This window comes from Pantoea sp. 22096 (assembly GCF_052045955.1).
GTDB classification, from domain to species: Bacteria; Pseudomonadota; Gammaproteobacteria; order Enterobacterales; family Enterobacteriaceae; genus Pantoea; species Pantoea alfalfae.
The window spans coordinates 56,727-114,397 of record NZ_JBQEPW010000003.1 but is presented as its reverse complement, the minus strand read 5'-3'; the positions used below and the strand labels follow the sequence as shown (position 1 = coordinate 114,397).

Below are 57,671 nucleotides of genomic sequence, written 5' to 3'. Positions count from 1 at the left end.
CAATGCTGTTTATGATCCCGCATCTGGCGTCACGGGTCGATTTTGTCTCGGTCGGCACCAACGACCTGACGCAGTATCTGCTGGCGGTGGATCGTAACAACACCCGCGTCGCGAACCTGTACGACTCGCTGCATCCGGCGATGCTGCGCGCACTGAATGCGATCGCGCAGGAAGCCCGCCTGGCCAATCTGGAATTGTGCCTGTGTGGTGAAATGGCGGGCGATCCGATGTGCGTCGCGCTGCTGGTCGGCCTGGGGTATCACCATCTCAGCATGAACGGTAAAAACGTACCGCGCGTGAAGTATCTGTTGCGTCATCTGGATCACGAAGAGGTGCAGAAGCTCAGCGAGCAGGGGATGAATGCCGACACCGCCACCGAAGTTCGCCATCTGGTCTCGGCCTTTATGGAACGGCGCGGGCTGGGTGGATTGATTCGCGGCGGTCGCTAACTACGAAGCCAGGCGGGTTATCCGCGTTTACATTTGCAAGACAATTCACAAAACCGGCTGTGCTATGATGCGCAGCCTTAATTTATGTGCCTGACAACGCCCCTTTTCAGGGTTGAAAAATAGACGGTGAATGATGAATAACGGCTATATTGCATTTCCGCAGTTCGATCCGGTGATCTTCTCGATCGGACCGGTTTCGCTTCACTGGTACGGTCTGATGTATCTGGTGGGCTTTGTTTTCGCCATGTGGCTGGCAGTACGCCGCGCCAATCAGCCAGGCAGCGGCTGGAAAAAAGAGGAAGTTGAGAACCTGTTGTACGCCGGTTTCCTGGGCGTCTTCCTGGGCGGGCGTATCGGCTATGTCCTGTTCTACAACTTACCGCTGTTCCTTGAAAATCCTCTCTATCTGTTCAAAGTCTGGGATGGCGGCATGTCGTTCCACGGTGGCCTGATCGGAGTGATTGTGGTGATGCTGATCTTTGCCCGCCGCACTAAACGTAATTTTTTCCAGGTTTCGGATTTCATTGCGCCGCTGATCCCGTTTGGTCTGGGTGCCGGTCGTCTTGGCAACTTCATTAACGGCGAGCTGTGGGGACGTGTCGATCCGGGCTTCCGCTACGCCATGCTATTCCCGGGTTCACGCAGCGAAGATGTTGCGCTGGCCGCCACCAATCCACAATATCAGGAACTGCTTAACACCTACGGCGTACTGCCACGTCATGCTTCGCAGCTCTATGAACTGGCGCTTGAAGGTGTGGTGCTGTTTATCATTCTGAACCTGTTTATTCGCAAGCCGCGCCCGATGGGCAGCGTCTCAGGCCTGTTCCTGATTGGCTACGGTGCCTTCCGTATAATCGTTGAGTTCTTCCGCCAGCCGGATGCCCAGCTTGGCCTGTTTGAAGGCGGAATCAGTATGGGGCAGATCCTTTCTGTGCCGATGATTGTTGCCGGTATTATTATGATGATCTGGGCGTATCGTCGTCGCCCGCAGCCACAATTTCGCGAGGAAAAATGAAACAGTATCTGGATTTAATGCAACATGTGCTGCAGGAAGGCACACCAAAATCTGACCGTACCGGCACCGGTACGCTTTCAATTTTTGGTCACCAGATGCGTTTCAATCTGCAGGATGGTTTTCCGCTGGTCACCACCAAGAAATGCCATATCCGCTCCATTATTCATGAGCTGCTGTGGTTCCTGAAAGGTGACACCAACATCGGTTATCTTAAGGAAAACAACGTCTCCATCTGGGACGAGTGGGCAGATGAGAATGGCGACCTTGGCCCGGTGTATGGCAAACAGTGGCGCAGCTGGGGAACGTCCAGCGGTCAGGAAATTGACCAGTTAAGCCAGGTGATGGAGCAGCTGAAGCGCGATCCTGACTCACGCCGGATTATTGTTTCTGCCTGGAACGTCGGCGAACTCAGCGAGATGGCGCTGGCCCCCTGCCACGCGTTCTTCCAGTTCTACGTAGCGGACGGCAAGCTCTCCTGCCAGCTTTATCAGCGCTCGTGCGACATCTTCCTGGGCCTGCCGTTTAACATCGCCAGCTATGCGCTGCTGGTGCATATGGTGGCGCAGCAGTGCGATCTGCAGGTAGGCGACTTCGTCTGGACCGGCGGTGACACGCACCTCTACAGCAATCATCTGGAGCAGGCGCGCCTGCAGCTGACCCGCGAGCCGCGTCCGCTGCCAAAGCTTAAGATCAAACGCAAACCAGCGTCACTGTTTGACTATCAGTTCGACGATTTCGAGATTGAAGGCTACGATCCGCATCCCGCGATCAAAGCGCCTGTCGCCATCTGATCCGCAGTAAACGATAACGCCCTGGCAACTTCGCCGGGGCTTTTTTTTGCCTGCAAACCGGTAAATTTGCGGCACCGCTCGCACGCTTCTGCCACTGCCTGTTTGCGGGGGATGATTCTCTGCGGCACGCTTTCCAGCCTGTCACAACGCCTGTTGTTTCCCCCGTTCATCACCCGCACTCTGTCTTCATGAAAACAGCACACTTACGCGGTTTTACCCTGCCGGAACTGCTGCTGGTGATGGTGATTACCGGCATGCTGAGCGTTGCTGCGCTGCACGGCTGGCAGCGCTGGCAACAGCGGCAGCAACTGCGCGACAGCGCTCAGCAATTGCAGGGATTCCTGCTACGACTGCGCGCCCAGGCCAACCGGCAAAATAGCGACCTGGTATTATGGTCACAGCCTGGCAATCCCTGGTGCATCGGTGCCGGCAGCCGCCCCGTTACGGGGTGTGATCAAGGGAAAAGGTTGCATTTCATCGTGCCGCACGCGGGCGTTGCACTCTATGACATTCGGGGCGAGCCGGGCTTCTATGGCCGCCGCAATGTCGCTAAAGCGGGCAGTATTGAGCTGGGGAACAGCGCCGGACGCATGCGGCTGATTATCTCAGCCAGAGCCCGAATTCGCCTCTGCATAACGGATGAGGAGACGTGCCGTTGAAAATCGACGGATTCAGCCTGCTGGAGATGCTAATCGCCATGGCAATCAGCGCCGTCGTGATGCTCAGTACCGGTCGTTTTCTGCCGCTGCTGCTGGCGGAGAATGCGGGCGTGCTGCAACAGGCGCAGCTGCGTCAGGAATTACAGCAGATTATGGTGACGCTGGAAAAGGCGGTGCGGCGTGCCGGTTATTGTCACGGTGAGTGCGGCAGTGGCGCACTGAAAATCAGCGAGCACTGCCTGCTGCTGCGCTGGGATGAGAACAGCAATGGTAAATGGGAACCGGTGGGTCATGCAGAGAGTGACTATTACGGCTTTCGCCTGCGCCAGCAGCAGCTTGAGATGCAACGCGGTGTTGACCAGTGTCAGTCAGCGGGCTGGGAGCGGCTCTCCGATCCCGCATTCATGACAGTGGAGCAGTTCGGCATCAGCCAACAGGGCGCTCAGATCAGGATAGTGCTGCAGGGGCGGGCCGGACGCTGGCTTGAAACGGTGGAGAGTTGGGTGGAGGGCGCGAACCTGTGAAGCAGCGGGGCAGCAGTGCGCTGGGCATGGTGTTAATGATTATGGTGATCGGCAGTTTTACGCTACATGCCAGCCGAAAGATGTCTGAGCAGGGAATGCGACTGCTGGCGGATGAGCAGCAGTTTATTCAGGATTTCTGGCGGGCACAGTCGGCGCTGCAATGGGGGCTTTCCCTGAGCTGGCCAGCGACGGAGTCAGCCCTGTGTCAGCAGGATGATCGCCAGGGCTGGCGCAGCTGTTTACAGCGAGGTGAAAAGGATGAAGGTCTGCTTAAAGGTGAGGCCAGCGGCAGTGGCATGGCGGTCTGGCATTGGATACGTTTACGGGGCAATCAGATTAGCGCGCTGCCGCACGGCTGGATTGACTATTGCCCGCTCACGTCCCCGGCAACCTGCCAGTAAATGCGGCGGATTCAGTCTGCCGGAAGTGTTGTTTGCTCTGCTGTTAATGGCATTAAGCAGCAGCACGCTGTTGCACTATCATCGCGCACTGGCGCTGGGATTCAGTCAGCAGTGGTATCAGCGCGAGGCATGGCGGGTGGCTGAGCAGGGACTGGCAGGGCATGACGTTGCCGGGTGGACATCGACGCTGCAACAGCAGAGCGGCCCTTCAGGCTGCACCCTGGAGCGGGCTGACGTGAAGGGGCCTTTTCAGCGCAACGCTACGCTGACGCGCCTGCGATGTTAAAGGTCGTGGGTCGCCCTTTTGATGGGTTTCAACCGCGATACGCGGTAAAGTGACAGAGCCGCAATACCGCAGTCACGTTCTGAGTTATCACAGGAGTTTTCATGTTTCACGTTTATCACTCAAATCAGCTTGATGTGCTGAAGATTCTGGCGGCGGCGGTGATTAAACATGACCCTCTTGATGATCCTTTCGCCTCAGAAATGGTGCTGGTGCAGAGCCCGGGAATGGCGCAATGGCTGCAGATGGAGCTGGCGCAAACCTTTGGCATTGCCGCCAATATCGAATTTCCGCTGCCTGCCAGTTTTATCTGGGAGATGTTCGTCCGCGTACTGCCCGATATCCCGGTAGAAAGTGCTTTCAGCAAGGCCAGCATGGGCTGGAAGCTGATGCACCGGCTGCCAGTGATGCTCGAACATGAAGAGTTTGTCTCTTTACGCCACTATCTCCATGACGACGGCGACAAACGAAAACTGTATCAGCTCAGTTCACGCGTGGCCGATCTGTTCGACCAGTATCTGGTTTATCGTGCCGACTGGCTCAACAGCTGGGAACGTGGCGAAACCATTGAGGGGCTGGGTGAAGCGCAGCGCTGGCAGGCCGCACTGTGGCGTGATCTGGTAACTTATACCCAGGCGCTGCGCCAGCCCGAATGGCACCGTGCCAACCTCTATTCGCGATTTATTCAGACGCTGGAGCAGGCGAAAACCACGCCAGAAAATCTGCCGAAACGGGTCTTCATCTGTGGTATCTCTGCGCTGCCGCCAGTCTATCTGCAGGCGTTGCAGGCGCTGGGACGTCACATCGACATCCATCTGCTGTTCACCAATCCCTGCCGCGACTACTGGGGCGACATTCAGGATTATGCGTTTCTGGCGAAACTGCAGAGCCGTCAGCGCCGACGTCATGGTGCCGATGAATCACGCGGACTTTTCCGGGATGCAGAACAGGCACCGGCACTGTTTAATGACGCTGGCGAACAGCAGCTCACTAACCCGCTACTTGCCTCATGGGGCAAGCTGGGGCGCGATAACCTGTATCTGCTCAGTCAGATGGAGTCAAACGACGATATTGATGCGTTTGTGGATGTAGAACCGGATAACCTGCTGCACTGCATGCAGCACGATCTTCTCAACCTGCAGGATAACGCCATCATCGGACTGAATGCGGCGGAACTGGCGCATAGCGATAAGAAGCGCTGTCTGGATCCGGATGACCGCTCTATTGTGGTACAGGTCTGCCACAGCGCTCAGCGTGAAGTCGAAGTATTGCAGGATCATCTGCTGGCGATGATGGAGACCGATCCGACGCTGAAAGCGCGTGACATTATCGTCATGGTGGCAGACATCGACGCCTACGCGCCGTTTATTCAGGCGGTGTTCGCCAACGCGCCCCCTGATCGCTACCTGCCGTTTGCGATTTCAGACCGGAGGGCCAGTCAGGCGCATCCGGCCATTGTGGCATTTCTGAATCTGCTGGCACTGCCGGACAGCCGTTTTGTCTCAGAGGATGTGCTGGCGCTGCTGGATGTCCCGGCGCTGGCTGCTCATTTCTCTATTGATGAAAGCGGCCTGCGCTTACTCCGGCGTTGGGTCAGCGAATCGGGTGTGCGCTGGGGGCTGGATGATGCCAGCGTGGAAGCGCTGTCACTCCCGATTACCGGCCAGCACACCTGGCGCTTTGGCCTGCAGCGCATGCTGCTGGGCTATGCGATGGAGAGCCACAACGGTGACTGGGAAGGGATTCTGCCTTATGACGAGTCGAGTGGTCTGGTGGGGGAACTGGCGGGACATCTGGCTGAGCTGCTTTCCCGGCTTAATCACTGGCGGCAGCTGCTGGCCGAACCCCGTCCGCTGGTCGCCTGGCTGCCACTGTGCCGGGAGTTGCTGAATGCCTTTTTCAGCCCTGATGCAGAAACCGAGGCTGCTCTGCTGCTGGTGGAAGAGCAGTGGCAGCAATTGATCGAATATGGCATGGATGCGCGCTTTGAAGAGGCGATTCCGGTGGCGCTGCTGCGCGATGATTTACGTAGCCGGCTTGATCAGCAGCGCATCAGCCAGCGTTTTCTGGCTGGACAGATTAACTTCTGCACCCTGATGCCGATGCGCTCCATTCCTTTTCAGCTGGTCTGTCTGCTTGGCATGAACGACGGCGTCTATCCCCGGACCCTGGCACCGTTAGGCTTTGACCTGATGCAGCAGCAGTCCCGCAAAGGCGACCGCAGCCGCCGCGATGATGATCGCTACCTCTTCCTGGAGGCGATGATTTCGGCACAGCAGCAGCTCTATATCAGTTATATCGGCCGCGCGATACAGGATAATACGGAACGCTACCCTTCAGTACTGGTCACAGAACTGCTGGATTACATTGGTCAGAGTTTTTATCTGGAGGGTGACGGTCATCTTGAGCTGGATGAGAGTGCCGCGCGGGTGCGGATGCACCTGCAGCACCTGCACAGCCGGATGCCATTTGCCGCGGAAAACTTCCAGCCGGCTGCCAGACTCCAGAGCTTCGCCCGTGAGTGGCTGCCTGCCGCGCAGGGAGCAGGGCAGCCGCAACCCGCTTTCGTTCAGCCGCTGGAAGCGCCGCTAATTGACGCGCTCACGCTGGAGGCGTTCCTGCGCTTCTGGCGACATCCGGTCCGCGCCTGGTTCCACCAGCGGCTCGGCGTGAGTTTCTGGCTGGAGGAGAACGAACTGCCCGACAGCGAGCCATTTGCCCTGGACAATCTGGAGCGTTACCAGATCAATGCGCAACTGCTGAATGCCCTGGTCGAAGGCGAGGATACTCAGCGACTTTATGCGCACCATCGTGCGGCCGGTAATCTGCCTTATGGCGCTTTCGGTGAGCTGTTCTGGCAGGCGCAGCGCGATGAGATGCAGGAAGTAGCGGCAGAAGTGGTCACCCAACGCAGCGACGGCGAGAGCTGGGAAGTGAATCTGCAACTGGAGCAGATCAGCTTAACCGGCTGGCTGACGCAGGTACAGAGTGATGGATTGCTGCGCTGGCGGCCTGGCGTGCTCAACATGAACGACGGACTGTTACTCTGGCTGGAGCATCTGGTCTACTGCGCACTGGGCGGCACCGGCAGCAGCCGGATGTTTGGCCGGCAGCAGAGCCGCTGGTGTTTCCTCGCCGTACCGCAGGCTGAGGCGATCGCTGCGCTGAATGAATATGTCGCAGGCTATCTCGCGGGTATGCGCCAGCCGCTGATGTTGCTTAACAAGAGTGGCGGCGCGTGGCTGACCGCCAGCTATGACAAAAAAAGCCAGCAGTTGCTGACCGATGAAGCGACGCAGCTCAAAGCGCGTAATCGACTGCTGACCGCCTGGCAGGGTAACTATCAGGTGGAGGGCGAGGGCGGCGATCCCTATCTGCAGCGTCTTTGCCGTGTGCTGGATGAGCCACAACTACAGCAGATAACTGAGGCGGCACAGCACTGGTATTTACCAGTGCTGGCTGCACATCAGGATGATGAATAGCAGGTCAGAAGGCATTTTTGCTAACTGGCTTATTACACAGAAATTTTGCTCTGCTTTGAGCCGCCGGGTACGTCATTGGCGGTTTATCGGGAAACGAGAGGGGTTTACATGCGGGTATACGCACGCTGGATAGCGGCGCTATTGTTAAGCCTGGTGGCTTGTACAGCACAGGCGCAGACATCATCAGGCTGGCAGCCAGTTAACGACACCATTCGCAAAAGTGAACAGGATCCTCGCCACTATCAGGCGATCCGGCTCGACAACGGGATGACCGTGTTACTGGTTTCCGATCCTGTCGCACCGAAATCGCTTGCGGCGCTGACGCTGCCGATAGGATCGCTGGACGATCCTGATCAGCAGGCGGGACTGGCACACTACCTTGAGCATATGGTACTGATGGGCTCAAAGCGCTACCCGCAGCCGGACAACCTGGCCGAATTTCTGAAAAAGCATGGCGGCAGCCACAACGCCAGCACGGCCTCTTACCGCACCGCCTTTTATCTGGAAGTGGAAAACGATTCGCTGGAACCGGCGGTTGATCGCCTGGCGGATGCGGTGGCTGAGCCGCTGCTGGATCCGGTTAACGCCGATCGCGAACGCCACGCCGTGAACGCCGAGCTGACGATGGCGCGCTCGCGCGATGGCCTGCGCATGGCCCAGGTGGGCGCTGAAACCCTGAACCCGGCGCATCCGGCGTCACGTTTCTCGGGCGGCAATCTTGAAACATTGAAAGATAAGCCCGGCAGCAAACTGCACCAGGCGCTCCTGGATTTTTATCACACCCATTACTCTGCGAACCTGATGAAGGCGGTGATCTACAGCAACAAACCGCTGCCGGAGATGGCATCGATTGCGGCCAGAACCGTTGGCCGGGTGCAAAATCATGACGCCAGCGTGCCGGAGATTACGGTGCCGGTAGTGACGGATGCGCAGCAGGGCATCATTATTCATTACGTTCCGGCCCAGCCCCGCAAGCAACTCAAAATTGAATTTCGCATTGCCAATAACAGCGATCGCTTTCGCAGTAAAACCGACACGCTGATTAGCTATTTAATCAGCAACCGCAGCAAAAATACGCTGACTGACTGGCTGCAAAAGCAGGGGCTGGCCGACGGGGTCAATGCGGGCGCTGACCCGATGACTGAGCGTAACAGTGGCGTATTTGCGATTACCGCGTCACTCACCGACAAAGGCCTGGCTCAGCGTGACAAAGTGGTAGCGGCCATATTCAGCTACATCAATCTGCTGCGTCAGCAGGCCGATGATAAGCGCTATTTCGATGAAGTTTCACACGTGCTGGCGCTCGACTTTCGCTATCCCTCCATCACCCGCGATATGGATTACATCGAATGGCTGGTTGATACCATGCTGCGCGTGCCGGTTGAACACACGCTGGATGCGCCTTATCTGGCGGATCAGTACGATGCTGCCGCGATTAAAGCCCGGCTGGAAGAGATGACCCCTCAGCATGCGCGTATCTGGTATATCAGCCCGCAGGAGCCGCACAACAAAACAGCCTATTTTGTGGATGCGCCTTACCAGGTTGAGAAAATCACATCACAAACCTTTGCCGACTGGCAGCAGCGCGCCAGCCAGATCACGCTGGCGATGCCCGTGCTGAACCCCTATATCCCGGACGACTTCACCCTGTTGCCGTCAGACGGAAAAACGTATCAGCATCCGGTGAAGCTGGATAACAATGACGGTATGCGCATTTACTGGATGCCCAGCCGTTATTACGCCAGCGAACCTAAAGCGGCGATCACGCTGGCATTACGCAATAAAAACGCCATCAGCGACGCCCGTCAGCAGGTACTGTTTGGCCTGAATGACTACCTCTCCAGCCTGGCGCTGGATGAGCTTAACTCGCAGGCCTCCGTGGGCGGCATCAGCTTCTCAACCGGTGAAGATGAGGGGCTGGTTTTCAGTGCCAACGGCTTCACGCAGCGCCTGCCGACGCTGCTAAAGAAACTGGTTGAGGGTTATGCCACCTTCCAGCCGACAGAGCAGCAGCTGGAGCAGGCCAAATCCTGGTATCTGGAGCGGCTGGACGCGGCAGAAAAAGGCAAGGCGTTTGAGCAGGCGATTCAGCCGATGCAACTGCTGTCGCAACTGCCTTATACCCAGCGCGAGACTCGCCGCAAGCTGGTAAGCACAATCTCACTTAAAGATGTGACGACCTATCGCGATACGCTGTTCCGCGATGCGACGCCAGAGATGCTGGTGGTGGGTAACCTTAGTGCTGACAGCGTGACGCAGCTGGGACATGAGCTTAAGCAACAGATGCAGAGTAATGCGACCCGCGACTGGCACAGCCAGTATGTGACCATAAAAAAATCGCTGAAAGCCAACCTGCAACAGCAGGGCAGCAGCACCGACTCCGCTCTTGCCGCTCTCTATGTTCCACTGGGATACGGTGAATATCAGAGCATGGCGCACAGCTCGATGCTGAGCCAGATCGTTCAGCCGTGGTTCTACAATCAGCTGCGTACTAAAGAGCAGCTCGGCTATGCGGTCTTTGCCTTCCAGATGCCGGTGGGCCGCCAGTGGGGTGTGGGCTTCCTGCTGCAAAGTAACAGCAAACAACCGGCCTGGCTGTTGCAGCGTTACAAAGCCTTCTATCCACAGGCAGAAAAACGATTACGCAGCATGAGCCAGGCAGATTTTTCCCAGTATCAGCAGGCGATGATCAATGATTTGCAGCAGCGTCCTCAGACGCTCTTTGAGGAAGCGGATCGTTTTAGCCGCGACTTTGATCGCCAGAATGATCACTTTAATACCCGGCAAAAAGTGATCGAGCAGGTTCAGCAGTTAACCCCGACCAGCCTGGCAGACTTTTTCCGGCAGGCCGTGATTGAACATAAGGGCATGGTAATGACCTCGCAGATTGCCGGCACCGGCACTGGCAAAACTGAATTTGCCCGTCAGCCTGGCTGGAAAACCTGGAATGAAGTGGCGCAATTGCAGCAGTCGCTGCCGGTAAAGAGTGAGACCCAATGACGCAGTTACCTCCCGTATCGCTGAATCCTTTAACGCTGCCGCTCAGAGGCGAGCGGCTGATTGAGGCGTCAGCGGGCACCGGAAAAACCTTTACCATTGGTCTGCTCTATCTGCGCCTGCTGCTGGGGCTGGGCGGAGAAAACGCTTACAGCCGCCCGCTTTCGGTAGAAGAAATCTTAGTGGTGACCTTCACCGAAGCCGCCACTGCGGAACTGCGCGGGCGAATCCGCGAGAATATTCATCAGTTACGTCTGGCCTGTATCCGCGGCAAAAGCAGCAATCCGATGCACCAGTTACTGCTGGATCAGATGCCTGATCTCAGTCAGGCGGCCGCGCAGTTGCTGGCTGCTGAGCGGCAGATGGATGAAGCCGCTATCTTCACCATCCATGGCTTCTGTCAGCGGATGCTTAATCTCAACGCCTTTGAATCGGGCATGCTGTTTGAGCAGGAGTTAATTGAAGATGAGCAGGCGCTGCTGAAGCAATCGACCGCTGATTTCTGGCGTCGCCAGTGCTACCCACTGACGCTTGATGTGGCGCGCATTATCGCTGCAGAGTGGAGCGGGCCTGACAGCCTGTTGACCACGCTGCGCCCCTGGCTTCAGGGAGAATCACCCAGCCTGAAGCGTCCGCCCGCAGCCGATGAGACGCTGGCGTCACGCCACGCCCGTAACCTGGCGCGCATTAAGGCTATCAAACAGCAGTGGCAGGCGCTTAGCGCCGATGTGGAAGGCATGATCAGTGCTTCTGGCGTGGATAAGCGCAGCTACAGCAGTAAACATCTGCCCAACTGGGTCGCAAAAGTCACGCAGTGGGCCAGCAGTGAGACGCTGGATTATCAACTGCCGAAAGAGCTGGAGCGCTTTGGGCAGCAGGTGCTGGATGAGAAAACCAAAAAAGGCGACGCCCCGCGACACTCGTTGTTTGAGGCGATCGATCAGTTTCTGGCTGAACCCTTGTCGCTGCGCGATGTGATCATCGCGCAGGCGCTGACCGATGTGCGTGCCACGGTGCAGCGCGAGAAGCGGTTACGTGCGCTGTTAGGCTTTGACGATCTGCTCAGTAAACTGGATGAGGCGTTGCAGCAGCCTGGCGGCGTGTTGCTGGCCGAAACCATCCGGGCGCGTTTCCCGGTGGCCCTGATTGATGAATTCCAGGATACCGATCCACAGCAGTATCGCATCTTCCGCACGCTCTATATTAATCAGCCGGAGCAGGCGCTGTTTCTGATCGGCGATCCCAAGCAGGCAATCTACGCATTTCGCGGCGCGGATATTTTTACTTATCTGCGGGCCAGAAGCGAAGTCAGTGCTCACTACACACTGGATACCAACTGGCGTTCTTCACCTGAGATGGTCGGGAGCGTCAACCGCCTCTTTTCTCAGCTTGATTCGCCTTTCCTCTTCTCGGCGATCCCCTTCCAGCCGGTTAAGCCTGCCGCACCAAACGAGTCACTGAAGCTGATTTTTGACCAGCAGCAGCAACCCGCATTACGTTTCTGGCTGCAGCCTGGCGAGGGCGTCGGCAACAGCGACTACCAGCAGTTTATGGCGCAGCAGTGTGCCGCCGATATCAGCCGCTGGCTGGTGGCAGGACAGCAGGGACGTGCCTGGCTGGGTAAAGGTGAGGCGCTGCAGCCGGTGCGGGCTTCCGATATCACCGTGCTGGTACGCAGTCGCAATGAGGCCGGTTTAATCCGCGACGCGCTGAATGCGCTGTCGATTCCGTCGGTCTATCTCTCCAGCCGGGACAGCGTCTACACCACGCCGGAAGCGCGCGAATTACTCTGGTTGTTGCAGGCGATACAGGCACCGGAACAGGAACGGCTGCTGCGTAGCGCGCTGGCGACGTCGATTTTTGCCATCGATGCGGCGACGCTGGACGCGTTAACTCAGAATGAGCGCGAGTGGGATGCGCTGGTGGAGCAGTTTGCCGTCTGGCAGCAGCTGTGGCATCAGCGCGGCGTGTTACCGATGCTGCGTGATGTGATGATCAAGCGGCAACTGGCGGAGAATATGCTGGCCTCGGAGAACGGTGAACGTCGCCTGACTGACCTGATGCATCTGGGTGAACTATTGCAGGAAGCCTCGGTGCAGCTGGAGAGTCCGCACGCGCTGGTGCGCTTCCTGGCGCAGCAGATTGCCCGGCCCAACAGTCAGGCCTCCAGCCAGCAGCTGCGTCTGGAAAGCGACCGCCATCTGGTGCAGATCATCACCATCCATAAATCAAAAGGGCTGCAGTATCCGCTGGTCTGGCTGCCGTTTGCGGCCGGATTCCGCGAGGCGGCCAGCGCGCTCTATCACGATCGCGACAACTTCACGGCGCTGCTGGATGTGCAGGGTGATGCGCAGAGTCTGGCGCTGGCCGAAGAAGAACGGCTGGCAGAGGATCTGCGTCTGCTCTACGTGGCGCTGACCCGTTCGGTTTATCACTGCAGCGTTGGCATTGCACCGCTGATCAAAGGCACCCGTAAAAAAGAGGGTGAAAGCGATCTCCATAAAAGCGCGCTGGGCTATCTGGTACAGCAGGGTCAGGCGGTCGATGCGCAGCAGCTCAGCCAGCGACTCAATGCATTAACCGGTGAAGGGATTGCACTGGTTGAAGAAGATCTGCTGCCGGGCGAAATGTGGCAGGATGCGCAGCAGGGCGACGAGGCGTTAAGCAGCCGCGACGTGACGCGCGCCCTGGCGGATGTCTGGCGAGTAACCAGTTACTCCGGTCTGCAACAGCATCACAGCTCGCCACTGCTGGATGCGTTACCTAACTTCGATATCGATGCAGCGGGCGAAGAGGAGAGGGGTGAAGAGTCGGCGTTGACGCCGCACCATTTTCCGCGTGGTGCAGCACCCGGCACCTTCCTGCACGGTCTGTTTGAGTCGATCGACTTTACCGAACCGCCGGATCGCATCTGGCTGGAGGATCAGCTGCAGCACAATGGTTACCCACTGAGCTGGTTACCGGTTCTCGAACAGTGGATCGATCGGGTCTTACATACGCCGCTCAATGCGGAGGGGCTGACGCTGTCGGCAATCAAAAGCAGTGAACGGCTCATCGAGATGGAGTTTTATCTGCCGATAAACAATCTTCTGACGGCGGCGGATCTTGATGATCTGCTGCGTCGTCACGATACACTTTCTCAGCAGGCCGCTCCGCTGGATTTTCGCCAGGTGCGCGGCATGCTGAAGGGCTTTATCGATCTGGTCTTCCGCTGGCAGGGAAAATATTATCTGCTGGATTACAAATCGAACTGGCTGGGGGAAAGTCACGCCGCTTACACCCCCGAAGCGATGGCGCAGGCGATGATTGGCCACCGCTACGATCTGCAGTATCAGCTCTATACGCTGGCGCTGCATCGCTATCTGCAGCATCGCCTGCCGGACTACGACTATCAGCAACATTTTGGCGGGGTGTTTTATCTGTTTTTACGCGGGATGGATGGCAGCTCGCCGGACAACGGCATTTTTGCTACCCGGCCTTCCGAAGCTTTTGTGGAAGAGATTGATGCGTTGTTTGGTGAAACCGGGGAGATGTTATGAGTGACATGCTGAGTCTGCTGCTGCAGGCGGTTGAGAAGCGTCTCCTGCGGCCGCTGGATATCCAGTTTGCGCGTCTGGTGGCGACAGAATCACAGCCTGCGCTGCTGCTGGCGGCTGCCTGCGTCAGCGCGGAGGCGGGAGAAGGGCACGTCTGTTTACCGCTGAGCAACCTCTGTGAAGATAGCCTGTTTGCCGGGCGTCAGCCTGCGCTGGCCCAGGCCATCTGGCAGGCGGCTGGTGCGCCGGATGACTGGCCATCACGGCTGGCTGACTGGTCGGCCGTCAGTGACGGCAGCCGGGTGACACCGCTGGTGCTGAGTAACCAGCGTTTATATCTGCATCGGCTATGGTACAGCGAAGGCCGGGTCGCCGACTTTTTTGCTGCACAGGAAATCAAAACTGCGTTTGATATGCGTGCCGCAGGAGACGTGCTGAACAGCCTGTTTGGCGACCAGCCGGAGAACTGGCAGAAAATTGCTGCAGCCGTGGCGCTGACCCGCAAGACGGCGGTCATTTCCGGCGGGCCGGGCACCGGTAAAACCACCACCGTGGCGAAACTCCTCGCCGCCCTGATTCGCCTGAATCCCGGCGCGCTGCGGATTCAGCTCGCGGCACCGACCGGTAAAGCTGCCGCACGGTTGACCGAGTCGCTGGGCCGGGCGCTGCAGGAACTGGTAGTCAGCGACGAAGAGCGGCGGCGTTTTCCCGCCGAAGCCACCACGCTGCATCGCCTGCTGGGCGCGCAGCCCGATACCCAGCGGTTACGCTACCATGCCGGCAATCCGCTGCATCTTGATGTGCTGGTAGTGGATGAAGCGTCAATGGTCGATCTTTCGATGATGGCAAAGCTGATCGCCGCGCTGCCTGCCCATGCCCGCGTGGTGTTTCTGGGCGACCGCGATCAGCTCGCTTCTGTTGAAGCGGGTGCGGTGCTGGGCGACATCTGCCGCTGCACGGAAAGCGGCTACAGCCAGGCGCGGGCAGAACAGCTTGCCCTGCTGACTGGCTGCACGCTGCAGGGCAGTGACGACAGGCAGGCACCAGTCGTGCGTGACAGCATCTGCCTGCTGCAGAAAAGTTATCGTTTTGACGCTTCATCCGGCATCGGGCAACTGGCAAAAGCGATCAATCGTGGTGATGCAGAGCAGGTCAGGGCGGTGTTTGCTGCGGCCCATGAAGATGTCAGTTTTCAGACGCTGAACAGCGCGGAAGCCTATCAGGTGATGCTGGATGAGGTCGCACAGGGCTATCAGCCCTTCCTGCAACTTGTCCGTCGGCAGGCATCGCCTGCTGAGGTGATAGCCGCTTTTGGTCGTTATCAGCTGCTGTGTGCACTCCGTGACGGGCCATTTGGCGTGCAGGGTCTGAACCAGCGCATTGAGCAGCGACTGATACAGCTGCAGCGCATCCGGCGTCCTGGCATGGGCAGCCGCTGGTATGAAGGACGTCCTGTGATGATTACCCGAAATGACAGCGCGCTCGGCCTGTTTAATGGCGATATCGGCATTACGCTGCGGGATGAAGAGGGTAACCTGAAGGTCTTTTTCCCGCTGCCGGATGGGTCAATCAAGGCGATCCAGCCGAGCCGGTTACCTTCACATGAAACGGCCTGGGTAATGACGGTGCATAAATCGCAGGGGTCGGAGTTCGACCACACTGCGCTGGTGATGCCGACGCAGTTTCTGCCGGTGCTGACCCGCGAACTGGTGTATACCGCGATTACCCGCGCACGTAAGCAACTGACTATTTACAGCGAACCGGGCGTATTTCAGCGAGCCGTGCAGTTGCAGACGCAGCGACGCAGCGGTCTGGTGGAGCGACTGGGTGAAACCAGCTGAGAAAAAGGGGACAGTCCACAACGGGGGCCTGTCCCTTCGGGATGAAATCAGGTGAGGTCGGCCATCAGCACCTTGGAACGGCGCTGATAGTTGTACATCTCTTTTTTACTCTCGGGCAGTGACTCAATATCAACCGGCGTAAAGCCGCGCTCCTGGAACCAGTGGATGCTGCGCGTGGTTAACACAAACAGCTTTTGCAGTCCCATCTGCTTCGCCTGCAACGCTACGCGCTGCAGCAACATCTCACCGCGTGAAGAGCTGCGATAGTCAGGATGAACCGCCACACAGGCCATTTCACCAATCTTCTCATCCATAAACGGATAGAGGGCGGCACAGGCGATGGTCAGATTGTCGCGCTGAATAATCGTGAACTTATCTATCTCCATTTCCAGTTGCTCACGTGAGCGACGCACCAGAATGCCTTGTTGCTCCAGCGGACGGATCAGTTCGAGGATTCCGCCGATGTCGTTGATATTGGCGCGACGGATCTGCTCGGCCGACTCCATCACGATCTGCGTACCGATACCGTCGCGTGAGAAGAGCTCCTGCAACAGCGCGCCATCTTCCTGATAGCTGATGAGATGGCTGCGGCGCACGCCACTGCGGCAGGCTTTCACCGCGCCACGCAGGAAGCGGACCGTACCAGAAAGATAATCACCTTCCTTTTCAATCTCGTCGATGCGGGCCTGTGCATCGTTCGGGAACAGCTCGGAGATGATTTCACCATCGCTGTTCAGCACGCCCTGCTCGGAGCAGAAACCGATCATTTTTTCCGCTTTGAGCTTAATTGCCAGCTGGGTAGCCACTTCTTCTGACGTCAGATTAAAGCTTTCGCCGGTCACAGAGACTGCAACCGGACCCATCAGCACGATGGCATCGTTATCCAGCTGGCGATGAATCGCCTCTTCATCAATACGACGGATACGCCCGCTATGGCAGTAATCCACGCCATCATCCACGCCCAGCGGCTGTGAAATAATGAAGTTGCCGCTGACCACATTGATATGCGCGCCCTGCAGCGGGGTATTGTTAAGACTCATTGAAAGGCGGGCAGTGATATCTAACTGCAACCGACCAGCAGCCTGCTTCACTAACTCCAGCGATTGCGCATCAGTCACCCGGGTAAATTTATGATAAACCGGTTCCAGTTGCTGCTGAGCCAGGCTGGCGTCTATCTGTGGCCGTGCGCCATAAACCACCACCAGGCGGATGCCCAGGCTGTGCAGCAGGCCGATGTCGTTAACGATGCCAGAGAAGTTCTCATGCTCAATCGCTTCGCCACCCAGCATGATGACAAAGGTTTTACCCCGGTGGGCATTGATATAGGGAACGGTATGGCGAAAACCCTGAACCAGTTCGGTACTACGTTCCTTCACGGCCAACCCTCAGTGAATGTTTATTCGTATTTTCTGTATTTTTATGCTTTTATGCCCGATTTTGCAAGCCTTAATCCTGACGAAAATTTACGTTTTTATGGGTGTCAAAGCCGCTAACAGCCTGCATTATTTGGGGTTTCCAGGGTGACATCATCCTGCGGATTGGATAAAGTTTTCGCCGCCATTTGATTAACTGGCGCTTTTTTAGACATAACACAGCAGCTGGAGCGGCATGTCAGACGGTAATTCCCATTTTTCACGCAGACGATTTTTACAGGGGACAGGCGCCTTACTGTTGCTGAGCGTCAGCCGTACAGGGCTGGCGGCAAAGAACCACATTGTGGCGGTGCGTATCTGGCCCTCATCCACTTACTCGCGCATGACGCTGGAGTCCAGTGTCGCGCTGAAATACAAGCAGTTTGCGCTGAGCAATCCCGAACGACTGGTAATCGATATTCAGGGCCTGCATCTTAACTCGACCCTGAAAGGGGTGGATAAGCAGGTTCGGGTCGACGATCCCTTTATCAAAAATGCCCGGGTCGGCCAGTTCGACAGCAACACGGTGCGCGTTGTTCTGGAGCTGAAGCGCAACGTCGCACCGAAGATCTTTAATCTGGCACCGGTCGCTGGTATCAATCACCGGCTGGTGGTCGATCTCTACCCGAGCCAGGACCATGTGGAAGACGATCCGCTGCTGGCCCTGCTGAAAGATTATAATCAGGGCGATCTGGAGAAGGATGAAGGGGTGCAGGCGCCGTTACCCGGCAAAGCGGGACGCGATCGTCCGATTATCATCATGATTGATCCCGGCCATGGCGGAGAAGATCCTGGCGCGCACGGCAAATATAAGACGCGCGAGAAAGATATTGTGCTGAAGATCGGACGGCGACTCAAAGCGCTGATCGATAAAGAGTCCCAGATGAAAGCCTATATGACGCGCAACGAGGATGTCTTTATTCCGCTGCGTGTCCGGGTCGCCAAAGCCCGTAAACAGCGCGCCGATCTCTTTGTGTCTATTCATGCTGATGCCTTTACCAGTCGGGCAGCACGCGGCTCTTCGGTATTTGCCTTATCAACCAGCGGTGCCACGTCAGCCGCCGCCCGTTTCCTGGCGCAGACCCAGAATGAATCAGACCTGATTGGCGGCGTCAGCAAAAGCGGCGACCGCTATCTTGATCACACCATGTTCGACATGGTGCAGCGTCAGACGATTCACGACAGCCTCAGGTTTGGTAAAGAGGTGCTGCATCGCATGGGGCGCATCAACCATCTGCATAAACGCACCGTGGATCAGGCGGGATTTGCGGTGCTGAAAGCGCCGGATATCCCGTCAATCCTGGTAGAGACCGCGTTTATCAGTAATGTGGAAGAGGAGCGTAAGCTGCGAACCACCCGCTATCAGCATCAGGTTGCAGAGGCAATTCTGGAAGGCATCAGGGCTTATGTGAAGAGTGGGGCGGCGCTGGCCCATCGGTAAAGGTGTGCGGGTAGTCACGACTATCCGCGCATTTATCTGCGGGAGTGAGGCCTGAGAGGAATTTGCGAACGGCAGAAACAAAAAAACACCCTTTCAGGTGTTTAAATGATTGGTTGCGGGGGCCGGATTTGAACCGACGACCTTCGGGTTATGAGCCCGACGAGCTACCAGGCTGCTCCACCCCGCGTCCGTATCATACTTTTTTCACATTGTGACTTCTGTAAAACTGCTGCAGAAGTATTGGTTGCGGGGGCCGGATTTGAACCGACGACCTTCGGGTTATGAGCCCGACGAGCTACCAGGCTGCTCCACCCCGCGTCCGTATTGCTTCTATTACTTTTACTTCTCACACTGTGACTTCTGAAAACTACTGCAGAAGTATTGGTTGCGGGGGCCGGATTTGAACCGACGACCTTCGGGTTATGAGCCCGACGAGCTACCAGGCTGCTCCACCCCGCGTCCGTGGAAGCGCACTATACTCTCCGCGCTAATTCATGCAACCCCTTTTTAAAGATAAAAGCCAAATTAACAGCCAGTTGCTGAAGGATTCAACCATATGGCTAATTATTGAACTGATATGCGCCAGGTCAAAGCGGATGCATTTCATTCTGTCGGGGGCTTTGCTATCGTCGCGGGGCGAACAGTTATAAAAAGAGAAGATAATGAAATCACATTGGGTGAAGTATGCACTCACTGGCGCGTTAATCACGCTGCTGGCGGCCTGTAGCTCTAAACCGACCGATCGCGGTCAGCAATATAAAGATGGCAAACTGGAACAGCCGCTGGCGCTGGTGAATCAGCCCAATGCTAAAGGCGCACCGGTTAATGGCAAAGACTTTGGCGATCAGGTGCGCCAGATTCAGTCCGCCTCATCCGCTCTTTATAATCGTCAGAACGGCACCTACAGCGCAATTGAAAGCTGGCTGATGGCAGGCGCCGATACCCGGCAGCTTCGTCAGTATGGCCTGAACGCGTGGCAGATGGAGGGCACGGACAACTACGGTAACGTGCAGTTCACCGGTTACTACACGCCGGTCGTGGAAGCGCGCTACACCCGGCAGGGCGAATTCCAGTATCCGATCTACCGTATGCCGCCGCGCAAACGCGGAGAGAAATTACCGAGCCGCGCCTCTATCTATAGTGGCGGACTTGATGACCGCTACGTCATTGCCTACAGCAACTCGCTAATTGATAACTTCATGATGGATGTGCAGGGCAGTGGTTACGTCGACTTTGGCGATGGCCGCCCGATGACCTTCTTTGGTTACGCCGGTAAAAATGGCTGGGGCTACCACAGTATCGGTAAAGAGCTGATCGACCGCGGTGAAGTGAAGCGCGAAGATATGTCGATGCAGGCGATTCGCCAGTGGGCGCAGGAGCACTCACCGCAGGAGGTGCGTGCGCTGCTGGAAACCAACCCGTCATTCGTCTTCTTTAAAGCTGAGCCGTTTACGCCGGTGCGCGGTGCCAGCGCTGTTCCGCTGGTAGCGAAAGCCTCGGTGGCCTCTGACCGATCAATTATTCCGGCAGGCACCGTACTGCTGGCGGAAGTGCCGCAGTTGAATGAGAAGGGCAAATTCAACGGCAAATATGAGATGCGCCTGATGGTGGCGCTCGACGTAGGTGGCGCGATTAAAGGACAACACTTTGATATCTATCAGGGTATCGGCCCGGACGCCGCGCATCTGGCGGGCTTCTATAATCACTACGGCCGCGTCTGGGTGATCAAAGCCGCGCCGGGTGCCGGACAGCCGCTGTTCTCCAGCCCGCAAAACGGTAATAATGGTTCACTGCTTCTCGGCTCTAACTAATTTCTTCTCTGCGGGCCTTCGGGCCCGCACGACGTAACAGGTTCAACTATGAAAGTGTTAAACGACGCCTGGCATCAGCGCTTTGGCGGCACGGCGCGTCTCTATGGCCAGAATGCGCTGCAACGTTTTGCTGACGCACACTTCTGCGTCATCGGTATTGGCGGCGTCGGCTCCTGGGCAGCGGAAGCGCTGGTGCGCACCGGCATTGGTAAAATCACCCTGATAGATATGGATGACGTCTGCATTACCAACACCAACCGACAGCTTCATGCGCTGCAGGGTAACGTCGGTAAAGCCAAAACGGAGGTGATGGCCGAGCGGCTGCGGGCGATCAATCCGGACTGCGACGTGATCTGCATTGATGACTTTATCACGCCCGAGAACACCGCCGAACTGATGGCCGCCGGTTTCGACTATGTGATCGACGCGATCGACAGCGTGCGGCCTAAAGCGGCGCTGATCGCCTGGTGTCGCCGGAATAAGATCCCGTTGATCACCACCGGTGGCGCGGGTGGGCAGATTGATCCGACCCAGATCCAGGTCGCCGATCTGGCAAAAACCATTCAGGATCCGCTTGCGGCGAAGCTGCGCGAACGCTTGAAAAGCCTGGGCGTGGTGAAAAACAGCAAAGGCAAACTCGGCATCGACTGCGTTTTTTCGACTGAAGCGCTGGTCTATCCGCAGGCCGACGGCAGCGTCTGTGCTTCACGCAGCACGGCAGAGGGTCCGAAGAGAATGGATTGCACATCCGGCTTTGGCGCGGCAACCATGGTGACCGCCACCTTCGGCTTTGTGGCCGTTTCGCATGCGCTCAAAAAATTTCTGGCGCGCGCCGCCCGTCAGGATGCGGTCAGCGCCTGACGCGCGGCATGCTCTACCGCAGCGGCCAGCGCCTGCAGGCCGCTGCTGCGGGAGGCGCTGAGCTGGGCGCGCAGGCCGAGTTCATCAAACAGGGCTAAGGGATCGGTGACCAGCAATTGCTGCGGCGTCTGGCCCTCAACCGCAGTCAGCAGCACGGCCAGCAGGCCGCGCACAATCCGTCCTTCACTATCACCATAGAAGTGCAGTGAGCCATCCTCACATAACTGGCTGCCCAGCCAGACCCGGTTTTCACATCCGCTCAGTTCAATTTCCGCCGTTTTCAGTTCCTCCGGCAGGGCAGGCAACTGGCGGCTCAGCTGGATCAGCTGGCGATAACGATCTTCCCACTGATGAAAGCGGCCGAAACTCTCTTTCAGACTGGTAACGGTAATCTGTTCGCCAAACGGGTGTGGCGCTAACAGCGATGAACACATAATCAAAACTCCGATAACAGCGAGATTGCGCCTTTCATGGCGCGCACCAGCGCATCAACATCCTGCAGATTATTATAGGGTGCAAAAGAGGCCCGCAGCGTGCCGCTGACGCCCAGCGCCGACAGCAACGGCTGCGCACAGTGCTGACCGGCGCGCAGGGCGATTCCCTGCTCAGCCAGCAGCGTCACCAGATCGCTGTGATGCAGGTCAGCAAATTCAAAGGCCAGCAGACTGGCATTGCCACAGCGGAAGCTGCGAAAGCCGGGCAGTTCTGTCAGCTGCTCTTCCGCCAGCGAGGCAAGCTGCTGACTCCAGCGCTCAGCTTCGGTCAGATTGTACTGCGCCAGCCAGCTCAGTGCCGCACTCAATCCCACCACACCCGCCACATTCGGGGTGCCGGCCTCAAAACGCCACGGCACCGGCTGTGGCGTGAAACCATTGAAGTCAACATCCGTGATCATTTTCCCGCCGCCCTGCCAGGGTTCCATCGTCTCCAGCAGTTCCGCTTTGCCATATAACGCGCCAATGCCCATCGGGCCGTAAATCTTATGTCCGGAAAAAGCGTAAAAGTCGATATCCAGCGCCTGTACGTCAGGCGGGCAGTGCACCACCCCCTGCGCGCCATCGACCATCACTTTCGCCCCCACGGCATGTGCCAGCGGGATCGCCTGAGCAAGATCGGGGCAACCCCCGGTGACGTTCGACATCTGACCAACTGCCAGCAGGCGGGTACGGCTGTTAAGCAGGGTGGGTAACAGGCTGATATCGGGCAGACGATCTGGCCCTAACGGCCATTTTACGACGCGGGCACCGCACGCCTGCGCAGCCATCAGCCAGGGAACCAGGTTGGCGTGGTGCTCAGCCTCACTCACCACGATCTCATCACCGGGCTGCAGGCGCGGCCGCAGCCAGCTGTTCGCCACCAGGTTTATCGCTTCGGTAGTGCCGCGCGTCCAGACAATCTCACGATCGTCCGCGGCATTAACCCAGCGGGCAACCTGATTGCGCGCCTGCTCATAGCGCTGGGTTAAGGCCTGGGCGGCGGCAAACTGGCTGCGATGAACCGTACCCGCACTGAGGCTGTAAAACTGCTGCGTACTGTCAATAACGGCCTGCGGCTTCAGCGTGGTCGCGGCGCTGTCGAGATAGATGCCGGCGTCGGCGAGCGCGGGAAACTGCTGGCGGAATGCGGTGGGATTAAATGCGGTCATGCCGGGTCCATGATAAGAAAAATTAGGACCACACTGAAAGAATGGTCTGCGTCTGGCAAAGCTGGAAAAGCGCGTTATGCTGAATAATGCAAGGTTTGAACCAAACCCGCATAACGATCGGACGTTTAATAGTCGATCCCACTTATCGGCTGCCTCTGGTTAGCGTAACGCGGGTGGTTTGATGCAATCAATCTACAAGGAGATAGCAGATGAAAAAACTTACCGCAGTACTGGCCGTATGTACTCTGGCTTTTACCCTGAGTGCCTGTTCAAGCAATTACGTAATGCATACCAATGATGGTCGCACCATCGTGGCTGCCGGCAAGCCTAAAGTTGATAACGATACCGGCATGATCAGCTATAAAGATGCGAATGGCAACGAGCAGCAGATTAACCGCTCTGATGTCAAAGAAATGGTCGAGTCAAAGTAAGCAGCAAAAAAAAAGCACCGCAATTTGCGGTGCTATTTAAAAATCACTATGGACAGACAGGGTAAATCTACAGGAATTAAGAGTTTGATCCGCAATCGTCGGATCAAAAATTGCAAACACAACATCACGACCACAAGCCAAAAGCTTTCAGAAAATCTGCGAACTCACTCACAAATCTAAAAACTTTTCGTTCCGGCTCAGGAAGTGCGGCAACTATAGGTATTTGCTGGAGGTTCCTCAACGGACAAATTATAATGCCTCGGATTAAAAATTCTAATACGTAAACGCTTTTTATAAGCCTGCGTATTTTTCGCCGATCCGGATACGGAAAACCATGTCGAAACGCCTTCCTCCTCTTAACGCACTGCGGGTTTTTGATGCCGCTGCGCGCCATTTAAGCTTTACCAAAGCCGCTGAAGAGCTGTTTGTCACCCAGGCTGCCGTAAGCCATCAGATTAAATCTCTGGAAGATTTTCTGGGGTTAAAGCTGTTTCGCCGGAGGAATCGTTCGCTGTTACTGACCGAAGAAGGGCAAAGCTACTATCTCGACATCAAAGAGATTTTCTCGGCAATTAACGAAGCGACCCGCAAACTGCAGGCGCGCAGTGCCAAGGGAGCGCTGACCGTCAGTTTACTGCCGAGCTTTGCTATTCAGTGGCTGGTTCCCCGCCTCTCCAGCTTTAATATGGCTTATCCGGGAATCGACGTGCGTATCCAGGCAGTTGACCGCGATGAAGAGAAACTGGCCGACGATGTCGACGTGGCAATTTTCTACGGACGTGGCAACTGGCCCGGCCTGCGGGTTGAAAAACTCTATGCCGAATATCTGCTGCCGGTCTGTTCGCCATCACTGATGACCGGCGATAATCCGCTGAAAACCCCGATGGATCTCTCGCGCTTTACCCTGCTGCATGATGCCTCCCGCCGTGACTGGCAATCGTATATCCGCCAGCTGGGTCTGCAGCATATCAATGTTCAGCAGGGGCCGATCTTCAGCCACAGCGCCATGGTGTTGCAGGCGGCGATTCATGGTCAGGGCGTGGCGCTGGCCAACAACGTCATGGCGCAGAGCGAAATAGAGGCCGGGCGATTAATCTGCCCATTTAATGATGTATTAGTCAGTAAAAACGCTTTTTATCTGGTTTGTCATGACAGTCAGGCAGAACTGGGTAAAATAGCCGCCTTCCGACAGTGGATCCTGGAAAAAGCTGCAACCGAACAAGAAAAATTCCGCTTTCGCTATCAACAATAACAGTTTGATTTATCTGCATTACGGTGCAAATGCACCCTGAGGATCGGTTAATGTCCAGTCGTGCCATGTTTGTTTTTGCGGCTATCAGTGGATTTCTGCTGGTAGCTTTTGGCGCATTTGGTGCCCACGTTTTGAGCCAGTCGCTGGGTGCGGCTGAGATGGCCTGGATTCATACCGGGCTGGAATATCAGGCTTATCACACGTTAGCGGTGATGGGACTGGGTGCCGCGATGTTACGCCGCGCCAATATCTGGTTTTACTGGAGCAGTGCGCTGATGGCGCTCGGCACCGTGTTGTTTAGTGGCAGCCTCTATTGTCTGGCGCTGTCACATCTGAAGTTTTGGGTTTTTATCACACCGGTGGGGGGAGTCTGTTTCCTCGCCGGTTGGGTATTGATGTTGATTGGCGCGCTGCGTCTTAAACGAAAGGCAGAACGCCATGAATAAAGTTTTACTCTATTGTCGTCCCGGTTTTGAAAAAGAGTGTGCGGCGGAAATCAGCGCCAAAGCGGCTGAACGTGAAATCTACGGCTTTCCGCGGGTTAAAGATGATTCCGGCTACGTGCTGTTTGAGTGCTACCAGTTTGAAGATGCCGAGCGTCTGGCGCGTGAGTTACCGTTTGACGAGCTGATTTTTGCCCGGCAGATGCTGGTTGTCGGTGAAATGCTGCGTGACCTGCCGCAGGAAGATCGCATCACCCCGATTGTCGGTATGCTGACCGGCGTGGTGGAGAAGGGCGGCGAACTGCGTGTAGAAGTGCCTGACACTAACGAAGCGAAAGAGCTGACCAAATTCTGCCGCAAGTTCACCGTGCCGCTGCGTTCAGCACTGCGTGAAAGCAAGATTCTACTGAACTATGAAAGTCCGAAACGCCCGGTCGTGCATGTGTTTTTCATCGCGCCAGGCACCTGTTACGTTGGCTACTCCATCCGGGAAAACAGCTCGTCGTTTTACATGGGTATTCCACGCCTTAAGTTCCCCTCCGATGCGCCAAGCCGTTCCACCCTTAAGCTGGAGGAGGCGTTTCACGTCTTTATCCCTGCGGATGAGTGGGATGAGCGTTTAGCCAGCGGCATGTACGCCGTGGATCTCGGTGCCTGTCCGGGCGGCTGGACTTATCAGCTGGTCCAGCGCAGCATGATGGTCTATGCAGTGGATAACGGACCGATGGCCCCGAGCCTGATGGATACCGGCCAGGTGATGCACGAGAAAGCCGATGGGTTTAAATTCCGTCCGCCACGCACCAACATCAGCTGGCTGGTATGTGATATGGTGGAGAAGCCGGTGCGCGTGGCTAACCTGATGACCGACTGGCTGGTTAACGGCTGGTGTCGTGAAGCGATCTTCAACCTCAAATTGCCGATGAAAAAGCGTTATGAAGAGGTCACGCAGAATCTGGCCATGATGCAGGAGCGCTTTGATGAGAATGGCATCAATGTGCAGATTCGCGCCCGTCAGCTCTATCATGACCGCGAAGAGGTGACGGTTCATGTGCGCCGTATGTGGGCCGCGACCGGTGGACGTCGCGACGAACGTTAATCGGCAGGCTGAGTGCAGCTGCACTCAGCCGGTATAACGCAGCGTATTCAGATTGCCCTGCAATACCAGATCCCGCTTCAGCATGGCGACCTGACGGCTGATCTCAGCCATTTGCTGACCTTCCGCGAGCTTTTCCTGCCATTTAGCGGGCACCTTATCCAGTTGCTGATAGATTCCTTCAAGCGTGTGAAACTCTGCCAGTAGCTGTTTCGCGCTTTTCGGGCCGATGCCGGTGATGCCTGGAATTTTACTGCTGCTGATGCCGCACAATCCCCAGTAGTCGGGGAGTAACTGGGGGGCTACGCCAAATTCAGCTTCAATAAAAGGCAGATCGAGCCACCGTTTCTGGAAGTAGTCACGGATGCGGATTTCGGGGGCCAGCAGCTGGCAGTAGCCTTTGTCGGTGGACACGATGGTGGCCTGGTGTCCGGCCTGAGCCATTTTCACCGCCAGCGTCGCCGCTAAATCATCTGCCTCATCCTCGCCCGCTATCCAGCAGCTTACGCCTGCCGAACGAAAAGCCTCCTGCAACGCCGGCATCTCTGCCTGTAGATCGTCTGGCATCGGCGGGCGACCACTTTTGTAATCGGGCAGCAGCTGATGTCGCCAGCCCTGATGACGTGCCTCGCCATCAAAAACCGCCACAGCATGAGTCGGACGGGCGTGGCCCAGAACCTGGCGCAGCGCAGCTACACAGCCGTCGACACAGGGGGAGCCCTGTACCGCATGCAGACGGCGGATCAGGTTCAACGCGTCAACAATAACAAGATGAAGAGCCATGAGCGTATGGGCAGCCCGGGGGCTGCCTCCTGGTTATTTGATAATTTCGTAGCAGGGGATGTAGGCAGTGCCAGGCAGTTTCATGCGTTGCTGGGCAACGAATCCCTGTAGCAGCTCATCCATGCGGTGCATGATGTCGGGATCGCCATGCAGTTTGTAGCGTCCCTTCTCGCGGATTTCGCGGATGCCCATCTCTTTGACATTACCGGCGACGATACCTGAGAAGGCGCGGCGCAGGTCGGCAGCCAGCTTCTCGGGAGGCTGATTGGTATAGAGATTGAGATTGGCCATATTTTCATGGGTTGGCAGGAACGGCACCTGCAAATCGGGCTCAATGCGGATCGACCAGTTAAAGCTGTACGCATCGCCGGTTTCGCGACGGTTCTCTTTGACCTGCGGCATCGCTTTCTTCATCAGACGCGCTACTTCTGCCGCGTCATCAATGATGATCTGATAATGCTTACGTGCCTGTTCACCCAGCGTGTTAACGATGAAATCATCCAGAACGCGGAAGTAATCGGCGCTCTCTTTCGGCCCGGTCAGAATCAGCGGCAACACCTGATCGTTGTTCTGCGGATTCATCAGGATGCCCAGCAGATAGAGCAGCTCTTCAGCCGTACCGACGCCGCCCGGAAAAATGATGATGCCATGAGCGATACGCACAAACGCTTCCAGACGTTTTTCAATATCTGGCATGATGATCAGCTCATTCACCAGTGGATTCGGCGGCTCAGCTGCAATAATTGAGGGCTCGGTGAGGCCGATAAAACGGCTGTCGCGATAGCGCTGCTGAGCATGGCCAACCGCTGCGCCTTTCATCGGCGCTTCCATCACGCCTGGCCCGCAGCCGGTACAGATATTCAGTTCACGCAGTCCAAGCTGCGTACCGACATTGCGGCAATACTGATACTCAACGGCGTTGATTGAGTGACCACCCCAGCAGACTACGGTGTTGGGATCCTCGCCGATGTGCAGAGCCCGCGCATTACGCAGAATCGAAAATACCGTGTTGGTGATGGCGGCGGAATCATTCTCTTCGGCTGCGCTTAACCGGCCTGGTATGTTGAGCTGGCCGCTGACAAACAGGATGTCACGCAGTACCGCAAACAGGTTAGCCTGTAGTGAGCGGATAATGCGGCCATCCACGAACGCCTCTTCCGGCGGATTGATCAGTTCCAGTTTGACGCCGCGCTCCTGGCGCAGCACGTTGATGTCGAAGTTCTCAAAGCGGGAGAGCAATTCGTGGCTGCTGTCAGTCTGGCTGCCGGAGTTAAGCACGGCCAGAGAGCAATTGCGAAACAGCTGGTAGAGGTCGCTGCTGGCAGTGCGCTTGAGCATGTCGACTTCCAGCTGCGAGAGCAGATCCATTGAGCCAAGTGGGCTGATATGGGTAATCAAATGAACTCCTTTACACCCGCCTGGGTGCGTGTTGGCACTGCAACGGCAGTGACGAAAATCCCTGGTCGGCAACCCGCAGGTTGCCGCCTTCACCAGAGTAGCCTTGTCGGCCCGCACAGCTCAAGCGGAACTGCGCTTACGGCACCCAGCCTGAGAGAAGTCTCGCAAACTACTGACGGACCAGCCGCGAAAAACCGGGCGAGAAGGGCACGTTGGTGCGCCACGGGTTAATATCCAGCCCGCCACGACGGGTGTAGCGCGCATAGACCGTCAGCGCTTCCGGATGGCAGAATCGCATCACATCATTAAAGATGCGCTCAACACACTGCTCGTGAAATTCGTTGTGCTGGCGGAATGAGACCAGATAGCGCAGCAGTGCTTCACGCGCGATACGCGGGCCTTTATAGCGGATCATGACCGATCCCCAGTCGGGCTGGTTGGTAATCAGGCAGTTCGACTTGAGCAGATGGCTGACCAGCGTCTCTTCAACGATTTCGCTGCCTGCGGCATCAGCCAGATAGTCAGCATTGAAGCGGTAATCCTCAATGGCAATATCCTGCTCATCAATACAGCAACCCTCAAAATGACCAATCGGCTGGCCTTCTATTTCATTGAGTCGGAACAGCGCGACCCGCGCTTCCCCTTCAGCACAAGCACTCAGATCCCGCTCCAGCGTCTGACGAACCTCACCCCAGTCGGCAAAGCGGGTCTGATTGAAACTGTTCAGGTAGAGCTTGAAGCTTTTCGACTCAATAAGATTACGGCTCTGCGCATCCAGCACCACTTCGCCAACGGCAACCTGTGGCAGACCTTTGCTGTTGAGCCACGAGAGTTCATACAGGGTCCAGATATCGCTGCCGGTAAAGGGCAGACTGTCGGGAAACAGGCCAAGCGGTTCACGGTTCAGGCTGCGCGGCACCGCCTGCAGTAAGCTGTTGTCATACCGATCGTGATAGGCTGTGGGTTTGCCCAGCGTCAGGTTACTGAGCGCCCGATCCTGTTCGTGAGTAGTCATTGCGGTCACCACCAAAATTAATCAAAGTGGCTAAGTGTAACCTATCAGAAGTGAGAATATGAATGATGCAGCAAACTGCCGCCGCGTTGCGTGACTTTACCACCCGATACTGCCAGCACTGGCTTCAGCAGACCGGGCATGCGCCGGCCAGCAGCGATCTCTATGGGGTGCCGTCACCCTGCGCACTGGAGGATCGCGATCAGCGGGTCATCTGGCAGCCGCAACCGTTTAGCCTGCCACCGACGCTGGATGCGGTTGAGCGGGCGGTCGACATCCAGCTCCAGCCGCCGATGACCGATTTCTACACCACGCAATTTGCCGGCGATATGCAGGCCCGTTTTGGTGAGAATCAGCTGACGCTGTTACAGGTATGGAGTGAAGAGGATTTCCTGCGGTTACAGGAGAATCTGATTGGGCATCTGGTGATGCAGCGCCGCCTTAAACAGTCGCCGACGCTGTTTATAGCCACTACTGATTCAGAGGAGGAGATCATCTCCCTCTCTAATCTCAGCGGCGAAGTGATTCTGGAGCAACCTGGTCGTAAACAGCGTGTGGTCTTAGCAGAAAATCTTGAGATATTTCTTAAGTCATTACAACCGGTTATCATCTGATTTGCAGTGATTTGCCGCCTGGCTTGTGAGATATCTCTTACAACTGCTGTGAGAGATCGCCATATAACAGTTGAGACATCCGGAAGGCTGCAATGTAAAAATATTGTGAATCATCAACTTAATGGCATTTATCTGATTTTGCGCAGCACATTTCGTAAAGTTTCGCTGTAAGTACCTTGTGCGCGTAACGAGTTCTGTCAAAATGTTTCCCACTGCAGGATGCTCAGGAAACAGATATCGTCAGGATGATGATAAGCCATGAGGCAGGAACGTAACGGAGCTTACGGCACACGGAAGGTTTCAGGATGAAACAGGATCGCTCAGGAGTGAGCAAGGGACACCTCCAGGATGGAGAATGAGAACCCCTCAGAAGAGGTGGTGGGCCAGGATGCTAAGGATACATCAGGACGATGCGCGACAGGAGTTCGCACTGGACAAGTTGTCATGGAAGAGCAGGGAGCAAAAACGTAGCAGGATGGCTGCAAACGAACCGGGAGCACTGTTTATACAGTGCTCCCTTTTTTTGTGCCTGTGCCAACAAGTGATATGCTTGCCGCCCCTTTTTGACTGCTTGCCGGAGGTGGCGCATGACGCCTGAACAATTGATTACACAACGGCTGGAGCAACTGGAAGCGGTGATGCGTGAGCACCATCTCTGGCAGAGTACCCCTCCGGCCGAAGACGCGCTCGAGAGCCGTGAACCCTTTTGCCTGGATACGCTGGAGCCGCTGCAGTGGCTCCAGTGGGTGCTGGTTCCGCGGATGCATGCCCTGATAGCGGCTCAGCATCCTTTACCGCAAAATTTTGCCGTTGCTCCCTACTACGAGGTGGCGCTGGTGCCTGACCAGCCCGGCATTGCACCGCTACTGCTGACCCTGCGTCAGCTTGACGCGTTGATCAAGGATGCAGCCCACTGATGCTGGAGATACTCTATCAGGATGAGTGGCTGGTTGCTGTCAACAAGCCCAGCGGCTGGCTGGTTCATCGCAGCTGGCTGGATCGTCATGAAACGGTGTTTGTAATGCAGACCGTTCGCGATCAGATTGGACAGCATGTGTTTACCGCGCATCGCCTGGACAAACCCACCTCAGGCGTACTGCTGATGGGGCTTTCAAGCGAAGTCGGCCGTCTGCTTTCCCTGCAGTTCGAACAGCACCAGATGCAGAAAACCTATCATGCTGTCGTACGCGGCTGGCTGGAGAGCAGAGGAACGCTCGACTATCCGCTGGTGGAAGAGCTGGATAAAATCGCTGACAGGCACGCCACGGAAGCGCGCACCGCACAGCCCGCAGTCACTGATTATCAGTCACTGGCGACGGTCGAGATGCCGGTCGGCATTGGCCGCTATCCCACATCGCGTTACAGCCTGGTTGAAATGGCTCCTAAAACCGGTCGTAAGCATCAGCTGCGTCGTCATATGTCGCACCTGCGTCATCCGATTATTGGCGATTCGGCACACGGTGATCTGCGCCAGAACCGGGGGGCCGCCGAACACTTTGGCGCTAATCGGCTGATGCTGCACGCCAGCAGCCTGGCACTCACCCATCCGGTGACCGGGGAACCGTTGCTGCTGCGCGCCGGACTGGATGGCGTCTGGCAGAACCTGATGAACCAGTTTGGCTGGCAGGATCGCATTCCTGAGGTGCCGCGGGTTGAGTTTAACGCAGCGCCAGGACAGGATAACGTTTCAGAATAAGGGAGAAAGCAGATGGCAAAGATTGGCATTTTTGTGGGGACGGTATACGGCAATGCGCTGCTGGTAGCAGAAGAAGCAGAGCCCGTTCTGCAGCAGCAGGGTCACAGCGTCACCGTGTTTGATGAGCCGACGCTGGCAGACTGGCAGAACTATGCCAGCGACGTGGCGTTAATTGTCACGTCAACCACCGGACAGGGCGATTTTCCCGACACGATTTCAGGCCTGTTCCATGCAGTTAAAGATAAGCTGGGTCATCAACCTGCGTTGCGCTATGGCGTGATTGCGCTGGGTGACAGCAGTTACGACCATTTTTGTGGCGCGGGTAAAGCTTTCGATGCGCTGCTGCAGGAGCAGGGCGCGCAGCGGATTGGTGAGGTGTTACTGGTTGATGCCACTGAAAATCCTGAGCCGGAAGCGGTGACTTCTCCGTGGGTTGAAGCCTGGGGCGCGCAGTTCTGATGACCACGCCAGGCTTATCTCTGCTTTAGGAGCTAAGGATAAGCCTGGCGTGTGTGCACGGCGCGGTCAGGTCACCGGTGCCGGGTTAAACACCGCCAGCTGATTACGGATACCCCAGCGATCGGACCAGGTCTGCTTCCTGCCACTGGCAATGTCCAGAATCAACTCAAACAACCGCCAGCCCACCTGTTCAATACTCTCTTCACCGGTCGCAATCGTCCCGGCATTGATGTCCATCAGATCGTGCCAGCGCTCTGCCAGCGCATTACGCGTCGCCATCTTGATGACCGGAATTGCAGCCAGACCGTAAGGCGTTCCGCGACCGGTAGTGAAAACCTGTAGCGTGATACCGGACGCCAGCTGCTGCGTACCGCAGACAAAATCGCTGGCGGGCGTCGCGGCGTAGATCAATCCACGCCGCGTGGGCCGCTGGCCGGGCGACAGCACTTCAACAATGGCGCTGCGCCCCGATTTAGCGATCGACCCCAGCGCTTTTTCCACCACGTTCGCCAGCCCGCCTTTTTTATTGCCCGGCGACGGATTCGCGCTGCGATCGGTCTGGCCCTGGTCGAGGTAGTTGTCATACCAGGCCATCTCCTCCAGTAAGCGCTTACCGACTTCCTGGTTAATCACCCGTGGCGTCAGCAGGTGAATCGCATCACGTACTTCAGTGACTTCCGAAAACATCACCGTCGCACCGCAGCGCACCAGCAGATCGGACGCGAAACCCACTGCCGGATTCGCCGTCACGCCCGAGAACGCATCGCTGCCACCGCACTGCATACCGACAATCAGTTCTGCTGCGGAACAGGTTTCACGCTGGCGCTGATTCAGCCGCTGGAGATGACGCTCCGCTACCTGCAGAATCTCATTTACCATCGCACCAAAACCGACCAGCTTCTCATCCTGCAAACGCACGATGTCATGATCGTCCAGCGAAATCGCCTGCACGTCAGGCGTGCCGGTCAGCAGACGCTCCGGCTGTAACTTCTCACAGCCCAGGCTGACGATCATGACTTCGCCACCGAAATTAGCATTCAGCGCCAGGTTATGAATGGTGCGAATCGGCACTACCGCCGCGGGTGCATTAATCGCCACGCCGCAGCCATAAAGGTGGTTGAGCGCGACCACGCCATCCACATTCGGGTAGCGCGGCAGCAAATCCCGTTCAATGATCTGTACGACATGATCCACCACACCGGCCACGCAGTGGACGCTGGTGGTGATCCCCAGCAGGTTACGCGTGCCGACGCTGCCATCCGCATTGCGATAACCTTCAAAGGTATAGCCTTCCAGCGGCGGCAATTCAGGCGGAACCTGATTGGCTAACGGCAGACTCGCCAGCGGAGGCGCTTCCGGCAGCGCGACCAGCGACTCATCAATCCAGCTGCCCTGGGCAATATCCCGTAATGCATAGCCGATGACTTCACCATAACGCACGATCTCTGCGCCCTGGTTAATTGCGCGCAGCGCCACTTTGTGGCCCTGTGGCACATGCTCCGTGAGTGTCAGGCCATCCGCAAACTGCGTGCCAGCCGGCAGACCCAGGCTGTTAACCACAATCGCCACATTGTCGTGCTCATGAACTTTGATATAGAGCGGTTGTTCATCTGTGTTTGGGTACATCGCTCACCTTCCCGTCTGACGTGCCGTACTTGTGCGGCACGCTGTAATGTTCTGACCTGTCACACGATTGTTTGCCATCTTCAGTATAGGGAGGCGGCGTGGGGCGCGCATTGTGCAAATGACCACCATTGAGACAAGTCGCCTTATGATTTTGAGGCGATTATCCAGAAGCAAGTGAAGAGCCTCACAAACAGCGGGAGAAAGCGTTACCTGAGGGGGTTTTCGCTCGTTTATTTGCCGCTTTCGTGAGCCATCCCGCAGGGTTTTGTGCATCCGCAATACAATCACTTCTTCACCGGCGTTATTCCAGGGCGATGTGCCAATGTGCTCGCTTCAGGCTGTTCTTATACTGGGTTCCGTTAGCCAAAGTCAGGTTATCTGTCACGACGTATTACTCATCTGAAGAGGTTACCGAGGCGCATTAGCTGCCACCTCGCAGATGGATAAATAAAGGTTTGCCAGAACAACAAGATCGCCGTGTTTAACCCAACTTCTCTCTGATACCCAACGCGATGTGTATGCAGTCAGAGCGAATGTAGCTCACGCTATATTTCAGGAGTGCATCATGAATAGTTTCAGCCAGACCGCGGAGACGGTGCAGAAGCGCACCAATGCCCGCTACTGGATTGTGGTGATGTTATTTATCGTCACCTCATTCAACTACGGTGACCGCGCAACCATTTCGATTGCCGGTTCTGCAATGTCCAAAGATATCGGTCTCGATTCGGTCGGACTTGGCTATATCTTCTCTGCCTTCTCATGGGCGTACGTTATTGGCCAGATTCCGGGCGGCTGGCTGCTCGATCGCTTCGGCTCTAAACGCGTCTATTTCTGGAGCATCTTTACCTGGTCGCTGTTTACGCTGCTGCAGGGATTTGTAGATATCTTCAGCGGCTTCGGCATCATTATGTCGCTGTTTATTCTGCGTTTCCTGGTAGGGCTGGCCGAAGCGCCTTCCTTCCCGGGCAACAGCCGCATTGTGGCCGCCTGGTTCCCGGCGCAGGAGCGCGGCACGGCGGTAGCGATCTTCAACTCGGCGCAATACTTCGCCACTGTCATCTTCGCCCCCATCATGGGCTGGCTGGTCTCTGAAGTGGGCTGGGCGCATGTGTTCTGGTTCATGGGCGGCCTGGGCATCATCCTCAGCTTTATCTGGCTGAAAGTGATCCACGATCCTACCGATCACCCTGGCGTGAACAAGGCTGAACTGGAGTACATGGAGCAGGGCGGCGCGCTGATCAACATGGATGTCAAAAAGGATAGCCGCAAAGTGAGCTGGAGCGAGAAGTGGTTCCAGATTAAGCAACTGCTGACGTCACGCATGATGCTGGGCATCTACCTCGGTCAATACTGTGTTAACGCCTTAACCTACTTCTTTATTACCTGGTTCCCGGTCTATCTGGTGCAGGCGCGCGGCATGTCGATTCTGAAAGCGGGCTTTATTGCTTCGATTCCGGCGGTGTGTGGCTTCCTCGGCGGCGTACTGGGTGGGGTAATTTCTGACTGGCTGATGCGTAAAACCGGCTCGCTGAATATCGCACGTAAAACGCCAATTGTGCTCGGCATGCTGCTCTCCATCTCGATGGTGATGTGTAACTACACCGATACCGAATGGATGGTGGTGTTCTTTATGGCACTGGCGTTCTTTGGTAAAGGCATCGGTGCGCTGGGCTGGGCGGTAATGGCAGATACCGCGCCGAAAGAGATCAGTGGCCTGAGCGGCGGTCTGTTTAACATGTTCGGCAACTTCTCCGGCATCGTAACGCCTATCGCCATCGGCTACATCATTGCCACCAGCGGATCCTTTGAGGGCGCGCTGATCTATGTCGGCATTCATGCCTTTGTCGCAGCCTTCAGCTTCCTGGTCATTGCGGGCGATATCAAACGTGTCGAACTGAAAAACTGGCCCGGTAAGGATGCATTATGAATACGCAAAGTTCGCCGGTGATTACTGAGATGCAGGTTATCCCGGTCGCCGGTTATGACAGCATGCTGCTCAATATTGGCGGTGCGCACAACGCCTGCTTTACCCGCAACATTGTGGTCCTCACCGACAGCGCCGGTCACACCGGCGTGGGTGAAGCGCCTGGCGGTGACACCATCTATCAGACGCTGGTGGAGGCGATTCCGCAGGTGAAAGGCCAGCAGATTGCGCGAATGAACCGTCTGGTGCAGCAGGTACATAAAGGCAATCAGTCGGCTGACTTCACCACTTTTGGCAACGGTGCCTGGACCTTTGAACTACGTGTCAATGCGGTGGCCGCGCTGGAAGCGGCGCTGCTTGATTTGCTGGGGCAGTGTCTGGGCGTCCCGGTGGCTGAACTGCTGGGGCCGGGCAAACAGCGCGATGAAGTCACGGTGCTGGGCTATCTTTTTTATCTTGGCGACCGCCGCAAGACGGATCTCCCTTATCTCAGTGGCGATCAGGCCAGCCACGACTGGTATCACCTGCGTCATCAGGAAGCGCTGACGAGCGATGCCGTGGTGCGGCTGGCTGAGGCGGCTGCGGATAAATATGGCTTTAAAGATTTCAAGCTCAAAGGTGGCGTGCTCCCCGGCGAGCAGGAGATCGCTACGGCGGCAGCGCTCAAGCAGCGCTTTCCCGAGGCGCGCATCACAGTCGACCCCAACGGTGCCTGGCTGCTGGACGAGGCGATAGCGCTGTGTAAAGGGATGCAGGATGTGCTGAGCTACGCCGAAGATCCCTGCGGAGCAGAGCAGGGCTATTCGGGGCGTGAAGTGATGGCCGAGTTCCGGCGCGCCACCGGCCTGCCGGTCGCGACCAATATGATTGCCACCAACTGGCGCGAGATGAACCACGCGGTGATGCTGAATGCGGTCGATATTCCGCTGGCGGATCCGCACTTCTGGACGCTGAGCGGTGCCGTGCGTGTCGCGCAGCTATGTGATGAGTGGGGCCTCACCTGGGGTTGCCACTCCAATAACCACTTCGATATTTCTCTGGCAATGTTCACCCATGTGGGTGCGGCGGCGCCGGGCAATCCCACCGCGATTGATACCCACTGGATCTGGCAGGAGGGCGATCAGCGCCTGACGAAAAACCCGCTGCAAATCCGCAACGGAAAAATTGCCGTACCGGATGCGCCGGGTCTGGGCATTGAGCTCGACTGGGAGCAGGTAAACAAAGCCCATCAGCTTTATCAGTCACTGCCCGCCGGTGCGCGTAACGACGCCACCGCGATGCAGTATCTGGTCCCCGGCTGGACATTTGACCGCAAGCGCCCGGCATTTGGCCGGACAACAGCATAAGGAGCAGGAGATGAGTTCAACACCGAAAGTGACCGCCATGCAGGTTATTCCGGTCGCAGGCTACGACAGCATGCTGCTGAACCTCAGCGGCGCTCACTCGCCATTCTTTACCCGCAACATTGTGATTATCAAAGATAACGCCGGACACACCGGCGTCGGTGAAATCCCGGGCGGCGAGAAAATTCGCCAGACGCTGGAAGATGCCGCCTCGCTGGTGATCGGCAAAACGCTGGGTGAGTACAAAAATACCCTCAGCCTGGTGCGCAGTACTTTTGCCGACCGCGATGCGGGCGGACGCGGCAACCAGACCTTTGATCTGCGCACCACGATTCATGTGGTGACCGGCATCGAAGCGGCGCTGCTTGATCTGCTGGGTCAGCACCTGGGCGTCAACGTCGCCTCGCTGCTGGGCGACGGGCAGCAGCGCGACCGCGTTGAGATGCTCGGTTACCTGTTCTACATCGGCGACCGCACTAAAACCTCACTCTCTTATCAGAATCAGCAAGACGATCCGTGCGACTGGTATCGCCTGCGCCACGAAGAAGCGTTAACGCCGGATGCGGTAGTGCGCCTGGCAGAAGCGGCTTATGAGAAATATGGCTTTAACGACTTCAAACTCAAAGGCGGCGTGCTGCGCGGCGGTGAAGAGGCTGAAGCGGTCACGGCGCTGGCTAAACGTTTTCCTGAAGCTCGCATTACCCTCGATCCCAACGGGGCCTGGTCGCTCAACGAGGCGATCATGCTCGGCAAACAGCTCAAAGATGTGCTGGCTTACGCAGAAGATCCCTGTGGTGCAGAGCAGGGCTATTCAGGCCGCGAAGTGATGGCGGAGTTCCGCCGTGCGACCGGCATGCCCACCGCCACCAATATGATCGCCACCGACTGGCGGCAGATGGGGCATACCCTGTCGCTGCAGTCGGTGGACATTCCGCTGGCCGATCCGCACTTCTGGACCATGCAGGGCTCGGTGCGGGTGGCGCAGATGTGTCACGACTTCGGCCTGACCTGGGGCTCGCACTCTAACAACCACTTTGATATTTCGCTGGCAATGTTTACTCATGTTGCCGCCGCCGCGCCGGGTGCCATTACCGCCATTGATACCCACTGGATCTGGCAGGAGGGCAATCAGCGCCTGACCAAAGAGCCGTTCCAGATTAAAGGCGGCATGGTGCAGGTGCCGCAGAAGCCAGGTCTTGGCGTAGAGCTGGATATGGATCAGGTGATGCAGGCCAATGCGCTCTATCAGAAGCAGGGACTGGGCGCGCGTGACGATGCTGAAGCGATGCAATTTTTAGTACCGGGATGGACTTTCGACAATAAACGCCCGTGCCTGGTACGTTAACCTTTCTGGCTCCCGCCGCGGAGCCACCGTCACAGGAGTTCAACCATGAGTAATGCAGCCTGGCCTAATGGATTTCGTCGTCGCCTGTTAGCGGGCGACACCCTGATTGGCAGCTGGTGTGCGCTGGCCAGTCCGATCTCAACTGAAATCCTGGGGCTGGCCGGTTTCGACTGGCTGGTACTGGATGGCGAACACGCGCCCAACGACATCACGACCTTCGTGCCGCAGCTGATGGCGCTGAAAGGCAGCCATAGCGCGCCCGTGGTGCGTCCGCCCTGCAACGAGCCGGTGATCATCAAGCGCCTGCTGGATATCGGGTTTAACAACTTCCTGGTGCCGTTTGTCGAGACCGAAGAGGAAGCCCTGCGGGCGGTCGCCTCAACCCGCTATCCGCCAGCCGGGATTCGCGGTGTCTCGGTGTCGCACCGCAGCAACATGTACGGCACGTTGCCGGATTACAACAGCACCATTAATGACAACATCACGGTGCTGGTTCAGATCGAAACTCAGCAGGCAGTCGACAACATTGACGCGATTGCAGCCGTTGACGGCGTCGACGGTATTTTTGTCGGGCCGGGCGATCTCTCCGCTGCACTGGGCTATCTCGGCCAGCCTGCGCATCCTGAAGTGCTGAAAGTGATTAAACACATTTTTGAACGTGCCAAAGCCGCCGGTAAGCCGAGCGGCATTCTGGCACCGGTGGAAGCGGACGCGCGTCGCTATCTGGAGTGGGGTGCCACCTTTGTGGCCGTCGGCAGCGATGTCGGGATGTTCCGCAACGCTTCGCAGACGTTATGCGACAAATTTAAGCGTTAATCAATCAAGGGGAAACGCAATGAAAATTGGATTTATCGGCCTGGGCATTATGGGCAAACCCATGAGTAAGAATCTGGTGAAAGCCGGTTATTCGCTGGTGGTACGCGACAACAACACCGAAAACGAAGCGGAACTGGCTAAACTGGGCGCGACCGTGGCGAAAACGCCAAAAGAGGTGGCTGAGCAGTGCGATGTGGTGATTACCATGGTGCCAAACTCGCCGCAGGTTATCGACGTCTGTCTGGGGAAAAACGGCATCATTGAAGGGGCGAAGCCGGGCCTGGTGGTGATCGACATGAGTTCGATTGCGCCACTGGCGAGCCGGGAAGTGCATGATGCGCTGGCAGAAAAGCAGATAAAAATGCTGGATGCACCGGTCAGCGGCGGCGAGCCAAAAGCGATTGAAGGCACACTCTCTGTGATGGTCGGCGGTGATAAAGCCGTGTTCGATTCCTGTTATGACATCATGAAATCAATGGCGGGATCGGTCGTGCATACCGGCGACATCGGTGCAGGCAACGTGACCAAGCTGGCAAACCAGGTGATTGTGGCGCTGAACATTGCGGCAATGTCCGAGGCGCTGTCGCTGGCGACTAAAGCGGGTGTGAATCCGGATTTGGTTTATCAGGCGATTCGCGGTGGGCTGGCGGGCAGTACGGTGCTGGATGCCAAAGCGCCGATGGTGATGGATCGCAACTTCAAACCCGGCTTTCGTATCGACCTGCATATCAAAGATCTGGCGAACGCGCTGGATACCTCGCACAGCATCGGCGCGCATCTGCCGCTGACGGCGGCGGTGATGGAGATGATGCAGGCACTGCGCAACGATGGACAGGGTAACGCCGACCACAGCGCGCTGGCCTGCTATTATGAGAAGTTAGCGAAGGTTGAAATCGCCCGCTAAAACCCGGTGCCGGTCTCCCCAAACCGGACTGGTCAGGAGCCGTTTTAATTACTCAACTGCGCTCGGATTGCCTATGAAAATCGTAATCGCACCGGATTCATATAAAGAGAGTTTATCCGCCCTGGATGTGGCATCGGCGATTGAAGCGGGTTTCCGTGACATTTTCCCCGATGCGCATTACGTGAAAATACCGGTCGCCGACGGTGGCGAAGGCACGGTAGAAGCGATGGTGGCGGCGACGAAGGGGAAAATCGTCAGGCTGAAGGTGACCGGGCCGCTGGGCACGCAGGTCGACGCCTTTTATGGCTTGTCCGGCGATGAGTCCACTGCTTATATCGAAATGGCAGCAGCCAGCGGACTGGAGCGGGTGCCAGCATCACAGCGTGACCCGCTGATCACGACCTCATTCGGCACCGGCGAGTTGATCCGACATGCGCTGGATAAGGGCGTCGGCCACATCATCATTGGTATCGGCGGCAGCGCCACCAACGACGGCGGTGCCGGGATGATGCAGGCGCTGGGTGCCCGATTGCTCGACACCCAGGGTAAAGAGATTGGCCAAGGTGGCGGCGCGCTCTCTCAGCTCGCTAGCATTGATATTGACGCCCTGGATGCCCGCATCCATCAGTGCCGCATTGAAGTGGCCTGTGACGTCACGAATCCGCTGACCGGCAAAGAGGGCGCATCGGCTATTTTCGGTCCGCAGAAAGGGGCGACCCCGGCGCTGGTGCAGCAGCTCGATCAGGCGCTGGCCCATTACGCTGAGATTATTCACCGCGATCTCGACATCGATGTGCTGCATATTCCCGGCGGCGGCGCGGCGGGCGGCATGGGCGCGGCGCTGCACGCCTTCTGTCAGGCGGAGCTGCGGCGCGGCATTGAGATTGTTACTGAGGCACTGGGCCTGGCTGAAGAAGTCAAAGATGCTGACCTGGTGATTACCGGTGAAGGGCGTATCGACAGCCAGAGTATTAATGGCAAGGTGCCGATTGGGGTTGCCAACGTGGCAAAGCGTTTTAACAAGCCGGTGATTGGCATCGCCGGAAGCCTGACGGCGGATGTCGGCGTGGTGCATCAGCACGGGATTGATGCAGTGTTTAGCGTGCTCTACAGCATCTGTACACTCGAAGAGGCACTTGCGGATGCCGGAAAGAATGTCGAGATGACAGCGCGTAACGTGGCCGCGACGTTAAAACTGGCCGGATTTCACTGACCGTCAGGACTATCAGGCCAGGCAATGCGGGCCTGATAGTCCTGACGGTGATGCTGGTGGTAAGCATAGTTTTACGGCATCAGCCTTTTACCCCGGAGGCAGGTGCGTCAGCGGAAGCTAACGCACCTGCCGGTTAGCGTTTGCGCGAATAACAGGCGTGGCAGCAGGTCCGTCAGACTTCCCCGAATCCTAACAGTCGCCGGGCTTCTCTGGCGACGTTCTCCATCTCATCCTGCAGCTCCAGCAGTTCCGGCTCCAGCGCAGCGATATCGCTGGCCTCCAGTAGCCCGCGTTCCAGCTGATGACAGAGTTGCTTCATGCGCGGCACGCCGCTGTAGCTGGCACTGCCGTGCAGCTTGTGAATAATTTCACGCAGGGCGTTGACCTCATTGGCCGCCATAAACTGCGCCATCTTCGCATGCACTTCCGGTAAAAATTCCAGCAGCATGCGTAGCAGATCGCGCGCCAGATCCGGTTTGTTCGCCGCCTGTCGCAGCGCCAGCTGCCAGTCCAGCGTCGGTAATATCGGCTGCAGTTCCGGCAGGGAGACCACTGGCGGCGGCGTATAGCGTGCCAGCAGTTGTCTCAGCTTGCTCTCATCAATCGGCTTGGCAAGATAGTCATTCATGCCCGCCTTGATCAGCTGCTCACGCTCGCCATCAATCGCATGTGCGGTCACCGCCACAATCGGTGTATTCGCGTGATGCGGCAGACCCCGGATAATTTCGCTGGCACGAATGCCATCAATTTCGGGCATCTGAATATCCATCAGAATCACATCCAGCGACTGCTGACGCGCTGCGCGGATGGCGTGTTCGGCGCTGCTGCACAGCAGGATGTTCTGCACCTGCTCCTCCAGCAGCGCGCCAATCAGCTTGAGGTTGGCGGGATTGTCATCCACCGCCATCACCGTTAGCGGTAGACGCGGTGACAGCGGCAGCTCGCTGATCTGACGGGTATGGAGATCCAGTAACATCGGCAGAAGCCGTGTCAGTGAGATCGGCTTAGCAATGCAGCCGTCAATGCCGCGTACCTTCAGTTCATCAGCCAGCAACATCATCGGGCTGGGAAGGGCCATCAGCACGTTGTCTGCCCGATCCAGCAGCCCATTGATCAGGCGCTCATTAAGTAGTGCAGGCTGGCTGATACCGACCGGCATCGCCATCAGCAGCAGCGGATAGTGAGATTCTTTCAAACCTTCCAGCGTTTCGCTGTAGTCGATCTGCAATGGAGTGGCGCTTAACATCTCCAGCGCGGCGCTGGCAACGTTAGCATCCGCTTCCACATAGGCAATGCGCGCATGGGACAGCGCATCCAGCACGCGAGGCATACCGGGTGCATTGGGATTAAGATCCAGCTGTACGCGAATCACAAAGGTCGACCCCTGATCCGGCTGGCTGCTGAAGGTGATTTCTCCTCCCATCTCCCGCACCAGTTTCTGGGTGATGACCAGACCCAGCCCGGTGCCGCCATGGCGGCGCGTAATGCTGGCGTCAGCCTGACGGAACGCCTGGAACAGCTGTGTCTGCTGCTGCTCAGAGATGCCGATGCCGGTGTCCTCAACCTGAATCTCCAGCTCGACGCGCGACTGGGTAATCACCCGCTGTCCGACGCGCATGCCGATGTAACCCTGCTCGGTAAACTTGATGGCGTTACCAATCAGGTTGATCAGAATCTGTTGCAGACGCAGCGCATCGCCAATCACGTTGTCCGGTACGCTGCTGTCACATACCACCGTCAGCTCCAGCCCCTTTTCATGCGCCGACGGCGCCAGCAGCACCAGGGTTTCATCCAGCGTGGCGCGCAGCGGGAAGGGGATTGCCTCCAGCATCAGCTTGCCTGCTTCCAGCTTCGAAAAATCGAGGACGTCATTGATAATACTGAGCAGGTTATTTGCCGAGCGCTCAATGGTCTGCATATAGTCGCGCTGGGTGGTGCGCAGTTGGGTTTTCAGCATCTGCCGGGTAAAGCCCAGCACGCCATTGAGCGGCGTTCGCAGCTCATGCGACATATTGGCCAGAAACTCAGATTTGATACGCGCGGCTTCCTGCGCGCGTTTCTTCGCCAGATCCAGTTCAACGTTCTGAATTTCCAGCTGCTCCAGCGTCTCTCTTAAATCCCAGGTTGCCTGGTCGATATTGTGCTGCATCTCTTCGTGATAGGCGGTCAGCGACATCGCCATCGCGTTAATGCCGTTTTTCAGAATGTTGAGTTCACCCAGCATGTAGCCCTCAACGCGGCTGTCGAGCTGGCCGCGACGGATGCGGTCAACGGTAGTGACCATATTGCGGATCGGGCCGGTGACATCGCGCATCAGACGATAAGCAAATAGCATGGCAAGACAGAGGCAGAAGAGCAGCATCAGCGTGGCAACAAACACCTCTTTGTACTGCTGCAACCGCACCGACTGCAGATCCAGTTCAATCGCCACATAGCCCAGCGGATTGCCCGCTGGCTTGGCATCTTCATCCGGTAATTCGTCCACATCGTAACGCTCAGAAGTAATCGGCGTACGCAGAATTAATAGGCTGCCGTGGCGCTCCATTGAGACATCGTCAGGCAGGGCGCGGATATCATTCTGTTGCAGCAGGCTGAGGTTTTGCTTGTGGTTCGAGGTGACATAAAGCTGATTGTGATTATCAAACACCGAGATGGCCCGGACGATGCCGGAATGGCGGCGGTGCAGCAGGCTGACCAGTTCACGCATGGCATCACGGTTGTGCCACGTCATGCTGTATTCGCTGGAGATCGCCAGGGGTTCGATGATGTTAGCCCCGGCATCAATCACCTGGCGCTGCAGTTCGTTGTAGCGGTGCACCACAAAAAAGGAGCTGAGCAGCAGGCCAACCATCAGCGTGGGTGCCAGGATTAAAATCATCATTCGCGCCCGCAGGCTGTATTTGGTCATAATAGTCGCCTGGCTACTCCGGCATTAACGTCCCTGTGCATGCTGTCGACAAAACGATGCAGGCCGTTTTCGATAAAGAGAATGAATAACACTATGGCGCAATTCTACGTTGCAAAACAGCGCGTGACGACGCAACAACGGATCACCGTCACCATTGAGGAGCTCGACCCGTTCGGGCAGGGGGTGGCGCGCCACAAGGGCAAAACCCTTTTTGTCACGGGTGCTCTGCCGGGTGAACAGGCGGAGGTCGTGCTGACAGAGGATAAACGTCAATTTGCCCGGGCGAAAGTGACACGACTGATTAGCCGCAGCCCGGAGCGCGTCACGCCGCGCTGCCCGCACTACGATCGCTGCGGCGGCTGCCAGCAGCAGCATGCCGATGTGGCGCTGCAACAGCAGAGCAAATCCCAGGCCCTGAGCCGGATGCTGAGCCAGGCCGCAGCACAGAACGTGGCGGTAGATGAGGTGATCGCCGGTCAGCCCTGGGGCTACCGTCGTCGCGCCCGTCTGGGTCTGCAATGGCAAAATAAAGCGCAACGCTTACAGATGGGCTTTCGTCAGGAAGCCAGCAACGATCTGGTCGATATTCAGCACTGCCCCATTTTAGCGCCCGAACTTGAAGCGTTACTGGTTCCGCTGCACCAGTGCCTCAGTGAGTTGCGCGCCGTCAGGCGTCCCGGACATGTGGAACTGGTGCTGGCGGATAACGGCCCGCTGATGATTCTGCGCCATCTTGATGCGCTGCATGCCAGCGATCGTGAAAAACTGGAACAGTTTTCGCATAAGCATCAGCTTATGCTGTTCCTGGATGCCGGTGATGAAGCATTGACCGCGTTAAGTGAATCGACGCCGTTTTATCATTCGCACCAGCTTAAGCTAACCTTCAGCCCACAGGATTTTATTCAGGTTAACGATGCGGTTAATCAGCAGATGGTCGCGAAGGCGATCGCCTGGCTCGATCTGCAGCCGGAAGACCGGGTGCTGGATCTGTTTTGCGGCATGGGAAACTTCACACTTCCTATAGGAATCTTCGTACATAATGTGGTTGGTGTGGAGGGGATTGCAGCATTAGTACGGCAGGCAGCGTATAATGCTGATTTGAATAATCTTAAAAATGTCAGTTTCTTTCAGCATAATCTGGAAGAAGAGGTGTCGCGCCAGCCGTGGGCGGCACAGGGATTTAACAAGGTATTACTCGATCCGGCACGCGCCGGGGCTGCGGGCGTCATGGCGCATGTGGTTAAACTTGCACCAGAACGCGTGGTCTATGTTTCGTGTAATCCCACAACACTCGCCCGCGACAGTCAGACATTGCTGTCGGCAGGCTACCAATTGGAAAGGGTCGCGATGCTGGATATGTTCCCACATACCCGTCATCTCGAATCCATGGTGCTGTTCAGAAAAACATAAGCGATGAATGTCGTTGTGCAGGAGAGGTTATGGTTGCGGTCAGAAGTGCGCATTTAAATACTGAGGGGGACTTCGCCCTCGACCAGTGGATCGCCAGTCTCGGTATTGCCAACCCGCAATCCTGTCAACGCGTTGCTGAGACCTGGCGCTACTGCGAAGCGCAGACGCAGGGCCATCCCGATCAGTCGCTGCTCCTGTGGCGCGGTATTGAGATGGTGGAAATCCTCTCCATGCTCAGCATGGATATTGAAAGCCTTTGTGCGGCGCTGATTTTCCCGCTGGCTAACGATGAAGTGGTGAGTGAAGAGGAGCTGGAAACTGCCGTCGGCAAAGGCATCGTCTCGCTGGTACACGGCGTGCGCGACATGGACGCCATCCGCCAGCTGAAAGCGATCCATAACGACTCCATGGCCTCTGAACAGGTCGATAACGTCCGCCGCATGCTGCTGGCGATGGTGGAAGACTTTCGCTGCGTGGTGCTCAAGCTGGCCGAACGCATCATGAACCTGCGCGAAATGAAAGATGCGCCGGAAGATGAGCGGGTGCTGGCCGCCAAAGAGAGCACCAACATCTATGCGCCCCTGGCCAACCGTCTTGGTATTGGACAGCTCAAATGGGAGCTGGAAGATTACTGCTTCCGCTACCTGCATCCCGACGAATATAAGCGCATCGCCAAATTACTACATGAGCGAAGAATCGACCGCGAGCAGTACATCGATAACTTCGTCAGCAACCTGCGCAAAGAGATGGCCAAAGAGGGCGTGCGCGCCGAAGTCTATGGTCGCCCGAAACATATCTACAGCATCTGGCGCAAGATGCAGAAAAAGTCGCTGGCCTTCGATGAGCTGTTTGACGTACGGGCGGTGCGCATCGTGGCCGATCGCCTGCAGGATTGCTATGGCGCGCTGGGTACGGTGCATACGCTCTATCGCCATCTGCCCAGTGAGTTTGATGACTACGTCGCTAACCCCAAACCCAACGGCTATCAGTCAATTCATACGGTGGTGTTAGGGCCGCAGGGCAAAACGGTGGAAATCCAGATCCGTACCCGCCAGATGCATGAAGATGCCGAGCTGGGCGTGGCGGCGCACTGGAAATATAAAGAGGGGCCAACCTCCAGCAGCGCGCGCGGCGCGGCGGGTCATGAAGAGCGTATTGCCTGGCTGCGTAAGTTGATTAGCTGGCAGGAAGAGATGGCCGACTCCGGCGAGCTGCTGGAAGAGGTCCGCAGTCAGGTGTTCGACGACCGGGTCTACGTTTTCACCCCGAAAGGTGACGTGGTGGATCTGCCGGCCGGTTCGACGCCGCTCGACTTTGCCTATCATATTCATAGTGACATCGGTCACCGCTGCATCGGTGCAAAAATCGGTGGTCGCATCGTGCCGTTCACCTATCAGCTGCAGATGGGCGATCAGGTTGAAGTGATCACCCAGAAACAGCCGAACCCGAGCCGCGACTGGCTCAATCCGAATCTGGGCTATATCACGACCAGCCGTGGACGCTCGAAGATCCACAACTGGTTCCGAAAACAGGATCGCGACAAGAACATTATCGCCGGACGGCAGATTCTGGATAACGAACTGAATCAGCTCGATATCAGCCTGCGCGAAGCGGAAAAACTGCTGCTGCCGCGCTATAACGTGACCTCACTGGAGGAGCTGCTGGCGGCCATTGGCGGCGGCGATATCCGTCTTAACCAGATGGTTAACTTCCTGCAGGCGAAGCTGAATAAGCCGAGTGCTGAAGAGGAAGATCGCGAAGCGCTGCGCCAGCTGACCCAGAAATCCTACTCGCAGCCCGCACGCAAAGAGAGTGGACGCGTGGTCGTCGAGGGCGTAGGCAATCTGATGCACCACATTGCCCGCTGCTGTCAGCCGATTCCGGGCGATGATATTGTTGGCTTTATCACCCAGGGGCGCGGCATCTCAATTCACCGCGCCGACTGCGACCAGCTCTCTGAACTGATTTCACATGCGCCGGAACGTATCGTCGATGCCGTGTGGGGCGAGAGCTACTCCAGCGGTTACTCGCTGGTCGTGCGCGTCACCGCCAACGATCGCAGCGGCTTGCTGCGTGACATCACTACCATTCTCGCCAACGAGAAAGTGAATGTACTGGGCGTCTCAAGCCGCAGCGACACTAAAAAGCAGCTGGCGACCATCGACATGGATATTGAGATCTACAACCATCAGGTACTGGGACGTGTCCTGGCGCGCCTGAACCAGGTCTCTGATATTATTGACGCCCGCCGCCTGCACTGATATTCAGCTGCACTGCGGCAACCGGCAACAGGAGGTTGCGCGGACGTTTTCTGCGGTACTTGAGAGTGCCGGACGCGGTTCATCCCGTCCGGCACTGTTATACGCCTCGCCTCCTTGCCCGCTTCCTGTCACCTGACTACTCAAGGACCCGTCTGAATGAACGCTATTGAGCGCCTGCTTGGCATCATGAAAACCCTGCGCGATCCCCTCCATGGCTGCCCGTGGGATCGTGAACAGACCTTCACTTCTATCGCGCCCTATACGCTGGAAGAGACCTACGAAGTGCTGGACGCCATCCAGCGCGAAGATTTTGACGATCTGCGCGGCGAACTGGGCGATCTGCTGTTTCAGGTGGTGTTCTATGCGCAGATGGCCAGCGAACAGGATCGCTTTAATTTTGAGGATATCTGTCACGCCATCAGTGACAAGCTGGAGCGCCGTCATCCGCACATTTTTGGCGATGCCACGGCAGAAACCAGCAGTGACGTGCTGAAAAACTGGGAAGCGATTAAAACCGCCGAACGGGCTGATAAAGCCCAGCATTCAGCGCTGGACGACATTCCTAAAGCGCTGCCCGCACTGATGCGTGCTCATAAGATTCAGAAGCGCTGTCACAATGTGGGATTCGACTGGACTACGCTGGGGCCGGTGGTGGCAAAAGTGCATGAAGAGATTGATGAAGTGATGCACGAAGCACAGCAGAGCGTGGTGGACAGTGAAAAGCTGGAAGAGGAGATGGGTGACCTGCTGTTCGCCACCGTTAACCTGTCGCGCCATCTTGGCAGTAAAGCGGAAACGGCGCTGCAAAAGGCCAATGACAAGTTTGAGCGCCGGTTCCGCGAAGTCGAAGCGATCATCGCAGCACAGGGGTTAAGCATGCCGGGCGCCACGCTGGAGCAGATGGAAGCGGCCTGGCAGCAGGTAAAACTGGGCGAAAAAAGCTGATTATTCCAGCGCTGTGCATAAAGTCGCCATGTGTGCTTACTCGTTTCAGCGCGGCAACAACTTTGTGACGCACATCAACATTTCATTGGCAGCTATCCGCTATGGTAGGACGCAGCAATGCGTTGGAGGATGGCTGTGATTCATCAATTGTGGCTGATAGCGGTTTCCAGTATACTGTTTTCCCGTCCTGGTTATTCCACCGTCTTTAAACCTAAACTCTCAGGTTCAGCATGACAACGAATTATATTTTTGTGACCGGCGGGGTCGTTTCCTCTCTGGGTAAAGGCATTGCCGCCGCCTCCCTCGCAGCCATTCTCGAAGCTCGTGGTCTGAACGTGACCATCATGAAGCTGGACCCGTATATCAACGTGGATCCAGGCACCATGAGCCCGACCCAGCACGGCGAAGTTTTCGTCACTGATGACGGCGCTGAAACCGATCTCGATCTGGGTCACTACGAGCGCTTCATCCGCACCAAAATGTCGCGTCGTAACAACTTCACCACCGGCCGTATCTACTCAGAAGTCCTGCGCAAAGAGCGCCGTGGCGACTATCTGGGTGCAACCATTCAGGTTATCCCGCACATCACCAACGCCATCAAAGAACGCATTATTGAAGGCGGTGAAGGTCATGATGTGGTGCTGGTCGAAATCGGCGGCACGGTAGGGGATATCGAATCACTGCCATTCCTGGAAGCGATTCGCCAGATGGCCGTGGATGTGGGCCGTGAACACACCATGTATATGCACCTGACGCTGGTACCGTACATGGCGGCTGCCGGTGAAGTGAAAACCAAACCGACTCAGCACTCCGTAAAAGAGTTGCTGTCGATTGGTATCCAGCCAGATGTGCTGATTTGCCGTTCTGACCGTGCCGTACCGGCCAACGAACGTGCCAAAATCGCCCTGTTCTGTAACGTTCCTGAAAAAGCGGTAATCTCGCTGAAAGACGTTGATTCCATCTACAAGATTCCTGGCATGCTTAAGTCGCAGGGCCTGGATGACTATATCTGCAAGCGCTTCAACCTGAATGCACCGGAAGCCAACCTGGCCGAGTGGGAGCAGGTGATCTACGAAGAAGCTAATCCGGGTGGTGAAGTCACCATCGGTATGGTGGGCAAGTATGTTGAGCTGCCGGATGCCTACAAATCCGTTATCGAAGCGCTGAAACATGGTGGCCTGAAAAATCGTGTCACCGTGAACATCAAACTGATCGATTCGCAGGATGTTGAATCCCGCGGTGTCGAATTACTGAAAGATCTGGATGCGATTCTGATCCCGGGTGGCTTCGGCTACCGTGGTGTGGAAGGCAAGCTGATGACCGCACAGTACGCACGTGAAAACAACGTGCCGTACCTGGGCATCTGTCTGGGCATGCAGGTTGCGCTGATGGAGTTCGCGCGTAATGTTGCGGGCATGCCGGGCGCCAACTCCACTGAATTTGTGCCAGACTGTAAATACCCGGTGGTGGCATTAATCACCGAATGGCGTGACGAAGAAGGCAACGTCGAAGTCCGCAGCGAGCAGAGCGATCTGGGCGGCACCATGCGTCTGGGCAGCCAGCAGTGTCAGTTAACGCCGGGCAGCCAGGTTCGCCAGCTCTACGGCTCTGACACCATCGTTGAGCGCCATCGCCACCGCTATGAAGTGAACAATATGCTGTTAAAGCAGATTGAAGCAGCCGGTCTGCGCGTAGCAGGTCGCTCTGGTGATGATCAACTGGTTGAGATTATCGAGATCCCGAACCATCCGTGGTTTGTGGCCTGCCAGTTCCACCCTGAGTTTACCTCGACCCCACGCGACGGCCATCCGTTGTTTGCCGGCTTTGTTAAAGCCGCGCATGAGCATCAGAAGCGTTTAGCGAAGTAAGTTTCACAGACAACGCGCGAACTTTTCGCGCGTTGTCTGTCTTAGGATTGACTAACTTGTACTGAGGAAAATCGTAATGTCCAAAATCGTAAAAGTCATCGGTCGCGAAATTATCGACTCACGTGGTAACCCGACTGTTGAAGCTGAAGTGCATCTGGAAGGCGGTTTTGTCGGCCTGGCCGCTGCGCCATCAGGTGCCTCTACCGGTTCACGCGAAGCGCTGGAACTGCGTGACGGTGACAAATCACGTTTCCTGGGCAAAGGCGTAACCAAAGCCGTTGCTGCAGTAAACGGTCCGATTGCTGAAGCGGTAAAAGGCAAAGACGCGAAAGATCAGGCGAACATCGATAAGATCATGATCGACCTGGACGGTACTGAGAACAAATCTAACTTCGGTGCTAACGCCATTCTGGCTGTGTCACTGGCAGCGGCTAAAGCAGCTGCAGCTTCTAAAGGTCAGGCGCTGTATGAGCACATCGCTGAGCTGAACGGCACCCCAGGCAAATACTCTATGCCACTGCCTATGATGAACATCATCAACGGCGGCGAACATGCCGACAACAACGTCGACATCCAGGAATTCATGATCCAGCCGGTTGGCGCTTCTAACGTTAAAGAAGCTATCCGTATGGGTTCTGAAGTATTCCACAACCTGGCAAAAGTGCTGAAAAGCAAAGGCATGAGCACGGCAGTGGGTGACGAAGGCGGCTACGCGCCTAACCTGGGTTCCAACGCCGAAGCGCTGGCTGTCATCGCTGAAGCGGTAAAAGCAGCAGGCTACGAGCTGGGCAAAGACATCACTCTGGCGATGGACTGTGCGGCATCTGAGTTCTACAAAGATGGCAAATACGTTCTGGCCGGTGAAGGCGGTAAAGCGTTCACCTCTGAAGAGTTCACCCACTTCCTGGAAGATCTGACTAAACAGTATCCGATCGTCTCTATCGAAGATGGCCTGGATGAATCTGACTGGGACGGCTTCGCTTACCAGACCAAAGTGCTGGGCGATAAAATCCAGCTGGTGGGCGACGACCTGTTCGTGACCAACACCAAAATTCTGAAAGAAGGTATCGATAAAGGTATCGCTAACTCCATTCTGATCAAATTTAACCAGATCGGTTCTCTGACCGAAACCCTGGCTGCGATCAAAATGGCGAAAGATGCGGGCTACACTGCCGTGATCTCTCACCGTTCAGGCGAAACGGAAGATGCAACCATCGCTGACCTGGCGGTAGGTACTGCAGCGGGCCAGATCAAAACCGGTTCAATGAGCCGTTCTGACCGTGTTGCTAAGTACAACCAGCTGATCCGTATCGAAGAAGCGCTGGGTTCTAAAGCGCCATTCAACGGTCTGAAAGAAGTTAAAGGTCAGTAATGACCCTGTGCTGATGGCGCGTTAAGCGGCATTGCATACACTGAAAGCCCCGCCTTGTGCGGGGCTTTTGCTTTTTCGTGTCGCGCAGCTGTTGTTGTGCGGTACACGCTGGCATAATCAGCGCCCCGATTTATCCAGGCGAGTAAAAAATGTTCTACCCGATTAACGAAATGTTCCAGACACTGCAGGGCGAAGGTTATTACACCGGCGTGCCTGCTATTTTCATCCGCCTGCAGGGCTGCCCGGTGGGCTGTAGCTGGTGTGATACCAAACATACCTGGGAAAAGCGGGCAGATCGGGAAACGTCGCTGGGCGATATTTTGATCAAGACAGTGGAAAGCGACGCCTGGGGTGATGCCGATGCGGCGACCCTGGTGAGTGCCATTGCGCAGCAGGGCTGGACGGCGCGCCACGTGGTGATTACCGGTGGTGAACCGGCGATTTATGACCTGCGTCCGTTAACGACTGCGCTGGAGCAGCACGGTTTCCAGTGCCAGATTGAGACCAGCGGAACCCACGAGATCCACTGTTCCGAACAGACCTGGGTGACTGTCTCCCCGAAGGTCAACATGCGCGGCGGCTACGATGTGCTGCCCCAGGCGCTAAGCCGGGCCGATGAAATTAAACATCCTGTGGCGCGTCAGCGTGATGTGGACGCACTGGATCTGCTGCTGGCGGGGATGGATGACACCAAAGCCCGAATTATCGCCCTGCAGCCCATCAGTCGCAAAGATGAGGCTACCCGACTCTGCATTGAGACCTGTATTGCACGCAACTGGCGTCTGTCGATGCAGACCCATAAATATCTCAATATCGCCTGATAAAGCGCGCGATGTCGTTAACCGCAGGAAAGAGGTGATTCAGATACGTGACGGAAAGGGAAATAGTGTCGGATCGAAGGGTTCGATCCGACAGGTTTAGCCGCGGTAAACGCAGCCTGCGGTGCAGGTTTCTTTGATCATGACCGCGCTTAACAGCGGCAGTTGCGGCTTCATCTGATCCCAGATCCATTTCGCCAGCACTTCGCTGGTGGGATTTTCCAGGCCAGGAATATCATTCAGATAGTAGTGGTCCAGCCGATTGTAAAGAGGCTTAAACACCGCCTTCAGTTCAGCAAAATCCATAACCCAGCCGGTATGCGCATCCACTTCGCCGGTAATCTCCAGACGAACCAGGAACGAATGACCGTGCAGACGGCCACATTTGTGTCCGGCCGGCACATTCGGAAGATGGTGCGCGGCTTCGAACTGGAACTCTTTAAACAAGGTGGTAGACATAGTGGTTCTCAGACATTTAAAAACCGCTGAATTCTACCTGATTACCGCTTTTTTCGCACCCGCGCCGCACAAAGCGATACTTTCCCATCCGATTACCGGATCGTGTCGAGCTAATTAACTAATAAATCACCCGTTTGCTTATCAGTTTTAACGATTAACCCTACCAGAAAAACCACTTAGTCATTTTGGTTATTTGATATGTCGAAGGTGTATTTAATCGTTAATATACGGACCGGTAACCTACGCACTCTTCCGCCACTTTACGGTCCGGACTTCTGATACTGGAATTTTTAACGCGATGACGACTCAGGCACCTGGTTCACTGCTTCCGCTCTCACCGGAACAACTCGCCCGCTTACAGGCGGCGACGACAGATTATTCCCCGACTCAACTGGCGTGGCTGTCAGGCTATTTCTGGGGCCGGGTAGAGCAGACGCCGGGTGGCGCCGTCGCCAGCAGCGCACCGTCCGCGCCCGCCGCTGAAGCGCCGGTTATTACCTTGCTTTCCGCCTCTCAGACCGGCAATGCCCGTCGCCTGGCGGAGCAGCTGCGTGATGATCTGCTGGCTGCGAAGCTGAACGTAAACCTGGTGAATGCCGGTGATTACAAGTTTAAGCAGATTGGCCAGGAAAAAATGCTGGTGGTGGTCACCTCTACTCAGGGCGAAGGTGAGCCACCGGAAGAGGCGGTGGCGCTGCATAAATTCCTGATGTCGAAGAAGGCACCGAAAATGGAGGGGGCGGCCTTTGCAGTGTTTGGCCTGGGCGATACCTCTTATGAATTCTTCAGTCAGGCGGGCAAAGATTTTGACAGCCGTCTGGCGGAGCTGGGCGGCGAACGTCTGCTGGACCGCGTTGATGCGGATGTCGAGTATGCAGAGCAGGCCACGGCCTGGCGCGGTGCGCTGACGGAAATTCTGAAAAAGCGCGTGCCGACCGAATCCCCGGCGCAGGCTGCGGCGACAGCGGCAGGCACCGTCAACGAAGTGACCACCAGTCCCTACAGCAAAGAGTCTCCACTCAGCGCCAGCCTGGCGGTGAATCAGAAAATTACCGGACGTGACTCAGACAAAGATGTGCGCCATATCGAAATCGATCTGGGCGACGCCGGTCTGCGCTATCAGCCTGGCGATGCGCTGGGCGTCTGGTATGAAAATGACGCGGCGCTGGTCAGCGAACTACTGGAGCTGGTCTGGCTGAAAGGCGATGAGTCAGTGGAGGTTCAGGGCAAAACCCTGCCGCTGGCTGAGGCGTTGCAGAAGCACTTTGAGCTGACAGTGAATACCGCGCAGATTGTCGCACAGTACGCTCAGCTGTCCCGTAACGCCGAGCTGCTGTCGCTGGTGGATGATAAAGCCCGGCTGCAGCAGTATGCGCAGCACTATCCGATTGTGGATATGGTGCGGCTGGCACCGGCTGAACTGAGCGCTGAACAGCTGACCGGGCTGCTGCGCCCGCTGACGCCGCGACTCTACTCTATCGCCTCTTCACAGGCCGAAACCGACACCGAAGTGCACATCACTGTAGGTGCCGTACGCTTCGATATTGAAGGCCGCCAGCGCGGCGGCGGTGCATCGACCTGGCTGGCCGATCGTGTTGAAGAAGAGGGCGAAGTCCGCGTCTTCATCGAGCACAACGACAATTTCCGCCTGCCGGCTAATCCGGACGCGCCGGTGATCATGATTGGCCCGGGCACCGGCATCGCGCCGTTCCGCGCCTTTATGCAGCAGCGCGACAACGACGGTGCCAGCGGCAAAAACTGGCTATTCTTTGGTAATCCGCACTTCACCGACGATTTCCTCTATCAGGTGGAGTGGCAGAAATATGTGAAGGATGGCCTGCTGACGAATATTGACCTTGCCTGGTCACGCGATCAGGCAGAGAAGATTTACGTACAGGATAAGATCCGCGCGAAAGGGGCCGAAGTCTGGCGCTGGATTGAAGAGGGCGCGCATCTTTATGTCTGTGGCGACGCGAATCGTATGGCAAAAGACGTCGAGCAGGCATTGCTGGATGTGGTGGTCGAACACGGCGGAATGGATCGTGAAACGGCCGACGAATTTTTAAGTGAGCTGCGCATTGAGCGCCGTTATCAGCGAGACGTTTACTAATGAGTGATAAACACCCTGGACCGCTGGTTGTAGAAGGTAAGTTAACCGACGCTGAGCGCCTGAAGAAGCAGAGCAACTATCTGCGCGGCACCATCAAAGAAGATCTGGAAGAGGGTCTGACCGGTGGCTTTACCGGCGATAACTTCCTGCTAATCCGTTTTCACGGCATGTACCAGCAGGACGATCGCGACATTCGCGCTGAACGTGCGGAGCAGAAGCTGGAACCGCGCCACGCCATGATGCTGCGCTGCCGACTGCCGGGCGGGATCATTACGCCGACGCAGTGGCTGGCCATCGACAAATTTGCTACCGACAAAACTATTTATGGCAGCATCCGTCTGACCAACCGTCAGACCTTCCAGTTTCACGGCATTCTGAAGAAGAACGTCAAGCCGACGCATCAGATGCTGCATGAAGTGGGGCTGGATGCGCTGGCGACCGCCAACGACGTCAACCGTAACGTGCTCTGTACGTCGAACCCGGTTGAGTCGGAACTGCATCAGGAAGCGTATGAGTGGGCGAAGAAGCTCTCCGAGCATCTGCTGCCGCGCACCCGTGCCTATGCCGAGATCTGGTGGGATAAAGAAAAAGTCGCGACAACAGACGAAGAGCCGATTCTCGGTGAAACCTATCTGCCGCGTAAATTCAAAACGACGGTAGTGATCCCGCCGCATAACGATGTGGATCTGCACGCCAACGATCTGAACTTTGTCGCCGTCGCCGAGAACGGCAAGCTGGTGGGCTTCAACCTGCTGGTGGGAGGCGGTCTTTCGATCGAGCACGGTAACAAAGCGACTTACGCGCGTACCGCCAGCGAATTTGGTTACTTCCCGGTTGAGAAGATCCTCGATGTTGCCGAGGCGGTCGTGACGACGCAGCGTGACTGGGGTAACCGTACCGACCGTAAAAACGCCAAAACCAAGTACACCCTGGAACGCGTTGGCGTCGAGACCTTTAAAGCGGAAGTTGAAAAACGCGCTGGCCTGACGTTTGAGCCGATCCGTCCCTATGAGTTCACCACCCGTGGCGATCGCATTGGCTGGATCAAAGGCATCGACAACAAATGGCATCTGACGCTGTTTATCGAAAATGGTCGCCTGCTCGACTATCCGGGCCGACCGCTGAAAAGCGGCATCGCGGAAATTGCGAAAATCCATCAGGGTGACTTCCGCCTGACCGCCAACCAGAACCTGATTGTGGCGGGCGTGCCGGAAAGCGAAAAAGCGCAGATTGAAGCGATCGCCCGCGCACATGGTCTGATGGATCATGTGACGCCACAGCGCGAAAACTCGATGGCCTGCGTCGCGTTCCCGACCTGTCCGCTGGCGATGGCAGAAGCCGAACGCTTCCTGCCCGCGTTTGTGACTAAAGTCGAGGGCATCATGCACGCGCATGGCGTTGGTGATGAGCACATAGTGTTACGCGTTACCGGTTGTCCGAACGGTTGCGGCCGTGCCATGCTGGCTGAACTGGGTCTGGTGGGTAAAGCGCCAGGCCGCTACAACCTGCATCTGGGCGGAAACCGCAGCGGAACGCGTATTCCCCGTATGTATCGTGAAAACATTAACGAAAGCGAAATTCTCGCCACCATTGATGAGCTGGTGGGACGCTGGGCCACCGAGCGCCAGGCCGCTGAAGGCTTTGGTGACTTCACCATCCGCGCAGGCATTGTTGCGCCGGTGCTGGACCCGGCACGCGACTTCTGGGAGGAAGCAAAATGAGTCAGCCCGACCTCGCAGCACTGAATGAGATGTCCAAAGTCCAGCGTGCGATGGCGCTGGCGGCGACCAATGCGCAGCTGGAGAAGTCATCAGCAGAAGAGCGGGTCAGCTGGGCGCTGGAGAATCTGCCGGGCGCCTATGTGCTCTCCTCCAGTTTCGGTATTCAGGCCGCGGTGTCGCTGCATCTGGTGACGCGTCAGCAGCCCGATATTCCGGTGATCCTGACCGACACTGGCTATCTGTTCCCGGAGACCTATCGTTTTATTGATGAGCTGGCGAACCAGCTTAATCTCAACCTC

46 protein-coding genes and 3 tRNA genes (2 of these 49 cut by a window edge) are annotated in these 57,671 nt (G+C 56.6%); 37 read left to right on the top strand and 12 right to left on the bottom strand.

Features of this window, described 5'->3' with window-relative positions; genetic code table 11:
- The 11 genes from ptsP to recD all read left to right on the top strand — a co-directional run.
- Nucleotides 1-449 carry the 3' portion of a phosphoenolpyruvate--protein phosphotransferase gene (ptsP, locus tag ACTJKZ_RS13210; protein ID WP_161732866.1) on the top strand. 1,798 nt of this gene lie to the left of the window's left edge, so the window shows 449 of its 2,247 coding nt (coding positions 1,799-2,247); its start codon lies off the left edge, out of view; it ends in the stop codon at nucleotides 447-449.
- Nucleotides 450-582: 133 nt separating this feature from the next.
- On the top strand, nucleotides 583-1,464 hold the full coding sequence (gene lgt, locus ACTJKZ_RS13205) for a prolipoprotein diacylglyceryl transferase (RefSeq protein WP_033733822.1): 882 nt from the start codon (nucleotides 583-585) through the stop codon (nucleotides 1,462-1,464).
- A complete protein-coding gene (gene thyA / locus ACTJKZ_RS13200) occupies nucleotides 1,461-2,255 on the top strand; it encodes a thymidylate synthase (protein WP_161732864.1) in 795 nt (264 codons plus the stop codon). Before lgt ends, thyA begins: the two co-directional genes overlap by 4 nt.
- 188 nt (nucleotides 2,256-2,443) lie before the next feature.
- Nucleotides 2,444-2,914, top strand: a complete 471-nt coding sequence (locus ACTJKZ_RS13195; protein ID WP_161732862.1) for a prepilin-type N-terminal cleavage/methylation domain-containing protein — start codon at nucleotides 2,444-2,446, stop codon at nucleotides 2,912-2,914.
- Nucleotides 2,911-3,438, top strand: coding sequence for a prepilin peptidase-dependent protein (locus tag ACTJKZ_RS13190; RefSeq protein ID WP_161732860.1), 528 nt, complete (start codon nucleotides 2,911-2,913; stop codon nucleotides 3,436-3,438). Before ACTJKZ_RS13195 ends, ACTJKZ_RS13190 begins: the two co-directional genes overlap by 4 nt.
- The gene (locus ACTJKZ_RS13185) at nucleotides 3,435-3,839 is read left to right on the top strand and encodes a DUF2509 family protein (RefSeq protein ID WP_161732857.1); all 405 of its coding nucleotides are present in this window, start codon (nucleotides 3,435-3,437) and stop codon (nucleotides 3,837-3,839) included. The genes ACTJKZ_RS13190 and ACTJKZ_RS13185 overlap by 4 nt, the downstream gene beginning before the upstream one ends.
- Nucleotides 3,799-4,125 (top strand): prepilin-type N-terminal cleavage/methylation domain-containing protein, encoded by a 327-nt coding sequence (locus tag ACTJKZ_RS13180; RefSeq protein WP_237566690.1) that lies wholly within the window; start codon nucleotides 3,799-3,801, stop codon nucleotides 4,123-4,125. The genes ACTJKZ_RS13185 and ACTJKZ_RS13180 overlap by 41 nt, the downstream gene beginning before the upstream one ends.
- 101 nt (nucleotides 4,126-4,226) lie before the next feature.
- Nucleotides 4,227-7,604: an exodeoxyribonuclease V subunit gamma gene (recC, locus tag ACTJKZ_RS13175; RefSeq protein ID WP_161732855.1), complete on the top strand. Its 3,378-nt coding sequence runs from the start codon at nucleotides 4,227-4,229 to the stop codon at nucleotides 7,602-7,604.
- A gap of 108 nt (nucleotides 7,605-7,712) precedes the next feature.
- Nucleotides 7,713-10,604 carry a pitrilysin gene (gene ptrA / locus ACTJKZ_RS13170; RefSeq protein ID WP_253419909.1) on the top strand — a complete coding sequence of 964 codons (2,892 nt, stop codon included), beginning with the start codon at nucleotides 7,713-7,715 and terminating at the stop codon, nucleotides 10,602-10,604.
- A complete protein-coding gene (recB, locus tag ACTJKZ_RS13165) occupies nucleotides 10,601-14,140 on the top strand; it encodes an exodeoxyribonuclease V subunit beta (protein ID WP_440829703.1) in 3,540 nt (1,179 codons plus the stop codon). The genes ptrA and recB overlap by 4 nt, the downstream gene beginning before the upstream one ends.
- Entirely contained in the window at nucleotides 14,137-15,978 is a 1,842-nt protein-coding gene (gene recD / locus ACTJKZ_RS13160; RefSeq protein WP_440829702.1) for an exodeoxyribonuclease V subunit alpha, read from the top strand. Before recB ends, recD begins: the two co-directional genes overlap by 4 nt.
- A 47-nt stretch (nucleotides 15,979-16,025) precedes the next feature.
- Here the strand turns inward: recD and argA are convergent, their stop codons facing one another.
- Nucleotides 16,026-17,354 (bottom strand): amino-acid N-acetyltransferase, encoded by a 1,329-nt coding sequence (gene argA, locus ACTJKZ_RS13155; RefSeq protein WP_013358908.1) that lies wholly within the window; start codon nucleotides 17,352-17,354, stop codon nucleotides 16,026-16,028.
- 232 nt (nucleotides 17,355-17,586) lie between these two features.
- Here argA and amiC point away from each other — a divergent pair, with 232 nt between their 5' ends.
- Nucleotides 17,587-18,831: an N-acetylmuramoyl-L-alanine amidase AmiC gene (gene amiC / locus ACTJKZ_RS13150; protein ID WP_440829701.1), complete on the top strand. Its 1,245-nt coding sequence runs from the start codon at nucleotides 17,587-17,589 to the stop codon at nucleotides 18,829-18,831.
- 110 nt (nucleotides 18,832-18,941) lie between these two features.
- On the opposite strand, the gene ACTJKZ_RS13145 is transcribed toward amiC, so the two are convergent.
- From ACTJKZ_RS13145 to ACTJKZ_RS13135, 3 genes are all read right to left on the bottom strand, one after another.
- A tRNA-Met gene (locus ACTJKZ_RS13145) sits at nucleotides 18,942-19,018 on the bottom strand.
- Between the two features lie 54 nt (nucleotides 19,019-19,072).
- A tRNA-Met gene (locus tag ACTJKZ_RS13140) sits at nucleotides 19,073-19,149 on the bottom strand.
- 64 nt (nucleotides 19,150-19,213) lie between these two features.
- Nucleotides 19,214-19,290: transfer RNA gene (locus ACTJKZ_RS13135), tRNA-Met, on the bottom strand.
- Between the two features lie 203 nt (nucleotides 19,291-19,493).
- Between ACTJKZ_RS13135 and mltA the strand changes: the two genes are divergently transcribed.
- Both mltA and tcdA read left to right on the top strand, forming a co-directional pair.
- Nucleotides 19,494-20,642, top strand: a complete 1,149-nt coding sequence (mltA, locus tag ACTJKZ_RS13130) for a murein transglycosylase A (protein WP_161732845.1) — start codon at nucleotides 19,494-19,496, stop codon at nucleotides 20,640-20,642.
- Nucleotides 20,643-20,690: 48 nt separating this feature from the next.
- Nucleotides 20,691-21,503, top strand: a complete 813-nt coding sequence (gene tcdA / locus ACTJKZ_RS13125; protein ID WP_440829700.1) for a tRNA cyclic N6-threonylcarbamoyladenosine(37) synthase TcdA — start codon at nucleotides 20,691-20,693, stop codon at nucleotides 21,501-21,503.
- Here the strand turns inward: tcdA and csdE are convergent.
- Nucleotides 21,482-21,937 (bottom strand): cysteine desulfurase sulfur acceptor subunit CsdE, encoded by a 456-nt coding sequence (gene csdE / locus ACTJKZ_RS13120; RefSeq protein ID WP_222925038.1) that lies wholly within the window; start codon nucleotides 21,935-21,937, stop codon nucleotides 21,482-21,484. The two genes, tcdA and csdE, sit on opposite strands and share 22 nt — an antisense overlap.
- Nucleotides 21,938-21,939: 2 nt before the next feature.
- Nucleotides 21,940-23,148, bottom strand: a complete 1,209-nt coding sequence (gene csdA, locus ACTJKZ_RS13115) for a cysteine desulfurase CsdA (protein WP_161732839.1) — start codon at nucleotides 23,146-23,148, stop codon at nucleotides 21,940-21,942.
- Nucleotides 23,149-23,357: 209 nt separating this feature from the next.
- On the opposite strand from csdA, the gene ACTJKZ_RS13110 reads away from it, so the two are divergent.
- The 4 genes from ACTJKZ_RS13110 (at nucleotide 23,358) to rlmM (ending at nucleotide 26,370) form a co-directional block, all read left to right on the top strand.
- The gene (locus ACTJKZ_RS13110) at nucleotides 23,358-23,579 is read left to right on the top strand and encodes a YgdI/YgdR family lipoprotein (protein WP_003854643.1); all 222 of its coding nucleotides are present in this window, start codon (nucleotides 23,358-23,360) and stop codon (nucleotides 23,577-23,579) included.
- Between the two features lie 334 nt (nucleotides 23,580-23,913).
- Nucleotides 23,914-24,831: a transcriptional regulator GcvA gene (locus tag ACTJKZ_RS13105; protein ID WP_003854641.1), complete on the top strand. Its 918-nt coding sequence runs from the start codon at nucleotides 23,914-23,916 to the stop codon at nucleotides 24,829-24,831.
- 50 nt (nucleotides 24,832-24,881) lie between these two features.
- Nucleotides 24,882-25,277, top strand: a complete 396-nt coding sequence (locus ACTJKZ_RS13100) for a DUF423 domain-containing protein (RefSeq protein ID WP_003854633.1) — start codon at nucleotides 24,882-24,884, stop codon at nucleotides 25,275-25,277.
- Entirely contained in the window at nucleotides 25,270-26,370 is a 1,101-nt protein-coding gene (gene rlmM / locus ACTJKZ_RS13095) for a 23S rRNA (cytidine(2498)-2'-O)-methyltransferase RlmM (RefSeq protein ID WP_161732837.1), read from the top strand. Before ACTJKZ_RS13100 ends, rlmM begins: the two co-directional genes overlap by 8 nt.
- Nucleotides 26,371-26,394: 24 nt before the next feature.
- On the opposite strand, the gene xni is transcribed toward rlmM, so the two are convergent.
- The 3 genes from xni to queF form a co-directional block, all read right to left on the bottom strand.
- Nucleotides 26,395-27,150, bottom strand: coding sequence for a flap endonuclease Xni (xni, locus tag ACTJKZ_RS13090; RefSeq protein WP_222925041.1), 756 nt, complete (start codon nucleotides 27,148-27,150; stop codon nucleotides 26,395-26,397).
- 33 nt (nucleotides 27,151-27,183) lie between these two features.
- The gene (gene ppnN, locus ACTJKZ_RS13085; RefSeq protein ID WP_440829699.1) at nucleotides 27,184-28,548 is read right to left on the bottom strand and encodes a nucleotide 5'-monophosphate nucleosidase PpnN; all 1,365 of its coding nucleotides are present in this window, start codon (nucleotides 28,546-28,548) and stop codon (nucleotides 27,184-27,186) included.
- A 169-nt stretch (nucleotides 28,549-28,717) separates the two neighbouring features.
- On the bottom strand, nucleotides 28,718-29,563 hold the full coding sequence (gene queF, locus ACTJKZ_RS13080) for an NADPH-dependent 7-cyano-7-deazaguanine reductase QueF (RefSeq protein ID WP_440829698.1): 846 nt from the start codon (nucleotides 29,561-29,563) through the stop codon (nucleotides 28,718-28,720).
- Between the two features lie 62 nt (nucleotides 29,564-29,625).
- Between queF and syd the strand changes: the two genes are divergently transcribed.
- The 4 genes from syd to ACTJKZ_RS13060 all read left to right on the top strand — a co-directional run bounded on the left by syd (nucleotide 29,626) and on the right by ACTJKZ_RS13060 (nucleotide 32,329).
- Entirely contained in the window at nucleotides 29,626-30,174 is a 549-nt protein-coding gene (gene syd, locus ACTJKZ_RS13075; RefSeq protein WP_161732831.1) for a SecY-interacting protein, read from the top strand.
- A gap of 587 nt (nucleotides 30,175-30,761) precedes the next feature.
- A complete protein-coding gene (locus tag ACTJKZ_RS13070) occupies nucleotides 30,762-31,091 on the top strand; it encodes a YqcC family protein (protein WP_033783977.1) in 330 nt (109 codons plus the stop codon).
- Nucleotides 31,091-31,870 carry a tRNA pseudouridine(65) synthase TruC gene (gene truC, locus ACTJKZ_RS13065; RefSeq protein ID WP_440829697.1) on the top strand — a complete coding sequence of 260 codons (780 nt, stop codon included), beginning with the start codon at nucleotides 31,091-31,093 and terminating at the stop codon, nucleotides 31,868-31,870. Before ACTJKZ_RS13070 ends, truC begins: the two co-directional genes overlap by 1 nt.
- Nucleotides 31,871-31,882: 12 nt before the next feature.
- Complete coding sequence (locus ACTJKZ_RS13060) at nucleotides 31,883-32,329, top strand: flavodoxin (protein ID WP_161732827.1); 447 nt, start codon at nucleotides 31,883-31,885, stop codon at nucleotides 32,327-32,329.
- Nucleotides 32,330-32,395: 66 nt separating this feature from the next.
- On the opposite strand, the gene garD is transcribed toward ACTJKZ_RS13060, so the two are convergent.
- Nucleotides 32,396-33,955 carry a galactarate dehydratase gene (gene garD, locus ACTJKZ_RS13055; RefSeq protein ID WP_161732825.1) on the bottom strand — a complete coding sequence of 520 codons (1,560 nt, stop codon included), beginning with the start codon at nucleotides 33,953-33,955 and terminating at the stop codon, nucleotides 32,396-32,398.
- Between the two features lie 565 nt (nucleotides 33,956-34,520).
- Here garD and ACTJKZ_RS13050 point away from each other — a divergent pair.
- From ACTJKZ_RS13050 to ACTJKZ_RS13025, 6 genes are all read left to right on the top strand, one after another.
- On the top strand, nucleotides 34,521-35,882 hold the full coding sequence (locus tag ACTJKZ_RS13050; protein ID WP_161732823.1) for an MFS transporter: 1,362 nt from the start codon (nucleotides 34,521-34,523) through the stop codon (nucleotides 35,880-35,882).
- Entirely contained in the window at nucleotides 35,879-37,225 is a 1,347-nt protein-coding gene (locus ACTJKZ_RS13045) for an enolase C-terminal domain-like protein (RefSeq protein ID WP_161732821.1), read from the top strand. Before ACTJKZ_RS13050 ends, ACTJKZ_RS13045 begins: the two co-directional genes overlap by 4 nt.
- A gap of 10 nt (nucleotides 37,226-37,235) precedes the next feature.
- A complete protein-coding gene (gene gudD, locus ACTJKZ_RS13040; protein ID WP_161732819.1) occupies nucleotides 37,236-38,567 on the top strand; it encodes a glucarate dehydratase in 1,332 nt (443 codons plus the stop codon).
- Nucleotides 38,568-38,612: 45 nt separating this feature from the next.
- A complete protein-coding gene (gene garL, locus ACTJKZ_RS13035) occupies nucleotides 38,613-39,383 on the top strand; it encodes a 2-dehydro-3-deoxyglucarate aldolase (protein ID WP_161732817.1) in 771 nt (256 codons plus the stop codon).
- A 19-nt stretch (nucleotides 39,384-39,402) separates the two neighbouring features.
- Nucleotides 39,403-40,287 carry a 2-hydroxy-3-oxopropionate reductase gene (gene garR / locus ACTJKZ_RS13030; RefSeq protein WP_161732815.1) on the top strand — a complete coding sequence of 295 codons (885 nt, stop codon included), beginning with the start codon at nucleotides 39,403-39,405 and terminating at the stop codon, nucleotides 40,285-40,287.
- A gap of 73 nt (nucleotides 40,288-40,360) precedes the next feature.
- Nucleotides 40,361-41,500, top strand: coding sequence for a glycerate kinase (locus ACTJKZ_RS13025; protein ID WP_161732813.1), 1,140 nt, complete (start codon nucleotides 40,361-40,363; stop codon nucleotides 41,498-41,500).
- Nucleotides 41,501-41,672: 172 nt separating this feature from the next.
- On the opposite strand, the gene barA is transcribed toward ACTJKZ_RS13025, so the two are convergent.
- The gene (gene barA / locus ACTJKZ_RS13020) at nucleotides 41,673-44,408 is read right to left on the bottom strand and encodes a two-component sensor histidine kinase BarA (protein ID WP_161732811.1); all 2,736 of its coding nucleotides are present in this window, start codon (nucleotides 44,406-44,408) and stop codon (nucleotides 41,673-41,675) included.
- Nucleotides 44,409-44,501: 93 nt separating this feature from the next.
- Between barA and rlmD the strand changes: the two genes are divergently transcribed.
- The 6 genes from rlmD to queE all read left to right on the top strand — a co-directional run bounded on the left by rlmD (nucleotide 44,502) and on the right by queE (nucleotide 53,085).
- Nucleotides 44,502-45,818 carry a 23S rRNA (uracil(1939)-C(5))-methyltransferase RlmD gene (rlmD, locus tag ACTJKZ_RS13015; protein ID WP_161732809.1) on the top strand — a complete coding sequence of 439 codons (1,317 nt, stop codon included), beginning with the start codon at nucleotides 44,502-44,504 and terminating at the stop codon, nucleotides 45,816-45,818.
- Nucleotides 45,819-45,847: 29 nt separating this feature from the next.
- Entirely contained in the window at nucleotides 45,848-48,079 is a 2,232-nt protein-coding gene (relA, locus tag ACTJKZ_RS13010; RefSeq protein WP_161732807.1) for a GTP diphosphokinase, read from the top strand.
- A gap of 156 nt (nucleotides 48,080-48,235) precedes the next feature.
- Entirely contained in the window at nucleotides 48,236-49,024 is a 789-nt protein-coding gene (mazG, locus tag ACTJKZ_RS13005; protein WP_161732805.1) for a nucleoside triphosphate pyrophosphohydrolase, read from the top strand.
- Nucleotides 49,025-49,254: 230 nt separating this feature from the next.
- Nucleotides 49,255-50,892 carry a glutamine hydrolyzing CTP synthase gene (gene pyrG / locus ACTJKZ_RS13000; protein ID WP_013358881.1) on the top strand — a complete coding sequence of 546 codons (1,638 nt, stop codon included), beginning with the start codon at nucleotides 49,255-49,257 and terminating at the stop codon, nucleotides 50,890-50,892.
- Nucleotides 50,893-50,968: 76 nt separating this feature from the next.
- A complete protein-coding gene (gene eno, locus ACTJKZ_RS12995; RefSeq protein WP_013358880.1) occupies nucleotides 50,969-52,264 on the top strand; it encodes a phosphopyruvate hydratase in 1,296 nt (431 codons plus the stop codon).
- A gap of 149 nt (nucleotides 52,265-52,413) precedes the next feature.
- Entirely contained in the window at nucleotides 52,414-53,085 is a 672-nt protein-coding gene (gene queE, locus ACTJKZ_RS12990) for a 7-carboxy-7-deazaguanine synthase QueE (protein ID WP_161732801.1), read from the top strand.
- A 96-nt stretch (nucleotides 53,086-53,181) separates the two neighbouring features.
- Here queE and queD read toward each other — a convergent pair whose 3' ends face one another.
- A complete protein-coding gene (queD, locus tag ACTJKZ_RS12985; RefSeq protein WP_161732799.1) occupies nucleotides 53,182-53,541 on the bottom strand; it encodes a 6-carboxytetrahydropterin synthase QueD in 360 nt (119 codons plus the stop codon).
- Nucleotides 53,542-53,839: 298 nt separating this feature from the next.
- Here queD and cysJ point away from each other — a divergent pair, with 298 nt between their 5' ends.
- The 3 genes in view from cysJ to ACTJKZ_RS12970 are tightly spaced (each overlapping or abutting the next) and all read left to right on the top strand, a layout consistent with a single transcriptional unit that may run on beyond the window.
- On the top strand, nucleotides 53,840-55,651 hold the full coding sequence (gene cysJ, locus ACTJKZ_RS12980) for an NADPH-dependent assimilatory sulfite reductase flavoprotein subunit (protein WP_222925046.1): 1,812 nt from the start codon (nucleotides 53,840-53,842) through the stop codon (nucleotides 55,649-55,651).
- Nucleotides 55,651-57,372 (top strand): assimilatory sulfite reductase (NADPH) hemoprotein subunit, encoded by a 1,722-nt coding sequence (gene cysI, locus ACTJKZ_RS12975; protein WP_161732795.1) that lies wholly within the window; start codon nucleotides 55,651-55,653, stop codon nucleotides 57,370-57,372. Before cysJ ends, cysI begins: the two co-directional genes overlap by 1 nt.
- On the top strand, nucleotides 57,369-57,671 hold the 5' end (the start) of the coding sequence (locus ACTJKZ_RS12970) for a phosphoadenylyl-sulfate reductase (RefSeq protein ID WP_222925048.1). It continues 432 nt past the right edge of the window; 303 of the gene's 735 nt are visible here — the first part of the coding sequence; it begins with the start codon at nucleotides 57,369-57,371; its stop codon lies beyond the right edge, outside the window. The genes cysI and ACTJKZ_RS12970 overlap by 4 nt, the downstream gene beginning before the upstream one ends.

What these genes read in the sequence shown, in the direction of transcription:
- lgt (WP_033733822.1), top strand. Translation starts at nt 583, where the DNA reads ATGAATAACGGCTATATTGCATTTCCGCAGTTCGATCCGGTGATCTTC.
- thyA (WP_161732864.1), top strand. Translation starts at nt 1,461, where the DNA reads ATGAAACAGTATCTGGATTTAATGCAACATGTGCTGCAGGAAGGCACA.
- ACTJKZ_RS13195 (WP_161732862.1), top strand. Translation starts at nt 2,444, where the DNA reads ATGAAAACAGCACACTTACGCGGTTTTACCCTGCCGGAACTGCTGCTG.
- recC (WP_161732855.1), top strand. Translation starts at nt 4,227, where the DNA reads ATGTTTCACGTTTATCACTCAAATCAGCTTGATGTGCTGAAGATTCTG.
- ptrA (WP_253419909.1), top strand. Translation starts at nt 7,713, where the DNA reads ATGCGGGTATACGCACGCTGGATAGCGGCGCTATTGTTAAGCCTGGTG.
- recB (WP_440829703.1), top strand. Translation starts at nt 10,601, where the DNA reads ATGACGCAGTTACCTCCCGTATCGCTGAATCCTTTAACGCTGCCGCTC.
- recD (WP_440829702.1), top strand. Translation starts at nt 14,137, where the DNA reads ATGAGTGACATGCTGAGTCTGCTGCTGCAGGCGGTTGAGAAGCGTCTC.
- amiC (WP_440829701.1), top strand. Translation starts at nt 17,587, where the DNA reads ATGTCAGACGGTAATTCCCATTTTTCACGCAGACGATTTTTACAGGGG.
- mltA (WP_161732845.1), top strand. Translation starts at nt 19,494, where the DNA reads ATGAAATCACATTGGGTGAAGTATGCACTCACTGGCGCGTTAATCACG.
- tcdA (WP_440829700.1), top strand. Translation starts at nt 20,691, where the DNA reads ATGAAAGTGTTAAACGACGCCTGGCATCAGCGCTTTGGCGGCACGGCG.
- csdE (WP_222925038.1), bottom strand. Translation starts at nt 21,937, where the DNA reads ATGTGTTCATCGCTGTTAGCGCCACACCCGTTTGGCGAACAGATTACC.
- csdA (WP_161732839.1), bottom strand. Translation starts at nt 23,148, where the DNA reads ATGACCGCATTTAATCCCACCGCATTCCGCCAGCAGTTTCCCGCGCTC.
- ACTJKZ_RS13110 (WP_003854643.1), top strand. Translation starts at nt 23,358, where the DNA reads ATGAAAAAACTTACCGCAGTACTGGCCGTATGTACTCTGGCTTTTACC.
- ACTJKZ_RS13105 (WP_003854641.1), top strand. Translation starts at nt 23,914, where the DNA reads ATGTCGAAACGCCTTCCTCCTCTTAACGCACTGCGGGTTTTTGATGCC.
- ACTJKZ_RS13100 (WP_003854633.1), top strand. Translation starts at nt 24,882, where the DNA reads ATGTCCAGTCGTGCCATGTTTGTTTTTGCGGCTATCAGTGGATTTCTG.
- rlmM (WP_161732837.1), top strand. Translation starts at nt 25,270, where the DNA reads ATGAATAAAGTTTTACTCTATTGTCGTCCCGGTTTTGAAAAAGAGTGT.
- xni (WP_222925041.1), bottom strand. Translation starts at nt 27,150, where the DNA reads ATGGCTCTTCATCTTGTTATTGTTGACGCGTTGAACCTGATCCGCCGT.
- queF (WP_440829698.1), bottom strand. Translation starts at nt 29,563, where the DNA reads ATGACTACTCACGAACAGGATCGGGCGCTCAGTAACCTGACGCTGGGC.
- syd (WP_161732831.1), top strand. Translation starts at nt 29,626, where the DNA reads ATGATGCAGCAAACTGCCGCCGCGTTGCGTGACTTTACCACCCGATAC.
- ACTJKZ_RS13070 (WP_033783977.1), top strand. Translation starts at nt 30,762, where the DNA reads ATGACGCCTGAACAATTGATTACACAACGGCTGGAGCAACTGGAAGCG.
- truC (WP_440829697.1), top strand. Translation starts at nt 31,091, where the DNA reads ATGCTGGAGATACTCTATCAGGATGAGTGGCTGGTTGCTGTCAACAAG.
- ACTJKZ_RS13060 (WP_161732827.1), top strand. Translation starts at nt 31,883, where the DNA reads ATGGCAAAGATTGGCATTTTTGTGGGGACGGTATACGGCAATGCGCTG.
- garD (WP_161732825.1), bottom strand. Translation starts at nt 33,955, where the DNA reads ATGTACCCAAACACAGATGAACAACCGCTCTATATCAAAGTTCATGAG.
- ACTJKZ_RS13050 (WP_161732823.1), top strand. Translation starts at nt 34,521, where the DNA reads ATGAATAGTTTCAGCCAGACCGCGGAGACGGTGCAGAAGCGCACCAAT.
- ACTJKZ_RS13045 (WP_161732821.1), top strand. Translation starts at nt 35,879, where the DNA reads ATGAATACGCAAAGTTCGCCGGTGATTACTGAGATGCAGGTTATCCCG.
- gudD (WP_161732819.1), top strand. Translation starts at nt 37,236, where the DNA reads ATGAGTTCAACACCGAAAGTGACCGCCATGCAGGTTATTCCGGTCGCA.
- garL (WP_161732817.1), top strand. Translation starts at nt 38,613, where the DNA reads ATGAGTAATGCAGCCTGGCCTAATGGATTTCGTCGTCGCCTGTTAGCG.
- garR (WP_161732815.1), top strand. Translation starts at nt 39,403, where the DNA reads ATGAAAATTGGATTTATCGGCCTGGGCATTATGGGCAAACCCATGAGT.
- ACTJKZ_RS13025 (WP_161732813.1), top strand. Translation starts at nt 40,361, where the DNA reads ATGAAAATCGTAATCGCACCGGATTCATATAAAGAGAGTTTATCCGCC.
- barA (WP_161732811.1), bottom strand. Translation starts at nt 44,408, where the DNA reads ATGACCAAATACAGCCTGCGGGCGCGAATGATGATTTTAATCCTGGCA.
- rlmD (WP_161732809.1), top strand. Translation starts at nt 44,502, where the DNA reads ATGGCGCAATTCTACGTTGCAAAACAGCGCGTGACGACGCAACAACGG.
- relA (WP_161732807.1), top strand. Translation starts at nt 45,848, where the DNA reads ATGGTTGCGGTCAGAAGTGCGCATTTAAATACTGAGGGGGACTTCGCC.
- mazG (WP_161732805.1), top strand. Translation starts at nt 48,236, where the DNA reads ATGAACGCTATTGAGCGCCTGCTTGGCATCATGAAAACCCTGCGCGAT.
- pyrG (WP_013358881.1), top strand. Translation starts at nt 49,255, where the DNA reads ATGACAACGAATTATATTTTTGTGACCGGCGGGGTCGTTTCCTCTCTG.
- eno (WP_013358880.1), top strand. Translation starts at nt 50,969, where the DNA reads ATGTCCAAAATCGTAAAAGTCATCGGTCGCGAAATTATCGACTCACGT.
- queE (WP_161732801.1), top strand. Translation starts at nt 52,414, where the DNA reads ATGTTCTACCCGATTAACGAAATGTTCCAGACACTGCAGGGCGAAGGT.
- queD (WP_161732799.1), bottom strand. Translation starts at nt 53,541, where the DNA reads ATGTCTACCACCTTGTTTAAAGAGTTCCAGTTCGAAGCCGCGCACCAT.
- cysJ (WP_222925046.1), top strand. Translation starts at nt 53,840, where the DNA reads ATGACGACTCAGGCACCTGGTTCACTGCTTCCGCTCTCACCGGAACAA.
- cysI (WP_161732795.1), top strand. Translation starts at nt 55,651, where the DNA reads ATGAGTGATAAACACCCTGGACCGCTGGTTGTAGAAGGTAAGTTAACC.